Raw genomic sequence first — 51,570 nt, forward strand, 5'->3', positions numbered from 1 at the left:
CCGTGCTCGGGTTGTCGGTCTGCCACATCGCCACCGAGGTCTCCAGGTTCCGCTGGTTGCTCACGCACGACGCCTTCCGTGCGCGCTCGCGGGCCAGCCCGAACTGCGGCAGCAGGATCGCGGCGAGGACCAGGATCACCAAGATCACGATCATCAGCTCGATGAGCGTGAAGCCCCGTTCGTCGCGCTGCATCTTGCTCAAGAGTTTGCGAAGCACTGCATCACCTCCACCTGATGTGCGTACGTCCTGAGTAGCCGTTCACAGCGGAATGACAATCACGCATGAGGCAAGTGATCCCGTCTCTCCCGCGCCCCCTCCTTTCGGCCGTCGATGCGACGCCCGATCACCGGCGCGCTGCGACCCTCAGAACCGCCTGCGTCCCTACTCGTGGTCAGCGTCCGTCATGCCCAAGGGGGCCGCGTGTTAGACGCGACTCGACGTCTAGGTCCCTGCGGCGGTGGGCATATGATCTGCAGCGCACTTGCACGAGATCTCCATCGGAACGACCACGGAGGACAGACGGTGCAACCGGCGATCTCGATCCACGACCTGGCCAAACAGTATCGCAGTTCGCAGCGCTCCGACCGGGCCGCGCTGCTCGGCCTCACCCTGGACGTGCCGCCGGGCGAGATCTACGGATTCCTCGGGCCGAACGGCGCCGGCAAGACGACGACCATCAAGCTCCTGCTCGGGCTCATCCGGCCGACCGGCGGCGGCGGGACCGTCCTCGGGCACCCGTTGGGATCCGTTGAGGCACGGCGGCGGGTCGGGTTTCTTCCCGAATCGCCGTATTTCTACGAATACCTCCGGGGGGACGAGCTCCTTCACTACTACGGTTCGCTGTTCGGCCTCCGGGAGCGGATCCGCCGCGAGCGCGTGGACGCGCTCCTGCGTCTCGTCGGCCTCTGGGAGCAGCGGCGGGTCGGCGTGCGCAAGTACTCCCGCGGGATGCTCCAGCGGCTTGGGCTCGCGCAGGCGTTGATCAACGATCCGGATCTCGTGATCCTGGACGAACCCGCGGGCGGGCTCGACCCGATCGGCCGGCGGGAGATGCGCGACGTGCTGCTTGCGCTGCGCGAACAGGGCAAGACCGTGTTCCTCAGTTCGCACATTCTCGCGGAGGTCGAAACGGTCTGCGATCGCGTCGCGATCCTCAACCGCGGCGAGCTCGCGGCCGTCGGCCGGATCGGCGACCTCCTCGGCGCGAGCCGGGAGATGGAGCTCACGATTCACGGGGCCAACGGCTCGCTCGGCCGTCACATCGAGGCGATCCCGGGCGCGACGATCTACCACGGCACCGACGCCACCGTGGTCGTCGTGCCCGAGCAGCGCTTTGTCTACCCGATCATCGATCTCGTGCGGGAGACCGGCGGCCAGATCGTGTCCCTCGGCGCCAAGCGTGAGCGGCTCGAGGATCTCTTCGTCAAGCTTGTCGGGCGGCGGGAAGGAGGTGACGCATGAACCCGGCCGTCACCCTGACCGTCGCGGCGCAGGTCATGCGGGAAGCGTGGCGGCGGCGGACGCTGCCGGTCCTCGCCCTGTTCGGGTGCGGGATCATCATCAGCAGCGCCTTCCTGTCGTTCTTCCAGCTGGGCGTTGAGATCAAATTCTTCAAGGACGTCGCCATCACGGTGATCTTCTTGTTCGGGGCGATGGTCACGGTCGTGCTCGTCAGCACTCAGTTGTCCGGTGAGATCGAAAGCCGCACGATCTACAACGTGCTGAGCAAACCGGTCCGGCGCGTCGAGCTCGTCCTCGGCAAGTTCGCGGGGTCCATCGCCGCGACCGCGCTCGCCGTCGCGCCGATGGTGGCCATTCTCGTGTTCTTCATCCACGTCGACCAGGGCGGCGGGATGTTCGAGGCCGTCAAGGCCGGGTATCTGCTGTGGCTGTCGTTCGTCGTCCTCTCGGCGATCGCGTTTGCGATCGCCTCCTTCAGCGGCTCGGTCGCGTGCGCGGCGCTGACGATCCTTGTCCTGGTGCTCAGCTATCTCAAGTCCGCCGTCACCACGTACATCGCGCTCGTGTCGCACAGCCGCGTCGCGACCGACGTCGGCCAGGCGTTCTACTACTTGCTCCCCAATTTCGAGAACTTCAACGTCCGGACCGCCGTGGTCCACAACACGGTCGTACCGTGGCCGTATCTTTTCCGAACGAGCCTGTACGCCACGGCGCTGGTTGCCTTCTTTCTGTACATCGGTGTCCAGGTGTTCCAGGAGCGTGAATTCTAATGACCGCCGCCGGAACCCGCGTCCGTGTGGCGATCACGGCGGCGCTCCTGCTGGCCTGCGTGGCCGGCACGCAGGCATTGGTCGACGCTGACCGGCTGGCCGTCAACGACGAGGCCGGGGTGCCCTTCACCGCGGCCGCCGTCATGGTCCGCAGCTTCACCGGTCAGATCCGGGGCTTGCTCGCGGACTTCCTGTGGCTGCGCGTCGACGAATATCAGCATCGCCGCCGCATCGTGAACGGCGACGTCCTTCGCGCGGACGACGAGGCGCTCATGCCGCTCGTGCGCCTGATCACGTGGCTCAACCCGCATTTCACCGACGCCTACGCCCTCGGCGGTCAATGGCTCGCCTTCCACTTTGGGCGTCCCCGCGAAGCGGTGGCGTTCTACGAAGAGGGCATCCGCAACAACCCCCGCGACGCCGAGCTGCTGACGGGCGCCGCTTGGGTGTATTGGCGGCTCCTGCACGATCCGGCCAAGGGCGCCGCCAGGGCCGAGCAGGCCGCCCGTGTCACCGATGATGACATCGCAAAGTTCCAGGCCCTCTGGTTCGTCGCGCACATCCTCGCCGACGGCGGCGATCGGGCCGGCGCGATCCGCGCGTGGACACAGGTCGGCCGGATCCCGGGCTATGAGCAGACGGCCCGCTACTGGATCGCCCGCCTCTCCCGGCCGGCTTCTGCCGGGGGCGCGCCGACGTCGGGCGCCGGGAAGCCGCGGCCGTGACGACGATGATGAAGCGCCTCCTTCAGCTGGCCACCGCGCTCGTGCTGGTCAGCGCCGTCGTGCTGGTGACGCAGTGGGCCTATCCGGCGGGCCATCTCGCCGTCCATCTCGGACGCCCCGAATATTCGCGGGTCGTCGGAGAGGCCGAGATCTACGTGACGATCGATCTGCGGCTTGTCAACGTCGGCATCGAGCCGGTCACCGTCGACCGGGAACACTTCCTGCTCGTCGACAGCCAGGGGCACACCTATCGGAGCGATCCCTCGACACACTTTCTGCGCAACCATTTCGACGTGACGGTGATCCCCCCGCTGCGCGACATTCAGGGAGCGACGGTCTTCCGGATCGCCCCCGGCCGGAGGGCGGCCGAATTGATTTTCGTCACCACGACGGGACAGATCGCGCACTTCCGGCTGTGACGCGAGGATGACTCCCGCCCGCCAGATCGCGGCCCTCGCCGCCGCGGCGGCCCTGGTGGCCGCGGGGTTCGTCGCGCTCGGCCGCGGCGCACAACCGGCCCCGGTCGCCGTCGGCGTCTCGCCGGGATCACCCGGACCGGGATCACCCGCGGCTGCCGGGGCGGCCCATGAGCCGCCGGCGCGCGCCGGGCAGCCGTCCACCGGCGCCTCCGATTCGGGGGACGCCATGGACGCCGGGGACATTCTCGAACCGATGGCGGCGCAGCTCGCGGACCTTCTGGAGCACCTGCGGGGCCAGTGTGCCGCGGCGCGTCGAAGTGGGGGCGCGCGGCTCCTGTCCGCGGCCACGCCGTGCGTCGGTGCCGGCGAGGCGGCGGCGAGCACCGTGGAATTTGTGCGCGGTACGCTGGCGAGCGCGGCGGGGCAAAACGTGTCCGGCAGTGTGCGCTCCCGATGGACGCGCGACCTTGACGCGGCCGCCGCCGAGATCCGCTCGTCGCTCACGCCGGTCCAGGCATCGCTGGGGCAGGCGCTCGGATCGGGCGCGCCCTCGCCGGTCGCGGTTCGCGACTTGGCCCACCTCCGCGACCGGATTTGGCGGGTGCTGGCCATCCTGGATCAACCGTAGCGCCCTCAGACCCGCTCGACCTGGGTATGCTATATAGCAGGGGAATTTCTCGCCACTTTATTCACACTCGTCAAATCGGCCGGGAGGACACGGCGCCGGGTGAGCATCACCGCGGGGATCATCGAGGCGGAACGCTTCTACGCGGACGCGCTGCGCGCGCTCGTGCGGAGCCGCGTCCCGTTCATGATCGGCGGCGCCTATGCCCTGCGGGTCTACGGGGGCATCGTGCGCCACACGAAAGACCTCGACGTGTTTTGCGCCCGCCGGGACCGCGCCCGCGTCGTGCGGACGCTACTGCGGTCGGGAGATCACGTCGAACGCACCGACCCGACCTGGATCGTGAAGGTGTTCCGCGGCGATCTGTTCATCGACGTGATCTACGGCTCGGGCAACGGCATCTGCCCCGTGGATCGCCTCTGGCTCGAGCACGCGCGGCCGGCCCGTTTGCTCGGGTCGCGCGTCCGGCTGATCCCGCCCGAAGAGATGATCTGGAGTAAGTCGTTCGTGCAGGACCGCTACCGGTACGACGGCGCCGACATCGCGCACATCATCCGCCGGCAGGGACGGTCGCTCGACTGGCAGCGCCTGCTCGACCGCATGGGGCCGGAGTGGGAGGTGCTGCTCGCGCACCTCATCAACTTCCGCTTCACCTACCCGGCCGAACGCGACGTCGTACCGGCGTGGGTGCTCCACGAGCTGCTTTCGCGGTTCGAGCACTCGCAGAGCGAAGTCGACGGCGGACGGGCCCCCGATGCGTCCGTCTGCCGCGGCACGCTCTTTACGCCCCACGACTACGTCCCGGACGTGACGGCGTGGGGATACGCCGACGCCCGCGCGGACATCGCCCGGCGGGCGCGGAGGAAAATCCGTGGCAAAAATGCGGATCGCCGCGCTGGGTGACCTGCACATTCGCGACGCGGTCCCCGAACCGCTGCGCCAGGCGTTCACGGAGGTGAACGACCGCGCGGACGTCCTCGTGCTCTGCGGCGACCTGACCGATCACGGTTTCCCGAAGGAAGCCGAGGCCCTCGCGGAGGCGCTCGCGCCCTGCCGCATTCCGAAGATCGCCGTGTTCGGCAACCACGACTTTGAGAGCAGTCCGCCCGAAGAGATCACCAAGATCCTGGGCCGCAGCGGGCTCATAGTCTTCGCGACCGAGCCCTGGGTCCTCGACGGGGTCGGGTTCGTCGGCGCGAAGGGGTTCGCCGGCGGCTTCGGCCGCCACGCGTTGCAGCCGTGGGGCGAGCACACTGTCAAGCAGTTCGTCCAGGACGCCGTCAACGAGGGCGTGATCCTCGAGCGGGCCCTCCACCGGCTCAAGTCCGAACACGGCGTCGAGCGGGCGGTCGCGGTCCTGCACTACGCGCCGATTCGCGAGACGGTCGAAGGCGAGCCCCTGGAGGTCTTCCCGTTCCTCGGTTCGTCCCGCCTGGTCGACCCGCTCGACCGGTTCGGCGTCGCCGCGATCCTCCACGCGCATGCCCACCACGGGGCGCCGGAAGGACGCACCCCGCAAGGCATCCCGGTCTACAACGTCTCGCTGCCCGTGCTGCATCACGTAAGAGCCGACCAGAATTACCGCATCATCGAAGTCTAACGGCCGGGTCCCCCCCGTCACAGCGCGCCGCGCGGAGCCGGGACGTCCGCGGCGGCCTTTTTGAAAGTGGGGCCGGAGGGGTTCATCGGGCGGGACCGAACATCAGGCCTACCTCCAACGGGATCGAGGTGGGATCGATGAGTCACAGGCGCACGGCAGCCGGCAGGCCGACACGCCGGGAGTTCCTCACACGGGCCGGACTGGCCGCGCTCGCCGGGGCGTCCGCGGGCTGGCTGCCGCGGGGCGCCGCGGCCGCGGCGAAGCGCGGCGGTACGATGGCCGTCTCGGGGCATCAGGAGATTTCGAGCCTGAGCCCCGACGACTCCGGGCCGAACGTCATCTGGTCGGCCGTCACGCAGATTCACAACGCGCTGCTCGAACTGGATGAGAATTTCAACCTCGTTCCGACCCTTGCCTCGTCGTACACGGCGTCGCCGGACGGGCTGGCCTACACGTTCAGGCTGCTCCACGGCGTCAAGTTTCACGACGGGACCGAGTTCACCGCCGACGACGTGAAGTACACGTACGAGTGGTACATGAATCCCGCCAACCACGCGATCCAGGCCAACAACTTCAAGGGCGTCGACTCGGTCCAGGCCGCCGACAAGTACACGGTGCGCGTGAAGATGCGCGAGCCGAACGCGGCGTTTCTGGCGAAGGGCGCCTCGACCTTCATCGTGCCCGCGGCCTACCACGGCAAGATCGGCGAGAAGGCGTACAAGAGCGCGCCGATCGGCACGGGCGCCTTCCGTCTCAAAGAATGGCGGCCGGCCGAGCGCACGCTCGTCCAGGCGTTCGATCAGCACTTCCGCGGCCGGCCCTACCTGGATTTCTTCCGGGTGGACATCGTTCCGGAGCCGTCGGTGCGCGCGATCGGTCTGCAGACCGGCCAGTCCGACTCGTCGGTGTGGCCGCTCCTGGTCGAGGACAATCTCCGCTTCGCGAAGGACCCCAACTTCGTCACGTACGTGACGATCACGACCGGCGTGAACCACTTCCCGATCAACAACAAGCGGCCGTACTTCGCCGACAAGCGGGTCCGGCAGGCCCTGATGTTCGCGATCAACCGGCAGCGATTGATCGACGACATCTTCAAAGGCACGGCGGCCCTCGCCACCTCCCACCTCTCGCCCGCGTTCAAGACGTACTTCGAGCCGAACGTCGTCAAGTACCCGCACGACCCGGCGAAAGCGAAGGCCCTGCTCGACGAGGCGGGCTGGAAGCCGGGCCCCGACGGGATCCGCCAGAAGAGCGGGACGCGGTTCTCGTTTACCTGTACGACGATCGTCGGCGATCAGGCGCGCCGCCCGGAGGCGGAGGTCGCGCAGCAGGACCTCAAGGCCGTCGGCATCGAGATGAAGCTCGCCGAAGCGCCGGTGGCGACGATCACCGAGAAGCTGCGCAAGGGCGAGATGGACGCCTCGCTGTTCAACTGGACCTACGGCGGCAGCCTCGGCGACCCCGATCCGTCGCTCACCCTGCGCTCGAACGGCGGCAACAACTGGTCGCAGTATGCCAACCCCAAGGTCGACAGCCTGATCGACGCCGGCCTCAAGGAACCCGACCCCAAGAAGCGGCGACCGTACTACAGCGAGATCCAGAAGATCGTCGCGGACGAGGCGCCGTTCGTCTACCTCATGTACTGGAACTGGTACAACATCTTTTCGAAGCGGGTCCAGGGCCTGCCGAAGACCATGTTCAACGGGCCCCAGATTTACCGGAAGGCCTATCAGTGGTGGCTCGCGTGATGAGGGACCTCGGGGCGTCCTAGAGGGCCCGGGCGGGGTCGCCGCGGCGGATGTGGCGCTATCTCATCGCCCGGCTGCTCCAAGGCGCGGCGGTGGTCTTCCTCGTCGCCACCGCCGCCTTCCTGATCCTCCGCCTGACGCCGGGCAACCCCGTCGACGTCCTCGTCGGGGAGGCCGAGGTCACCCCCGAGCAGGTGGCCGGCATCAAGCACCTGTGGGGCCTGGACCGGCCGTGGTATGTGCAGTACATCACGTGGCTCGAGAACATGGCCCGCGGCGACTTCGGCGAGTCCGTGATCCGGACCGGCGTCCCCGTCCGCACGATGCTGGCGCAGGCCGCGCCGGTCACCCTGACGCTGAACGTCGCCGCCTTTGTGGTCTCGGCGGCGATCGCGATCCCGGTCGGAATCGTCGCCGGCGTGCGGCGGTACTCCCTGTTCGATTACACGGGCACGGTGGGCGCCACGCTCGGCGTCGCCCTGCCCAGCTTTTGGATCTCCCTCATGGCGATCATCCTCTTCGCCGTGAAACTGCGGTGGCTGCCCGCGTTCGGCCTGCAGTCGTGGACCGGGTACGTTCTGCCCGTCGCCGTCCTCGCCACCGAGCAAACCGCGGTCATCACCCGGCTGATGCGCGGCTCCGTCGCCGCGGTGCTGCATCAAGACTACGTGCGGACCGGACGGGCCAAGGGGCTCGCCGAATCGGCCGTGGTGCTGCGCCACGCGGTGCGCAACGCGCTGCTGCCGGTGATCACCGTGCTGGGATACCGGGTGGCGTTTCTCTTGAGCGGCACGATCATCGTCGAAACCGTCTTCGCCCTGCCGGGTGTCGGCCGGCTCCTGACCGATTCGGTCTATCACCTCGACTATCAGGTGGTGCAGGTGATCGCGCTCCTCCTCGCCGTCATCGTGGTCGCCACCAACATCGCGACCGATCTCGTCTACGCGCTCGTGGATCCGCGGATCCGGATCGGGTAGCGCGCGGCGATGCGATCGCTGGACCGTCCGCTCGACCCCGCCGGCCGGCAAGCGGCCGGCAACCACGACATCACAGCCGGGGCGCGCGCCGCGCGGCCTCCGGCCCGGCCGGTCCGCCGGTCGGAGTTCTGGCGCGCCTGGCGGCGGTTCGTCCGTTACCGGCCCGGGATCGCGGGGCTCGCGGTGGTCGTCGCGATCGGGCTCGTCGCGATCTTCGCGAACCTGCTGGCCCCCTACTCGCCGCTGGCGGTGAATCCCGGCATGCGCGGGGGCGCGCCGACACCGGCGCACCCGCTCGGGTTCGACCACATCGGCCGGGATATTCTGAGCCGGCTCGTCTACGGGTCTCGCGTCGCGATCGCCGTCGCGCTCCTCGCGACCGCGATCGCGGTAACGATCGGCGTCGCGGTCGGCACGACGGCGGGATATCTGGGGGGCCGGGTGGACGCGGTGCTGTCCCGGATTACCGACGCGCTGATGGCCTTCCCCGTCCTGGTCTTGCTCATCGCGCTCGTCGCCGTCGTCGGCCCCAATCTGACGAACGTGATCCTCGTGATCGGGGCAACCGTGTGGGCATCGTACGCGCGCGTCGTCCGCGCCGATGTGCTGAGCCTGCGCGAGCAGGAGTTCGTCATGGCCGCGCGGGCGATCGGGGCGACGGACCGCCGCGTCATTTGGCGGCATCTCGTGCCCAACGTCGTCGGCCCGGTGATCGTCCTGGCGACTCTGTCGGTCGGCAACATCATCATCCTGGAAGCGGCGTTGTCGTTCCTCGGCCTCGGCGTGCGGCCGCCGACGCCGGATTGGGGCGGAATGCTGGCGGACGGCCGGGCGTTCATCACCATCTATCCGCAGATCGTGATCGCCCCGGGAGTCATGATCGCGGTCACGGTGCTGGCCTTCAATCTACTCGGCGACGGCCTTCGGGACGCGCTCGACCCGCGCCACAAAGAGTGACAACGGAGGGACTCTCGCGATGCGCATCGCCATCGGCGGATTGTCACATGAGACGAACACGTTCTGCGCGGCCCTGACCGAGGTCAACGAATTCAAGGACCGGGAGTGGACGCACGGGGAGGCGCTCGCCGCCCGCCATCGCGGCGTCCGCGACTACCTCGGCGGCATGCTCGCCTCCGCCGACGAGCGCGGCATCGAGGTCGTCCCCACCTTTGCGACCCGTGCGACCCCGTCCGGCACGATCAGCCGCCGGGCTTATGAGGAGATGCGCGGCGAGCTCCTCGCCGGCCTCGAGGGTGCCGGACGGGTCGACGCGATCTGCCTCGCGCTCCACGGCGCCGGCGTCGCCGAGGGCGTCGACGATATCGAGGGAGATATTCTGGAGCGCGTGCGCGCGATCGCAGGAGCGGCGGTCCCGATTGTGGTGACGCTCGATCTCCACGGCAACCTGACGGACGAGATGGCGCGATACGCCACGGCCCTGCTCGGCGTCAACGAGTACCCGCACGTCGACTCGTACGAGCGCGGCGTCGAGGCGATCGCCCTCGCCGCGGACGCCGCCGCCGGACGCGTGCGGCCCGCGATGCGCCTCGTGCGGCTGCCGATGCTCGTCCCCACCACCGCGACGAGCCAGAGCCCGGTCCGGGAGATCAACGCGCGGTGCCGGGACTGGGAGGGCCGCCCGGGCGTCATCGACTGCACGTTCTTCCACGGCTTCGCGCACACCGACGCCCCGGTCGTCGCGGCGGCCGTCGTCGCGACCGCGGACGGCCGCGCGGAGTTGGCGCAGGAGGCCGCGGCGGACGTCGCCCGGTACGCGTGGGGGCTGCGCGAGGCTTTCTTGAAGTCCGCGCCGGGGCCGGCCGAAGCGATCCGTCAGGCGCTCGCGTCGGACGGCCGTCCCGTGGTGATCAACGAGACGTCCGACAACCCGGGCGGCGGCGCGCCCGGCGACGGCACGCATCTGCTGCGCACGCTGCTGGACGCCGGCGCCACCGAGTCGTGTTTTGGCTTCGTGTGGGACGCCGAGACCGCCGCGCAGGCGCACGCGGCCGGGGCCGGCGCGACGATCCGGGTCCGGCTCGGCGGCAAGACCGACGCGATGCACGGCGCTCCCGTCGAATGCGAGGCATACGTGAAGTGCCTGACGGACGGCCGCTTCATCCAGCAGTCCCCGATGGGCCGCGGCGCGCAGGTGGACCTCGGCCGCATGGCGCGGCTCGTCATCCCCCGCGGGCCGGCCGGCGGGATCGACGTGCTGGTCTCGTCCGTGCGGTCGCAGACGCTGGACCCGGAAGTGTTCCTGCTGCACGGCATCGACGTGACCCGCTGCCGGATTGTGGCGTTGAAGTCGAGCCAGCACTTCCGGGCCGGGTTCGAGCCGGTGGCCGACCGAATCATTACCGCCGACTCGCCCGGGCTCACCACTCTCGACTTGACAACGTTTCCATACCGCCGGCTCACCCGGCCCGTTTGGCCGCTGGACAGGGGCGCCGCCTTCGAGGTGTGACTCTCGCGGGCAAAGTGTCATGCCGGTTCCCCCCTAGCCCCTCGCCGCGACGATGTGACCGGCAGGGCGCGCCGTGGAGGCTGCTCGAACGGCCGCGCCTCACCCTCGTCAATGCGAATTTGGGCCAAGCCTGCGACGGAATTCATGGAGAAAAGACTCCGATTTACCGCGCGGACTACGTACGTCGCCGAGTCAAATCTACGGGGAACTCCGAATGGACACGACGGCTGCGTCGAGTAGGCTATAACCAGACACGCGATGGCGCCACGCGGACAGACCAGACCGTGGCGGAGGGGGGACGCGGTGCCTGCGAATCCGGTAACCTCGCGTTGGGCGCGCGCAAGATGCGCGCGGCCGGCGGCGAGGAGATCGCCCGGGGCTTCCCGCCCGCGATGCACCATGCCCGCCGGGCGTGCCTCTGTGGGCCGCGGGCGGATGGACGCCGCCGCGGGGAAGTTGAACGCGGCGCTGCGGTTCATCGGCAATCCGCTGCCCATGTGGGTCTACGACTTGGCGACGCTGCGGATCCTCGACGTGAATGACGCGGCGCTGGCGCTGTACGGCTATGACCGGGGCGAGTTCGTGGGCCGGTGCGTGACTGAGCTGCGGGGGGCGGAGCGCGCCGGGGACGAAACGGTGTCGATCGCCGCCGCGGATGCCGCGCTCCCCGTCTCGGTGACGCGGTGCCACCGGCGGAAGGACGGCACGCCGATCGATGTGCACATCCTCTCCCGCCTTCTCACGTTCGACCGCCGCCCGGCGGTCCTGGCGGTGGCGCAGGACGTGACGGACCCGCGGTAGACGCCCGGCGGCCGGCTCATCTCAGATCAGCCGTTCAACCCTTCATCGACTGTCGCCCCACCAAACTTTAGGGCTTGGGGCCGTGGTCCGGATCGACGTGGTTGTTGTTGGGGTTCTCTTGTCCATTGTGATTGCCCTGGCCCGGATCACCACCCTCGAATCCGGCAAAGGTCGGACCGACCTTGGCCAGTAGCAGAAGCACTCCTACGATCAATGCAACGAACCAACGCGACTTCATCCGCCTCCCCCTCCCCGTCACACCGCATCAGCGAACTCCAACGATGTGCAGACACTCTACTGGCCGCGCATCGCCACCGTCAATGCAAGTTGATGCCAAGACGGCGACGGATTTCATGGAGCAACGCGACGCCTACTTGATCGCGCCGACCAGCGTAAACAACGGCAGGTAGAACGAGATCACGATGAACCCAACGATGCCGCCCATCACCATGATGAGCATCGGCTCCAGCACGGACGTGAGCGCCGCAACCGCGTATTCGACCTCGGTATCGTAGAAATCGGCCACCTTGGACAGCATGGTGTCGAGCGCGCCCGTGCGCTCCCCGACCGCGACCATCTGCACGACCATCGGGGGAAAGATGCCGCTGGCCTGGAGCGGCGCGGAAATGCTCTCGCCCTCGCGGATGCTGGTGCGCACCGTATCGAGCGCTTTGATCAACACCACGTTGCTGGTGGCCTTCGCGACCACGTCGAGCGCGTGGAGGATGGGCACGCCGCTGTGAATGAGCGTCCCCAGCGTCCGGGAAAAGCGGGCCATGACGACGTTGCGGTTGACCGGGCCAAACAGCGGCATCCGCAGCTTGAATTTGTCGAACCAGCGGCGGCCGTTCGGCGTCCCGATGTAGTAGCGGAAGCCGTACACGGCGACGACGAAGACGATCAGGAACACGTACCAGTACTGCCGGCTGGTCACGGTGAACCAGATCAGGAAGCGGGTCGGCAGCGGCAGGGGAACGCCGAGGTCCTTGAACACGTCCACGAACTTCGGCAGGATGAAGAACACGATGAACCCGACGATGCCGCCGGCCGCCGACGCGACCAGGATCGGATAGACCATCGCCGACTTGACCCGCTGGCGCAGCGCGAGCTCCTTCTCGAGGAAGCCCGACAGGCGGCCCAGCACGTCGTCCAGGGCCCCGCCGGTCTCGCCGGCCCGCACCATGTTGACGTAGAGCTGGTTGAACGCCTCCGGGTGCGCCGCAAGCGCGTCCGACAGCGGCACGCCGCCCTCCACTTCCGTCTTGACCTTGGCGAGGACCTCGCGCAGACGCTGGTTCGTCGTCTGCGCCTGCAGGATCGCCAGACTCGCGATGATCGTCAGGCCGGCGTTGATCATCGTCGCCAGCTGGCGGGTGAACACGGTCAGATCCTTCAGCTTGACGCCCTGGAGGCGCGCCAGCAGGTCTTCGACCTTGGGCTGCGTCGCCCGCCGTTTGAGCGACGTGATGAGGTAGCCCATCTCCTGCAGGCGTGAGATCGCCGCGACCTCCGTGTCGCCGTCGATCGCGCCGGAGATCATCTTCCCCGCCCCGTCCCGTCCTACGTATGCGTACGTTGCCACAGCCACTCCCCCCGAACGCCGTTACTGGTCCCCGGTGACGAAGACCACGCGCAGCAGTTCCTCAACCGTCGTGACGCCCTCCAGTACCTTCTGCACACCGTCCTCGCGCAGCAGACGCATCCCGCCTTCGTGCGCCGCCGCGCGCAGCTGATCCGACGAGGCGCCGTCGAGGATCAGCGAGCGCAGCCGGTCGTTCATCATCATGAGCTCGAAGACGCCCAGCCGTCCCCGGTACCCCGTCATGCGGCAGGAGTCGCATCCGCGGCCGCGGTACAGCTTCAGGCCGCTGTGCTCCGCCGGGTCGAGCCCGAGCCGCCGCAGCGCGTCCGCCGGCGGCGTGTACGCCTCCTTGCAGTGGGCGCAGATCACGCGGATCAGCCGCTGCGCCAGGACGCCGATCAGCGAGCCCGTCACGAGGAACGGCTCGACGCCCATGTCCGCGAGGCGCGTCGCCGCCCCCGGCGCGTCGTTGGTATGCAGCGTCGTCAGGACGAGGTGTCCGGTCATCGCCGCCTGCACCGCGATCTGGGCCGTCTCGCGGTCGCGGATCTCGCCGATCAGCACGATGTCGGGATCCTGACGCAGAATGCTGCGGAGACCGCCCGCGAACGTGAGCCCGGCCTTGACGTTCACCTGAACCTGGTTGACCCGGGGAATCTGGTACTCCACGGGATCCTCGACGCTCACGATGTTGCATTCCGGCGTGTTGATGCGCTCGAGCGACGTGTACAGGGTCGTCGTCTTGCCGCTGCCGGTCGGTCCGGTGACGATGATCATCCCGTAGGGCTTGGTGATCAGGCCTTCCCACGCCCCCAGCAGGTCGCTCGGCATCCCGATCCGGCTGAGGGAGACCTTGGTGCTGGACTGGTCGAGGAGCCGGATGACGATCTTCTCGCCGAGCACCGTCGGAAGCGTGCTCACGCGCAGGTCGTACTCCTTGCCTTCCAGGCGCAGGTGGATGTGGCCGTCCTGCGGCACCCGGCGTTCCGCGATGTCGAGGTTCGCCAGGATCTTCACGCGGGAAATCAGCGCGGCCTGGATCTGCTTCGGCGGTGACATGATATCTTGCAAGAGGCCGTCGACGCGGAACCGCACCTTCACCTCGCGCCGGTGCGGCTCGAGGTGGATGTCGCTCGCCCCCGCGCGGACGGCCTGATGAATGATCTGGTTGACGACGCGAACGATCGGCGCCTCCTCGACCATCGACCGGAGACGCTCGACCGTGACCTCTTCGGTGCGGGTCGGATCGTCGAGAATCTCGGATTCGATCGCCGGCCCCTGGGCCTTGAGCAGCTCTTCGACGTCGTGGACGAGCCCCTGGAACTTGCCCTGCAGCCTGCCCACGTCGTCGGGGCTGGCGATGATGATCTCGACGTCGAGCCCGGTCAACAGTCGAATGTCGTCGATCGCGACGACGTTGGAGGGATCCGGCATCGCGACGACGAGCCGATCCTGCTTGCGGTCGACCGCGATCACGCCGTGCCGCTGCGACAAATACGCCGGAATGAGACGCGCGACCTCGGGGTTGATGCTGTCCTCGGCCAGCTCGGTGTAGGGCAGCCCCCACTGCTGCGCGACCGCCCGCGCGAGGTGGCGCTCCGTGACGACGCCCATCTCCACGAGCACGCGGCCGAGGCGGCCTTTGCTCTGGCGCTGCACCTCAAGCGCCTGCCGCAGCTGATCGTGCGTGATGACGTTGTGCGACAAAAGGATTTCGCCGATCGGTTCAATGCGCGGCAGGGCGGGCTTGCCTTCGCCGGCCGCGCCCGGCGGCACGCCGGGGCCGTCGATCGAGCCCGGCGGCATCGCCCCCGGACGGCCGGGCTGGCCGTTCGAAGGACCGACGGAACCGGAGCCGCGCGGCGGCGCCGCGGGCGGGGCGGCGGGACGTCCGGGACGCATGGACACATTCGCCGGATGCTCGAGGCTGTCTCCGCGGGCCGCGCCGTTGCCGTTCCCGTTCCCGTTGCCGTTCGCGGGATGCCCGGCACCGTCGGGTGAGACCGGCGCCGGCACGGCCGCGGGATCGACCGCGTGGCCGTCGGACGGCGGCGCGGACGTGCCGCCGCCGAGCCATCTCGGCCAAATCACATTGCGGGTAGGACGTTCCACGCCGAAGCCGGGTCCCTAGGCTCGCTCTGTGCGGCCGTGCCCGTTGTGCGACCGCGCGGCGAGCGGTACGGTGCCGGCCGTCGAGCCCGCAACGTGGGCGCCGCTCCCCGCCTTGGCGGTGGCGCGGGCGCCCTCGAGGACGTCGCGTCTCGGCTGGGGCGCGTGCCCGGAGGCCGCCTCGACGGCATCGGCGGCCCCCTGCAGCGAGGCGCCGGAGGCCGGAGACGGGCTCACGGCGAGACTGGGCTGCGCCGCGAGGAACGCCTTGATGCCCTGCAGGCTCATCCCTTCCTGGTCGACCAGCCGGCGGATCAGATGCACCAGCCGGAGATCGCGCGGCGAATACAGCCGGTGGCCGCCCTTGCTGCGCGCGGGCTCGAGCAGATGGTATTCCGACTCCCAGCTGCGAAGCCGGCGCGCGTCCACCCCGGTCAACGAGGCCACCGTGCGGATCGGATAGATCGGTAGATCGTCCTGTGTTACCACCGCCCCCACCTCCTGGATGGTCACGACGCGGCGGCGGAGGAGCCCAGGCCGGCCGCGCGAAGCGGTTCGGCCAGATGCCGCAGCGCCGCGGCGAGCAGCCGCGATACGTGCCGCTGTGAAACGCCCAAACGCTGGGCGACTTCGCTCTGGGTCAGGTCCTGATAGTAGAGGTAGTACACGACCTGGCGCTGGAGGTCGGCGAGGCGCTCCATCGCGTGCATGAGTACGATCCGGTCCTCGACGGGGAGCTGCAGCGAGACGTAGCGCTGATGGGCGATCATGTCCGGCCGGACGTCGTGCTCTTCCGTCATGTCGGTCATCGACCGGACCCGGATCTGGCTGTGCGCGTCGAGCACCTCGCGAACGCCCGCCTCGGTCATGTTCATCGCCCCCGCGATCTCGGCGACCGTCGGCGTGCGGCCGAGCTCCTGCTGGAGCCGGCCGACCGCCGCCGTGAGGTCGGCGTAGATCTTGCGCACCCACCGCGGCGCGCGCACCGCCTCGAGCCCGTCACGGAGGAAGTGCCGGATCTCCCCCGCGACGTGGTGGAACGCGTAGGTCTCGAACTTGACGCCCCGCGTCGGGTCGAACGTCGTCACCGCGTGGATCAGGCCGATCGAGCCGATCTGCACGAGGTCCTCGAGCGGCGCGCCGGGACGCACGTAGCGCCGGGCGATCCGGTGGACGAGCGGCAGATATCGAAGAACCAGTTTCTGGTGCAGCGCGCGATCCTGCGTGCGCCGGTAGGTCTGAAACTGCTCGAGAATCTCCGCGGCGTCGCCTCCGTCGACCTCGGCTGTGCCGCCTCGCGGATGCCCCTCTCCGTTGCCCGCATGGCGGCTGTGGTCGCGAACGGCCTCCGGCGCGGCCCCTGCCCCCGGCGCCTGCGCGGCGGCCTGCCGCTGGACCCGGCTCCCCCGTCCCGAACCGCTCGCCGTCTCCACGATTCCTTGCTGCCCGGTCGCGTCGCGTCCCATGATCGTCCCCCCCCGTGGGTGGTGCTCAGCTTATCCGGCGCCCGGCCGGGGCGAACCCCCGCAACCGGAGCCGTAGATCGTTGGGACTCTCCGCGGACTCGAGCGCCGTCTCGACGCTGATGAGCCCGCGCTGGTAAAGATCGAAGAACGAGTCGTCGAACGTCTGCATGCCGCCGTCGTGGCCCTCCGACATGGCCTGGCGGAGCGCCCCGATGTCTCCCCGCCGGATGAGATCGCGGACCCGCGGCGTCGCGCGCAAGATTTCCACGCCCGGGACCATCCCGCTGCCGTCCGCGCGCGGCACGAGCCGCTGCGCAACGATGCCCACCAGGGTGGAGGCGAGGCGCAGAAACATCTCACCGTGGATCTCCGGCGGGAAGAAATGGAGCACGCGATCGAGCGCCTGGTTGGCGTTTATGGTGTGCAGCGTGCTGAGGACCAGGTGACCGGTCTCCGCAAAGTACACGGCGGCCTGGGCGCTCTCGGCGTCGCGCATCTCGCCGATCAGGATGACGTCCGGCGTCTGACGCAGCGCCCCGCGCAGCGCCGAGACGAACGAGTCCGCGTCCGCACCGACTTCGCGCTGGCTCACGATGCTCTGCCGGTCGGCGTGCAGGTACTCGATCGGGTCCTCGATCGTGATGATATGGCCCGACACGGAGCGGTTGCGGTGGTCGATCATCGCGGCGAGCGTCGTCGACTTGCCGGACCCGGCCGGACCGGTGACCAGGACGAGCCCGCGCGGCGTGAGCGCGAGCTCCGCGACCACCGCGGGCAGCGCCAGTTCCTCGAACGACGGAATGTCCTGGCGGACGCGGCGCGCGACGAGGGCCGTGGTCCCGCGCTGCAGGTAGACGTTGATGCGAAACCGGCCGAGCGACGGCTCCCAGTATGCGAAATCTGCGTGCCCGGCGCGCCGGAGCGCCTCGCGCTGCGCGTCGTTCATGATTCCCGTCAACAGGTCATCGAGCGCCGAGGACGACGGCGCGGGCAGCCCCGACGATTCGACGGCGCCGGAGATCCGGAACATCGGGGGGGTGTCCGCTTTGACGTACAGGTCCGACGCGCCCCGGTCGGCCGTCGCCCGCAGCAGGTCCTCGACCGTGTACGGCAGGCCGGTCATTGGCCGTCCCGCTCCCCGACCGCCGCGGCCGGCCCGACATGGCGCAGCGCCGCCACCGCGGGCTTGGCCGCCGGAACCGGCGCCGCCGCGGGGCGCGAGGGATTACCGGCGGCGAACGCGTCGCGGTCCACGGCCCGGATAAAGGCGTCCTCCGGTGAGATGAGCCCGCGCCGCAAGAGGTCCCGCAGGCACTGGTCGAGGCTGATCATGCCCTCCTTCGCGCCGGTCTCGATCATCGACGGAATCTGGAACGTCTTGCCTTCCCGGATCAGATTTCGGATCGCGGACGTGGCGATCATCAGCTCGATCGCGGCCACGCGGCCCCGCCCGTCCACCCGGGGAATCAGGGTCTGTGCCAGGACCCCGAGCATCGCCTCGGACAGCTGGACCCGGATTTGCTCCTGCTGGTGCGGCGGGAACACGTCGATCACGCGGTTGATCGTCTGCGCGGCGCTGTTGGTGTGCAGCGTCGCCAGCACGAGGTGCCCGGTCTCGGCGGCGGTCAAGGCCATGGCGATCGTTTCCAAATCCCGCATCTCGCCGACGAGGATGATGTCGGGGTCTTCGCGCAGCGCGCTGCGCAGCGCCGCGGAGAAGGAGTTGGTGTGGGGTCCGACCTCGCGCTGGTTGACGATGCAGCTCTTGTGCTGGTGCACGAACTCGATCGGATCCTCGATCGTGATGATGTGGTCGGGCCGTTCGGTGTTCATCAGATCGATCATCGCGGCGAGCGTGGTCGACTTGCCCGAGCCGGTCGGTCCGGTGACCAGAACGAGGCCCCGGTCCTTCATGGCGAGCGTCCGCAGCACGGACGGCATGCCGAGCTGGTCGAGGCTCTTGATGGCGGTCGGGATCAGCCGAAACACCGCCGCCTCGCCGAGGCGCTGCATGAACACGTTCACGCGGAAGCGGCCGACGTTCTGGAGCTCGAGGGATAGGTCCAGGTCATGGGTATCTTCGAACCGGGCCTTATGGTCGTCGGTGAGCACGTCGTAGAGCATTTCGTGGAGCGAGGCCGCGGTCAGCGCGGGGTAGTCCAGACGGACCAGCTTGCCGTGGATTCGAAGCGACGGCGGCGTGCCGACGGTCAAATGAAGGTCGGACGCATCTCGGTCGCGGGTCAGGATCAGCAGTTCCGTGATATCCATCGGGCCCCCCGGCCGCAAGTCCTGAACGCTCAACCGCCGGGAAGCTGTTGCCCGCGCGAACGTGCCGCGCAGTGATGGAGTGGAGGGTGCGAGTGCGGCCGTGGGGGGGGTAAACGAAAAGCTCCCCGCGGCCACGGGGAGCGTCGAGGTGCCAGCTTTGGCAACCCGGCCGACTTGCCAGGTAAAACGCTACCTGGCCAGTCCCGTGGCTTTGCGTCCCCAGATCTCTCTGGGTTTGCCCCTACAAAGCGATACTGCTATTAAATTGTCCCCACAAGTTAATCACAATCGGAGAAAAAAGTCAATGGGCCTCCCCAAGACCTACGCGAAATCGTACCTGGGCCGGCGGGCCAGGCACGTCGACCCGCCGCCGGCCCGGAACATCCGTTACTGCAGCCGCCAGATCGCCCGGGCCTGCCCCGGCCGGAACACGAAAACCCGCCCGATCTTTGCACTAAACTGCCCGGCGGCCGGCAGGTATTCGGACTCGAACGCGATGCCGCGGCTGTCGTAGATCATCGTCCGGCTGCGAAGCGGCAGCTCGAGGACGGCCTGGGGATCCTGGTACGCGGCGGTCACTTGGTCTTGCGTCGAGCCGACGCCGACCCGATCGATCGTCCGTGTATGAGGATCGTCGGTCCCTACCGCCCACACGATGCTGGACGTGGGGAGATAGACGATGAATATCCGCGGAGTCGATGACCATGATCTCTCTTCCAGCTGCGGGCGAAACACGAGATCCGTGCCGCTCGGCCTCGTCTCGGTGATCTGGGAGTCGCCCATGACCCACACATAGTCCGCGACTTTCCCATCGACCGTCCATTGACCGACGCCGAGGCCGGGCACGACGAGAAAAATCGACGGCGTGGCCTGCGGCGCGGCCGGCTGCGCAAGCGCGCCGGCCGGCAGCGCCAGCATCAGAATCATCATCACCCGACCGGCGTTCAGAATGCCCCGCATTGCTCCCCTCCCATCCCCAACTCGGTGACTAATGCAGCAGCGCCTCGATCTGTTTGGTGAGCTCCTCGGCTCCGTCCTTGCCGGTGAACCCGCCCGTCAGGGCGACCCCGCCGATGCGGCCGTCCGCGCGAATGAAGAACGTCGTCGGCAGCCCGGCGACGTGGTACATCTGTGCGACCTGCCCGCGCTCGTCGCGGGCGGCAGGATAGCTCACGCCGCGCGCGGCCAGGAAGGTCCGGCTGGCCGCCCAGGTGTCGGTCGCCCCATCGATGCCGATCACGACGACGCCGCGGGCCTGATACGTCCGGTAGGCGGCCTCCAGCGCGGGCATCTCCGCCCGGCACGGCGGGCACCACGAAGCCCAGAAATTGAGAATGATCGGATGTCCGCGGAACCGGTCGAGCGAGATCGGCGCGCCGGCGTATGCGGGCGCGGTGAACGCGGGCGCGATGGCGCCGGGGTCGGTCCCGACACGCGCGCGCGGCGCCACGGTCTCGTCGGCCACCTCGCCCGCGGCGGTGTGCGTCACCGCGCGGAACGCCACGACACCGAGCCCGCACGCGAGCAGGACGAGGACCCCGACCAACGCCGGCGCGGCGGCCCGCGGGAATTTCATGGTTCTACTATCCACCGAGCACCACGGCCGTCACCTGCGGAGCACCGAGGGTCGCGCCCGTTGGAACGAGCACGGTCTGCGTCTGCCCGGGGCGCAACTGCACGGTCACGGACCCCGCCGTCCCGCTGTTCGTATACGGCAGCACCACCGTGATCTGCTGCACCCACTGCGCGGGGATCGCGCCGGTATCGGCCACCGATACCAGCGCCTGCACTTTCGGCGGCCCGGTCATCTGAGAGGGGGCACCGAGATCGACCTTGATGTGAATCTGCCGCTGCGCGAAGTCGGTGTAGGACGACGCGGGGACTGTCTGCGCCGGCGTCGCGGCGAGGAGCGCGCCCGCGGCGCTGGTCACGGACACCTGATAGCGAATGATGATGTCGGCGACCATCGCGGCCTGAATGGTAAACGGCGCGCTGCCGCCCGGAGCCAGCGGCCCCTGGACCGTCGCCCTGCCCTCAACCTGATCGCCCGACGCGCGCGTGAACGTGGCCGCCACGACGAGGGGACCAATCGGCACGGCGCCGGTGTTCGCGACAGAGCCCGTCACGGTCAGACCGCCGACGGACAGCACCGCGGCCGTCACATCGCGCAGCGCCGCGGACGGGGAGCCGGCCGGCGATGTGGCGCGGGAAGGCGCCGAACCCGTGGTCGACGGCGCCGGGCCCGCGGGCGGCGCGGGGGGCCCGCCCGGCACGAGAATGGGCGGGCCGGGCGGTGAGACGGGCGCGACGGCCGAGTTCTTCCGCGGACCGAACGGTACCGGCGCCACAACGAAGGTCTGAATGGCACGCCCGGCGCGGAAGACAAAACCGACCCCTTGGAACACGTAGGCGACGGTCGTGTCCAGCCCGGACATGGTCGTCACCGCGTTGACGTCACCGACCAAGCGCGGGGCGTCCGTGACCGGCGTCCCCACCCCCGCCCCGGCGATCGTCCGGTACTTCGGGGAGGCGGTGGAGATCCGGACCACGATGCCCGAATCGAAGTCCAGGACCAATCCGTAGCGCGAGTATAGACGGCGGGTCGGACCCTGCGAGACCGAGGGACCCAGCGCGGACGCGGCGGCGCTCGCCGTCATGCCGAGGCGGGCGGGCCCGATCGACTCGCCCGGTACGACGCCGAGCGAGGCGGCGGCCGACGCGGGCGGAACGGCGGCGTACGGCCCCACAAGCGCCGCGACCGTTGCGATCGCAGCGCCGACAATCCACCTGTGCCGCCACACGCGGCCGGTGCGCATCATGGTCGCTCCTCCTTATGCCCAGACTCGTTTTGGCTCAGACGGACGGCGCCGGCTGCCGTTCTCCGGGCGTCGAGATACCCCTGGAGGATCACGGCCGCGGCGACGCGGTCGCGGGAGCGCCGGCGCTCCTCCCGCCGCACGTCTGCTTCGATCAGCGCGCGCTCGGCCGCGGCGGTGGACAGCCGCTCGTCCCAGAGCTCGACCGGCACGGAGAGAGCGGTCCGCAGCCGCTCGGCAAAGGCCTCCGCCTGCCGCGCCGCCGGACCGCGGGAACCGTCCATGTTGCGGGGCCAGCCCACGACGACGGCGGCGACGTCGTGGCGCCGGCAGAGGTCCGCCACGCGCTCGGCGGCACGGCGCCCGCCGGCACCGGTAACGGTCTCAAGCGGCGTCGCGATCATCGCGGTGGGGTCGCTCAGCGCGATGCCGATCCGTTTGGTCCCAAGGTCGATCGCGAGGACTCGCCCCACCCGTCGCCGCCCGTCAGTCCCGGCCGGCGGCGCGGCCCGCGAGCGCCTCCCGGACGACCGCGCCGAGATCGGCGAGCACGGACGCGAGGAGCGCCGGATCCCCCCCGCCGCCCTGCGCGAGCTCGGGACGCCCGCCGCCCCGCGTGCCGAGCCGGCGGTTCAACACCTGCATCACGCGCCGCGCCTCGGCCCCGCGCGCGACCGCCGCGGGCGTCGCCATTACGATGACCTCCATCCGGCCGTTGCCGGTCGAGGCCGCGACGAGGACGCCGGAGTCCAACCGGCCGCGCACGCGGTCACCAAGCGCGCGCAGCGCCTGCGGGTCCGCGTCGGGGACGGCGATGCCGACGACCGTGATCCCGTCCACCTCGGTTGCGTTCTCGAGAATTGCCTCGAGATCGGGGCCGGCCGCGGTCTTCGGCCCCTGCCGCTCGAGACTCTGCACCCGCTCCGCGAGCGCCCGCACGCGGGCCGGCACCTCGTCCGGCGGCACGCGCATCACCTCCGCCGCCTGCCGGAGCGCGGCATCGGTCGCGCGGGCGCGGGCGACCGCCGCGCGGCCCGTCACCGCCTCGACGCGCCGGATCCCGGCGCCGACCGAGCCTTCCGCGGTGATCAGGAACAACCCGATCTCTCCCGTCGTCCGGACGTGGGTGCCGCCGCACAACTCGCGGCTGTAGCCGTCGACGCTCACGACGCGAACTTCCTCCCCGTACTTCTCGCCGAAGAGCGCCGTGGCGCCCGAGGCGACCGCCTCCCGGTACGGCTTCGTCTCGGTAGTCACCGGCAGCGCGGCGAGAATCTGCTCGTTGACGCGCGCCTCGATCTTCGCGCGCTCGTCGGCCGTGAGCGGCCGCACGTGCGCGAAGTCGAAGCGCAGCCGGTCGGGCGCAACGAGCGATCCGGCCTGCCGCGCGTGCTCGCCGAGCACCTCGCGCAGCGCAGCGTGCAGCAGGTGCGTCGCGGTGTGGTTGCGCGTGATGTCCTGCCGGCGCGGCGCGTCGACCGCCAGGCGGACGCGATCGCCCTCGCGCAGTACGCCGGTCCGGACCCGTCCGCGGTGCACGATCAGATCGACCGCCGGCCGCTGCGTGTCTTCTACCTCGACCACACCCGCCGCGGCCGTGATCGTGCCGGTGTCCCCCACCTGCCCTCCGGACTGCGCGTAGAACGGCGTCCGGTCACAGACGACCTCGACCGCCGCGCCCCGCGGCGCCTCCACGACACGCCGGCCGTCGACGAGCAGCGCCGCCACGCGGCCCTCCGCCTCGAGGGTGTCGTACCCCACGAACACCGTCGCGCCGGCGGCGTCCCGCAGCCCGCTGTACTGCGCGCGGTCCGGCCCGGCCTCGAAGTAGTCGCGTCCGGTGCTGCGCGACCGCTCCTTCTGCCGGGCCATCTCCTCGGCGAATCCCGGCTCGTCGATCTCGAGACCGTGCTCCCGGGCGACGTCGCGGGTCAGATCCGGGGGAAAGCCGTAGGTGTCGTACAGACGGAACACATCGGCGCCCGGAATGACCGGCCGCCCCGACCGTTTGACCTCCGCGATCAGGTCGTCCAGCCGGCCGAGCCCCGCCCCCAGCGTCTGATCGAACCGGCGCTCCTCCGCGCCGAGTACGTTCTGCACGAACGCCCGCTGCGCGACGAGCTCGGGATAGGCCGATCCCATCGCCGCGGTCACGGCATCCGCGAGATCACCCAGCACCGGTTTCGCGGCCCCGGCCTGGCGCGCGAAGCGCACTGCGCGCCGGATGATCATGCGGAGCACGTACGCCCGGCCCTCGTTCCCGGGGACAACCCCGTCCGCGGTGAGGAACGTCATCGCCCGGCCGTGGTCGGCGAGGACCCGGTACGGGACCGTATGCGCGGCGCGCTGTTCCGGACTGTGTCCGAGGATATTCTGAATGCGGTCGAGGATGGGCAGAAAGATGTCCGTATCGTAGTTGGTCGGCGCCCGCTGGATCACCGACGCGATCCGCTCGAGTCCCATTCCGGTGTCGACGCCCGGCCGCGGCAGCGGCGTCCGCGTGCCGTCGGGCGCCTGATTGAACTGCATGAAGACGAGGTTCCAGCTCTCCACCCAGCGGCCGCAGTCGTTGTCGAGACGGACGCTGCAGTCCGGACGGCCGCACGTGCACGCCGCGGGGCCCAGGTCGTAGTGCAGCTCGCTTGTGGGACCGCACGGCCCGACGTCGCCCATCATCCAGAAGTTCGTCTTCTCCCCCATCCGCAGGACGCGCTCGGACGGCACCCCGAGTTCGGCCCACGCCGCCGCCGCGTCGTCGTCGTCCGCCAGCACGGTGAGCACGAACCGCTCGGGCGGCAGCGCCAGCGGGCCGGTCACAAACTCCCAGGCGAACCGGATCGCCTCGCGCTTGAAGTAATCGCCGAAGCTGAAGTTGCCGAGCATCTCGAAAAACGTGTGGTGCCGCGGCGAGGGCCCCACGTTCTCGAGGTCGTTGTGTTTGCCGCTGACGCGCATGCATTTCTGCACGGAGGTGGCGCGGCGGTACGGTCGGGTCTCGAGGCTGAGGAACACGTCCTTGAACGGGACCATGCCGGCGTTGACAAAGAGCAGCGTCGGGTCGCCGGCCGGGACGAGCGAGGCGCTCGGCACCCGCGTGTGGCCGCGCTCCTCGAAGTAGCGGAGAAACGCTTCGCGGATCTCGGCCCCGGTCACAGCGTTCCGTCCGCCGGATCGGCGGTCCCGGCGCCGCCGGCGCCTTCCGCCGGCAAGCCCCCTTGGGGGGCGAGCAGGCGCTCGGCCTCGGCCACCGCCCCCTCGATCCCGTCCACAGCCCGATCGATCAGGTCCGCGGTGATGACGAGCGGCGGTTCGATCCGGATCACCTCGGGTTTGTTGAGCGTGTAGAAGGTGATCACGCCGCGGTGCCCGGCCTCCGCGGAGACCAGCAGCGCGTAGTCGCTGTGCGTGAACTCGACCCCGATCATGAGCCCGCGGCCGCGCACGGCGCGCACGATCGCGGGATGGCGCCCCTGCACCCCGCGCAGGCGGTCCATGAACCGCGCCCCGAGCCCGTCCGCGCGGTCGGCGAGGCGCTCTTCCACCAGCACGTCGAGCGTCGCGATCGCCGCCCGGCACGCGAGCGGATTGCCGCCGAACGTCGACGAGTGCAGATACGGATCGCGCCGGAACTCCTCCCACAGCCGCGGGCGCGCGATGAACGCCCCGATGGGGATGACCCCGCCGCCGAGCGCCTTCGCGACGGTCATGATGTCCGGCGTCACGCCCTCGTGCTCGACGTAGAAGAGCCGGCCGGTCCGGCCGAGCCCCGTCTGGATCTCGTCGGCGATCAGCAGCACCCCGCGTCGGTCGCACAGCTCCCGCACCGCCCGGAGGTAGCCGACCGGCGGGACGATCACCCCGGCCTCGCCCTGGATCGGCTCGAGGATCACGGCCGCCGTCTGCGGCCCGACGGCGCGCTCGATCGCCTCGACGTCGCCAAACGGCACGTGCGTGAATCCCGGCACGAGCGGCTCGAACGGCCGGCGGTAGTGCTCCCGGCCGGTCGCGGACAACGCCCCGAAGGTCTTCCCGTGGAACGCGTCGCGCATCGCGACGAAGCCGGGCCTCCCGGTCGCGAGGCGGGCGAGCTTCAGGGCGCCTTCGACGGCCTCCGCGCCGCTGTTGCAGAAGAACGAGTACTGCAGGTCGCCCGGCGTGAGAAGGCCGAGACGTTCCGCGAGCTCCGCCTGCGGCGCGCTCGGCATCGTCCGCACGGACATCGGAATCCGGTCCAACTGCTCGCGCACGGCGGCGAGCACGCGCGGATGACGGTGGCCGATGTTGAAGATCGCGGGGCCGCAGGCGCAGTCGATGTAGGCCCGGCCGTGTGCGTCCCAGACGAAGCAGCCCTCCGCCTCCCACTCCACGGTCTCGGTCCCGCCAAACCGGTACAACCGGGCGAGGCCGGGATTCAGGTACCGCCGGTAGCGCTCGAGAGTTTCGCCGATCAGACGGTCGCGGGCCTCGCCGGCCGGAAGGCCGTGGGATACGGCCGCGGACGGCGCGGTTTCAGGCAGATCCGGCATCAGACGGTCACGCCGGGCGGGACGGCGCCCCGGCGCCCTGGTCCAGCGCGACGCGGGCCCGCTGGACGACCTGGCGCGTTTCCTTGTACTTGATCCGGTCGAGGGCCTCGGGAATGGTCACCCACTCGCAGCGGACGAAGCCCTCCTCTCGCTGGGGGTTCGGTTCCTCGCCGCCCAGGAATTCCATGAGATAGTAGTGGACGGTCTTGTCGTAGTACGTGTCCTCGGCCTTCCAAAAGAACATGTAGTGCTCTTCGCCGAGGTCGGCCACGATGCGAACGTTGCGCAGTCCCGTCTCCTCCGCCACCTCGCGCAGCGCGACGCCGTCCGGCGTCTCGCCGCGCTCGATCGTCCCTTTGGGCAGCATCCACTTGCCGGTCTCGTGCTGGAGGAGCAGGATGCGGACATCGCCGCCGTCCGCCGGCCGGAAAAATACGACCCCGCCCGCGCTGCGGGCGCGCTTCGTTTTGCGGTGCGATTCTCGGGCCATACTCCTCCCAGGACGCCCACGTCGCGCGGCCCGCGTGAGGTGCAGGGCGGCCGGCGGCTGGTGCGCCGGCGGTCGCGCGAGACGGGCGCCCCCAAGAATTCGTTGAACGGCCCGAATTCTTGGCCCGGGTGGCGCCGCGGCGTGGGAGCGGAGCGGGCCCTTAGTGGCGCTTGTTGCGCCGGGCGGCGCGCCGGCGGCGCTTCTGGCTGGGCTTCTCGTAGTGCTCGTGCCGCTTCGCGTCGGTGAGGATGCCGGATCGCTTCACCTGGCGCTTGAATCGCCGGAGCGCGCTGTCAAGCGTCTCGTCCTTGCCGATTCGAACTTCGGTCACCGGTCCACCCCCAGCGCGTCTGCGAGCCAGCGGCGTACGCCACTACGAGCGTCAACGATGGCGCCATTATACATGACGGTGTGCGGGAGGAGCAAATCGCTTACTGCGCGGCCTGCCCGGAGGGAATGCGCGTCACCGTCACGCTGCGGACGACCAGGTTCTCTTTCTTGTCCGCGGCGCCGTTGACGGCGAAGTCCCAGCCCCACGTCTTGCTGAACGAGGCATCGGAAATCCGGATCGTGTACTTCGCCCAGCCGTCGCCCTCGTCCACCCACTGCCACGGCGAGAAGCGGTAGCCGGACATGGAATCGTACATGATATTGAACCCCACGCGCTGCGGACCGCCCGCGCGGTGGGCCTCGACGGTGATGACGTAATCGTAGCGGCCGTCCACAAAGTACGCGTACGAATCGTCGATCGTGAAGTACACGTAGACCGCGTCCTTCATTTGGTCCGTGCGCACCGCGTCGACGCCGTCGACCGTGACCGGCAGCACGCCGCCGGACGGCAGCGTGCGCAGCCGCTGGTTGTACAATCCCCGCTCCACGTTCGCGGTCCCGAGCGTCGCGGAGACGCTGCCGGCGTTCGTGAAGTCCCGCGACGGGTCCCGGGGCACGCGGACCGGCGCCGCGGCGAGGCCCTTGGCCGCCTCATCGAGCACGGACGCGGCGGGGGTGGTGACAAAGACCGGCTCGGGACCGACCTGCACCATCCCGGCCTCGGCGGATTGGACCCGCTGTCCATCCGCGCCGGTCACGACGGCGGCCCCGGTGGTGGCGAGCGGGACCGTGCGCGCCGGGCCGTCCGTCCACAGCACGGCGGTTCGCGTTTGACTGCCCGAAAAGACGAACGCGTACACGCCCGGCCCACGATCAAGCGGTCCGACGAACGACGCATCGCCGACGGCATGCAGCACCGTCACGATCTGGGGCGTCAGGGCCTGCCAAAACTCGCGGGTGACCCCCATCGCCAGGGCGGTCGCGGCGAGCTGCACCGGCTGCGGCCAGTCGGTCCGGGCGCTGAGCCAGATCTCGTGGCGCGCGTCGGCGATCTTGCGGTTCCGCAGCGTCCCGAGCGCCTCGAGCAGCTCGGCGGCGGTGCGTCCGCGCGGATGCACGACCACCGCATCGAAATCGTCGCCGGCCCGGCCGAAGAGCAGCTTCATGAACGGCAGATCGAGGCCGACCGACGTCGAGGCCACCACGAGCGCATTCCGGTCCACCTGACGGATCTCCGCGCGGGCCGCGTGCAGCATGTCGAGATAGTCGCGGGTCGTGCCGCGGAACGTCGCAAACTCGATCGGGGGCTCGACCTGCCAGGCGGCCACCTTGCCTCGATACCGGCCGCCGATCGCTTTGACGAACGCGGACCAATCGGCGATCGACTTGGGCGGCTCGTGGCTCCACACCGGTGCGGCCGCGTCGGGCGTGAGCGCCGCCCACTTCGGGGTGCGTTGAATGGTCACGAGAATGCGCTCGCCCGCCGCCCGCTCCACGGCATCGTCGAGCAGGTTCCAGGCGAATTTTCCGCGCGCCGGCTCGAGGGCGTCCCAGTCCACGGTCAGATGGACCCACCCGGCGCCGACGGTGGAAACCGTCGACGGCTGCAGCCGCGCACCGATGGGGTTGGCGGGCCACGCCAGGTCGACGCCGAACCGGTCGGCGGCCCGAACCGCCTCGGGAACGGCGGCCGGCGCCGCCGGAGCAGATGCCGGGGGCGCGGCGACGGGCGGCGTCCCCTGCGCGAGGACGGGCGTGAGCCCCCCCGCGCCGAACAACATCACAAGCGCCGCGGCCACCAGCGTACGTCCAGGCATACCCCTCTCCCCGCCCCCTTCGAACGTCGTACGTTCACTGTACTATACCCCGATCTAGAGCGCACAGGTCCCACGGGGTGTTCCCGTTCGCGCCTCTCTACCGAAGGAGCGTACTCGTTCGGGTTGGAATATGGAAGGACATGTGGCAGCCGCCCAAAGCGCTGTCGCTCGTCGCCGGCCACGGCGAGGGCGGCAGCGAGCTGAACGCGTTTGATCGGGCCCTCCGCGATGCCGGCGTCGCCGATCTCAACTTCCTTCGGGTCACGAGCATCGTGCCGCCGGGCGCACGCATCATCGAGCTGCCGATCTACCCGGCCGGCATCCTGATGCCGGCCGTCTTCGCGCGGATCGCCAGCACGAGGCCCGGCGACGTCATCACCGCCGCGCTCGGGGTGGGATTGTCGCGCGAGCATCACGGGGTGATCATGGAGTATGCCGGCCATGAGAGCCGCGAGCAGGCCGAAGCGAAGGCGAAGCAGATGGTCGTGGAAGGCTTCGCGATGCGCGGCCTCGCGCTGGATGAAGTGTTCGTCGTCGCCGCGGAACACCGGGTCGAGCGGGCGGGCTCCGCCGTCGCGGTCGCCCTCTTCTGGCCGGAAGCCGCCGGCCTCGAGCGGGCGCCTGGGCCTACGGCGTCGGCCAACGACGCGCCCGGGCGCGAAACGCCGCCCAAGGGTCCGGGAGGGCGCGCTCGATGAAGGGCGCCTGGCTCGTGGACCAGGGCAGCCCCGATATTACGTCCGCGTTTCGCGTCACGCGGCTCGTCCACACCGAGCAGACCCCGTACCAGCATCTCGAGATCTACGACAGCGCGATCTTCGGCCGAATGCTGGTGCTCGACGGCGCGGTGCAGACGACCGAGCGCGAGGAGTTCGTCTACCACGAGATGCTCGCGCATCCCGCGCTCTGCACCCATCCGGCCCCGAAGCGGGTGCTCATCATCGGCGGGGGGGACGGCGGCGCCCTGGAAGAGGCGCTCAAGCATCCGCTCGAAGCGGCGACGCTGGTGGAGATCGACGAGGCCGTCGTGCGGACGAGCCGCGAATACCTCAGCGGCGTGGCGGGGCGCGCCTTCGAGGACTCCCGCGCGAACCTCGTGATCGGCGACGGCATCGCCTACGCCGGCGAGACCTCGGAGCGCTTCGACGTGGTGATGGTGGACTCGACCGATCCGCAGGGCCCCGCGGTCGGCCTGTTCGCCCCGGAGTTCTATGGAACGATCCGGCGCCGGCTCACCCCCGGCGGGCTGCTGGTCGTCCAGTCCGGTTCGGCGATCTATCAGGGCGATCTGATTCGCTCGGTCCGCCGCACGCTGCGCCCGTTCTTCCCCGTGGTCCGAACCTACGTCGCGGCGGTGGTCGAGTATCCGGGCACGCTGTGGTCGTTCACGGTCGGTTCGCTGGGACCGGACCCCCTCGCGGTTACGGCGGAGACGATCGCGAAACGCACCGAGGGGTTCAGGCTGCGCTACTACACGCCGGTGGTGCACCGGGCCGCGTTCGACGCGCCGCCGTTCTTGCGGGAGGCGACAGAGTCGGACACGTGAGCGCCGGCCGGTGAGCTTTCTCGGCGCGAGGCCGCCGGGCGCGGTGCCGCCCGGCGGCCTCGCGCTCTACGGCATCCCCTATGACGCGACCGCCTCGTTCCGGCGCGGCAGCCGCTTCGGACCCGACGGCATCCGCTGGGCCTCCGACAGTATCGAGACGTACAGCCCGGTCCTCGATCGGGATCTCGCCGGCGTGTCCTTCGTCGACGGTGGCAACCTCGCCGTCGACGGCCTCGAGCCGGAGGCGATGGTGCGGGCGGTTCGCCGGCAGCTGCCGCCCTGCGTGCCGTTCGTGCTCGGCGGCGAGCACACGGTGACGCTCGGCGCGGTGCAGGCGCTGACGCCGCGGCACCCCGATCTCGCCGTGATCCAGTGGGACGCCCACACCGATCTGCGGGACGAATACGAGGGCCGCCGGGTCGCGCACGCCACCGTCATGCGCCGGTTGCTCGACGGCGGCGTGCCGGTCGCGCAGTTCGGCATCCGCGCCGGCACGCGCGATGAGTTCGAGCTGGCCCGCGCGCGCTGTCTCGCCTGCGATCGGGATGTGGCGGTGCCGCGAGAGGTCCTCGATCGGCTCGCCGGCCGGCCCCTCTACCTCACGGTCGACATCGACGTGCTGGATCCGGCCGAGGCGCCGGGCACCGGGAACCCGGAACCGATGGGCGCGCACTACCGCGAGCTGCTCGACGCGCTGCGAAGCCTCGCGTCGCACCGCGTCGTCGGGATGGACGTGGTTGAAGTCGCCCCGCCCTGTGATCCGAGCGGGCGCACCGCCGTTCTCGCGGCGTCCCTGGTCCGGGAGATGATTCTGCTGTTCGCACCGGTCGCCGGCGGCACCGCCTAACCGGATAGTCTCACCCGCCCAACTGTGAGCCTTCCGGTTGTTCGGTATTGACTACGAACATATGTTCGCTATCATGAGTTCACCATGCTGCCTGAGCGCCAGATCTCCGAGATCACGGTCAAGTCGGTGCTGAACCCCGTCAAAGGAATGCCCTTCCGATGGTCGATCAATCCCTACCGGGGCTGTTCCCACGGGTGCGTCTTCTGCCAAGCGGGAGACACGCCGATTCTGATGGCAGATGGCACGACGAGACCACTCGAGATACTCCGTGCAGGCGATGAAGTCATCGGGACGGTCCGACGTTCGCGGTACCGTTACTACACCGCGACACCCGTATTGGCGTGTTGGAACACCGAGAAGCCGGCCTTTCGGGTCATCCTCGAAGACGGAACAGCGCTCGTTGCCAGCGGCGATCATCGTTTCCTGAGCGACAGGGGCTGGAAGTTCGTGACCGGCACTGAACACGGCGCCATGAGACGTCCACACCTAACTTTGAACAACACACTGATCGGAACCGGCGCCTTCGCCCCGCCTCCAACTAAGAACGACGACTACGAACGTGGCTACCTGTGCGGCATGATACGAGGCGACGGGTTGCTCGCATTCTACCAGTATGATCGGCCCGGGCGGGCTCACGGCAATCAATGGCAATTCCGGCTTGCGCTGACGGATGGCGAGGCCCTCAGCCGATCGCGCGAGTACCTGACGCATTTCGCGGTGCCCACACAAGTCTTCAGCTTCCAGCAGGCCAGCGGAGCCTGGCGAGCCGCGAACGCGATTCGCACCCATGCACGCCGCGACGTGGAGGCTGTACAGAGAATCATCGTGTGGCCCGCCGAGCCATCTCCAGAGTGGTGCCAAGGATTCCTGGCCGGGATCTTCGACGCCGAAGGTAGCTGGTCTCAAGGTATCTTGCGTATTTCAAACACCGACCCGAGAATCATCGACTGCATCGTTCATTGCCTGCAGCGGTTTCGTTTTGCCTTTGCGGTCGAGCACCGGACTCCGAATCAAGTGAAACCGATCACCTGTGTTCGGCTGCTTGGGGGTCTCCGCGAGCACCTACGTTTTTTCCACTCCTTCGACCCTGTCATTACAAGGAAGCGCAATTTCACCGGCCGCGCGGTGAAGAATAAGCGCCTCGCCATCGTCTCGATTGAGCCGGTCGGCGTTCGCCGGCTCCACGACATTAGTACCGGCACGGGAGACTTCATTGCCAACGGCATCGTCAGCCACAATTGCTACGCCCGGCGGACCCACTGGTTTCTCGAAGAGGACGGCGTGCAGGAATGGTCCTCCAAGATCTTCGTGAAGGCCAACGCTCCGGACGTGCTGCGCACCGAACTGCGGCGGCGTACGTGGAAACGTGACGAAGTCGCGCTGGGGACGGCCACGGATCCATACCAGGCAATCGAGCGCAAGTACAAAGTGACTCGCCGCATTCTCGAGGCGCTCTGTGAGTCACGCACGCCGGTCAGCATCGTGACGCGTTCTCCCATGATCCTTCGGGATCTTGACGTGCTGACCGAACTCTCCCGCCGCGCCGCGGTGACGGTGTGCGTGAGCATCGTGACAACCGACCCGCGCATGGCGCGCGAAATCGAGCCGACCGTGGCGCTCCCGGCACAGCGGCTTCGAACGGTGCGGCGTTTGTCGGACGCGGGCATCCGTGCCGGGGTGATCCTCGCGCCCATCCTGCCGGGCCTGACCGACGATCCGGCGAATCTCGACGCGGTCATGCAGGCCGCCCGCGACCACGGCGCCCACTTCGTGAGCCATAACGTGCTCCATCTCGGGGAAGTGACACGCGACGCGTTCTTTCAGTTCTTGAAAGAACGGTATCCGGCACTTATTCCACGCTATCTACGCATGTATCGCGGCAAGTATGCGCCGGACGCGTACCGGGCGGACGTCGGCGAGATCGTGGACGCATCCAAGAGACAGCACGGCATCCAGGCCCGCCGGCACCTCGCGCCGCCGGCGGAGCCGGCCCAACTGCCGCTGTTTGCGGGTTAAGCGACGTCGCGACGGCTACCGCGGGACCGCGTCCATCGGACAGCGGCACGGCGAGGCTTCGCATCGCGGACAACCGGCGGCATAACGGGCGGCGGCCTGGTCGAGATCCACGTCGCACAGCACCGCCACGCTCAAGGTCCAGGCGAGGACGTCGGAGAGTTCGGACGCAAGCGCGGCATGGTCTCCACTGCGAATGTCCTTGGCAACTTCCCCGATCTCCTCGACGAGACGCCGGAAGGTCCCGTCGATGCCGCGCGTCCGATCCCTATCGCTGAACGTCGCGGCGATCTGAGCCTGCAGCGCGCCGAGGTCCATCTTCCGGCCCGTCAGTCGTCCTCGTCGTCTTGATCGTCTCTATCGTCCTTGTCGTCTTTGTCTCTATCCTTATCGTCCTCGTCCTTGGCTTTGATCTTGCGCTCCATGATGACCGCCTTCGCCGTCGTGCCGGCGACCTTAAAACCGTCCTTGGCGGCTCGATTCAACTCGCCTTCGGCCGACTCGGCACGATCCTCAATCCGGATCACACGGTACTCCACGCCCTTGCCCTTCTTGGCCATCGCGCCCTCCTCTCGCCGCCGGTGAGGCGGCGCCCGTCATTGCCGCGCTTCCAGTATACCGGGCGGGTGAGACGAAGCTAGCGGACGGCGACGACGCGGGCGGCGAGACCGACAGGGATCTTCCCGGCGAGGATCGGAAGGCCGTACACGGTCACGGGACGCCCCGCGGCAAGCTGCGTGATCCACAGCCGCGACGCGCCGCTGACGAAGTAGGTCTGAACGGAGGTGCACACCATCGTGCCGCCGACGATGAGGCCGCCGACGTCCCCGCGCACCGCCTCGATCGGTCCCGAAATCTGCGCCGCCTGCGAGGCGAGAAATTCGACGGACACGTGCGCGGCGACGACACTGCCGTCGGAGTTGACGGGGCCGTCGACCTGCACGAGGTCGAACGGCGCCAACGCCGACGCGGCGACGAGACCGTCGGCCCGCATCTGGGTGGCCGCGGTCAGCAGCACGGCATGCCGCGTCCCGGTGTCGGTTACGATATCCAGCGTCGATCCCGATCGCGCCGTCACCACGCCGGCCATCCCCCCCGCCGGGCCGGACGCGGGCGCCGTGGGTCTCGCGGCCTGAGCGGTTGTCGCGACGACCAGAGACAACGCCATGATCGCCTCATCCGGACTCATCACGCCCCAGACTGCGACGCGGTCGCCCCGGCGCAGCGCGTCCCACCGGATCGGCCGCGCCGCGCTGTCCGCCACGACCGTCTGGGGCAGCAGGCGAACCAGGTGCGTGCCGGAGAGAGAGCGGCTTCGCCACGCGGTCCCGCCTTCGAAGACGTCCACTCTGCCCGGACTCCCGATCGCGACCGAGACGAGGCCGGCGGACGGCACGACGGACACGAGCGTGCCGCCGGCGGTGATCCGTGCCCAGCCCTGGGCCAGTAGGGCGGGCCCCGCGGCGGCCGCCCGCGCACCCGGCGCGCGGACGAGTGACGGCGCCGCGCCGCCCGCAAGCGCGCAGACGGCGGCGACCGTGACCACCCAGCCGGCAATCCGGCAGGACGCGACGGCGTGAGACATCGCTAGGGTGTGGGGAGACCCGCCGGTGGGCCGGATGGAGCGGACGCCGGAAGCGCGGGCGTCATCGACGCGGTGTCCACGGCGCGGCGGACGGCCGCGCGGAGCGCGTCGGGCCGCATCTTCAGCTGCGTCGCGAGATCGGTGACGGACAGGCTGCCGTGCACGAAGCGCACGGTGGTATCGATGCCGGTCCCGAGCGCGTGAGAGATGGCGAACGCCTTCGCGATCTCGGGGAACGTCAGGCCCTCGCTGCGCAGGCGGCGGACGGTCGCCGGATCCGCCTCCGTGCGGCGGGAGACGTCCGCCACCAGCACCTGCTCGCGGCCGGCGATCAACTGCCCGGCCACGAGCATCAGCGTCTCCGACGGCGCGGTGCCCACGGCCGTGATGCGCAGTCCCCGCTGCTCCCAGATCAGCACGCGGAAGTAGCCGAGGTCGATGAACCGGCCGGGCTGCGACTGGACGCGCACCGGCAGTCCGGTCGTGGGCCAGCCGATCGAGCCGGCCGGCGCTTCGAAAAACGAGATGATGTTGCCGCCGTCGCTGTAGCGCAGATAGGCGGAGACCAGGCTCCCGAACCGGCTGACCGCGCCGCCGCGGAACGTGTAACCCTCGGGCAGCGCCGGCGGGACGAGCACCGGGAAGCCCACCTGCCGCTGCAGTTGAGCGGGGTTCTGCGTGCCGCCCGCCACGGTCTGGAGCGAGACGACGCGTGTTCCGGCGGGAGGCCGGTAGCGGAAGTACGCCTCCGGCAGATTCAGGCTGAAGCTGATGCGCGAAAAGTACGTGGTCAGAACGAGGCCGCGCGAGGCGTCCCGGTCCTCCGCGCGCAGGACCGTCCCGGTCAGCCGGTCCACCCACAACTGGCGCTGCACGCCTGTGCCGTGCGGTGTGAGCGACAGCACGTAGGCCTGCCGGCCGATGACCTCGTCGGTGCCGAGCAGCACGATGTCGTAGTTGCGCGTCAGCAGCGTCAGGCCGGCCGCCGCGCCGCCATCTTGAATGCTGTGGTCCTCGAAGAGCATATTCAAGGCCGGCTCGTAGTGCCGGGCAGTGGTGCCGTCGTCGACGATCACCCGCCCCGCGACGTCCTCCGGCGACAGGTATTCGAGCCGCAGCAGGTTCGGCCGCTTGTGCGACTCCGCGACGGTCACCGTCTCCATCCGGCCGTTGCGGAGCGCCGTGATGATCTTCGTGCCTTCGTAATCGATGAGCCGCGGCGCCTCGAGCGCCATCTTGAGGATGGCGCGCGGCGTCGGCGGCACCGCGGCCGCCTGTGTCGGCGGCGCGGGCGGGACGAACGGCGCCCCGATCGCGGCGCCCGCGACCAGCAGCACGAGCGCCGCCGTCATCGCCTTGGCCGCGACGCGCATCACCGGACTATGTCTCCGACGGGACGCGGGGTCTCCCCGGCGAGCACCAGTTCCGCGTCGCCGGCGACGAGGCCCACGTACGCGCGATCCACGAGCGGCGCGGTGCCCATCTGCATCGCGTGATCGTGGACGTACAGGTCGACGCCGATCTCGGTCGCATGGAGCCTGTCCACCGTGCCCTTCACGAGGGGCAGCACCGCGAGCGCGAGCGCGACGAGCACCCCGGCCAGGACCAGGCCCGGCCGGCGGCCGGCGATGCCGGGCCACGGGAGGCGGACGACGGAGTCCCACGCAGCGCGCATCCGCCCGGCCCATCCGCCGGATGCGCCTTCTGCCGTCGCCGGACGCATCATCGGCCGGCGAATGGCCGCCCAGAACGCCGCCGGCGGCTCGGCCGGCGGCAGACCGGCGAGCAGATCCCGCGCCACGCGGAGGTTCTCGTACGCATCGCGGCAGGCGGCGCAGTCCAGCAGGTGCTCCTGCACCGCGCGGGTCTCGGCGGCCGTCAACTCCGAATCCACGTAGGCCGACAGCAGGCGGCCGGCGCGATGGTGGTTCACGGCTGCCACCCCCGGCGCCGCGCCTCGACGTACGGACGCAGCCGTACCTGGAGAACCTGGCGGGCCCGGTGGAGCCGCGATTTCACGGTTCCAAGCGGAACGCGCAGAATCGCGGCGATCTCTTCGTAGGCAAATCCTTCGATATCGCTCAGCACCACAACCATCCGCAGATCCGGGCTGAGCACACCGAGGGCCTGTTGGATCGCGCCGTCGATGTGCTCGCGTTCGAACACGGCCTCCGGGTTGGCCGCGACGTCCGGAAACTCCCGGGTTAACTCGCCGCGCAGCGTGTCGATCGGCGCGTCGAGGGACTCGACGCGCGCCTTCGGCCGCCGGCGCAGCAGATCGATATACAGGTTGCTGACGATGCGATACAGCCAGCTCTCGAGCGGCGCCCCCGGCTGGACCCGCCGCAGCGCCCGGTAGACCCGGAGGAACGCCTCCTGGGACAGATCGCGGGCGTCGGCTTGGTTGCCGGTCATCCGGTACGCGATGTTGTAGACGTGCCGGGCGTAGCGCTGGACGATGCCGTCGTAGCGCGCCAGTTCTTCCGCCGTGTAGGCCGGCGCCTTCACGGCCTCAGGCGGCGGCGCCATAAGTGCCACGGCGGCGGCAACGTCGCTCATCACCCGGTGTAACGAGCAAACGGGCCAGAAAGTTTCGGTCGCGCCTACCGGGCGACGACGTTGACCAGCTTGCCGGGGACGACGATGACATCCTGAACGGCCTTGCCGTCGGTAAACTTGCGGACGCGCTCGCTCTCCAGCGCCACGTCCCTGAGGCGCGCCTCGTCGATGCCGGCCGGAACGCTGATGCGGTCGCGCACACGGCCGTTGACCTGCAGGACCACGGTCACGGTCTCTTCGCGGATCGCCGCGGCGTCCCACGTCGGCCAGGACTGCCGGTGCACGCTGTAGGCGCCGCCGAGCCTTGCCCACAGCTCCTCGGCGACGTGCGGTGTGAGCGGCGCGAGCATCAGCACGAGCGTCCGCAGCGCGTCTTTCCATTCCGCGGTCGCCGGTCCGCCTTCGGCCCGCAGCTCGGCCAGCCGGTTCATGTAGGTCATCAGCGCCGCGACCGCGGTGTTGAAGCGGAACGCCTCGAGGTCGTCCGTCACGCGCTTGAGCGCCTGGTGCGTCGCGCGCCGGACCTGCCCCGCGAGGGAGGACGGGTCCGCGGCGCCGCCGTCGCCGGCAGCGCGCTCACGGCCGCCCGCCGACACCGCATCGGCGCCGGACGACGTCTCCAGCACGAGATGCCATACACGCTGCAGGAAGCGGTGCACGCCCTCGATGCCGCGGGGATTCCAGGGGCCGCCCCCGTCCCACGGTCCGATGAACATCAGGTACACCCGCACCGTGTCGGCGCCCATCGTGCCCACGTAGTCGTCGGGGTTCACGACGTTGCCGCGCGACTTGCTCATCCGGTTCCCGTCGGGCCCGAGGATGATGCCCTGGTTGAACAGCCGCAGCATCGGCTCGTCGAGGGTGGTGAGCCCGAGGTCCCGCATCGCCTTCGTGAAAAACCGCGTGTACATGAGGTGCAGCACGGCGTGCTCGATGCCGCCGGTGTACTGATCGACCGGCAGCCAGCGGCGGCCGGCCTCCGGGTCGTACGGCTGCGCGGCATCGTGCGGGCTCAAGAACCGGTACTGGTACCAGGACGAGTCGACGAAGGTGTCCATCGTGTCGATCTCGCGCTCGGCCGGTCCCCCGCATTTCGGGCACGTGGTCTTGCGAAACTTCTCGTGGTATTTGAGCGGCGACTCGCCGGTCGGCAGAAACTCCGCGTCCTCGGGAAGGCGCACCGGCAGATCCTCATAGGGCACCGGTACCGCGCCGCAGGACGGACAGTACACGATCGGGATCGGCGTGCCCCAGTAGCGCTGCCGGCTGATCAGCCAGTCGCGCAGCCGGTACGTCACCGCGGCGCGCCCGCGCCCCGCCCGGTCGAGCGCTTCCGTGACCCGCCGGCGGCCCTCCGCGCTCGACGTGCCGTCGAAGGGGCCGGAGTTCACCATCGTCCCCTCTCCGATGTAGGCCTCTGCGAGCGGCTTGCCGTCCCAGTCCGGCGGCGCGATGACGGTCGGAATCGGCAGCCGGTATTTCTTCGCGAACTCCCAGTCGCGGGTGTCGTGCGCCGGCACCGCGTGAATCGCGCCGGTGCCGTACGACAGCAGCACGTAGTCGCCGATGTAGATCGGGATCCGCGCGTTCGTCAGCGGGTGGCGCGCGTAGGCGCCGATGAACACGCCGGTCTTCTCCCGGTCCTCGGCAAGGCGCTCGATCTCGGTCTGCCGCCGCGCACGGTGCACGTAGGCCGTGACCTCCGCGCGGTGCTCCGGGGTCGTCAGCTTCTCGACAAGCGGATGCTCCGGCGCCAGCACGAGGAACGTCGCCCCGAAGAGCGTATCCGGCCGCGTCGTGAACACCGTGATCGGATCGCCCTGCTCGCTCATGTAGACGATCTCGGCGCCGTCGCTGCGGCCGATCCAGTTTCGCTGCAGCGTCTCGACGCGCTCCGGCCACTCCATCTTGCTGAAATCCAAGAGCTCGTCGGCGTAGCGCGTGATCCGGAAGAACCACTGCTCGAGGTCCTTCTTGATCACCGGCGTACCGCACCGCTCGCAGACGCGCTCGGCCCCGACGACCTGTTCGCGCGCCAGCGTCGTGTTGCAGTGCGGACACCAGTCGACCGGCGCCATCGCGCGGTAGGCGAGCCCGGCCTCGTAGAACTTCAGGAAAAACCACTGGTTCCAGACGTAGTACTCCGGAAGGCACGTGACGATCTCGCGCGACCAGTCGAACATCGCGCCCATCGAGCGCAGTTGTCCGCGCATCCGCTCGATGTTCGCGATCGTCCACTTGTAGGGGTGGATGCCGTGGCTGATCGCGGCGTTCTCGGCCGGCAGGCCGAAGGCGTCGAAGCCCATCGGGAAGAGGACGTTGTGCCCCCGCATGCGCTGGAAGCGCGCCTTGGCGTCGGACGGGGTCATCGCGTACCAGTGCCCGATGTGGAGGTCGCCGCTCGGATACGGGTACATCGTCACGAAATAGTACTTGGGCCGCGAGGCATCGTCGCGGACGCGGTACAGCCCGTCCGCCTCCCAGCGGGCCTGCCACGTGGCTTCTATGGTTTTCGGATCGTAGGGGTCAGTCATGGTCGGGCCACAGCGCCGCCGGGGCCCCGCATCATCTTACCTGAAAACCCCCCGAAGAGGTAGGGCTCCGGCGTCCGGACCTCACATGACGGACCGCATGTCGTGGCCGAGATACCCCGTCAGCGCCACGGCCAGCGCTCCCACGACCGAGAGAGCGATCGCCCACGCCGGCATGTGGTTGCCCGTCCGCCACCGCCACAGAAAGAGGCCAAGAAACAGCGCCGTCGTGCAGTACGCGACGACGCTGTGCCTCAGATGGCGCTGCTCCAGGCCGGTCCCCACGCCCTGCGCTTCGAGATTCAGGAGGTCCAGCCAGCCCATCGCGATGGCCACGAAGGCGGCGGCCAGGCCGATGCCCGTCAACCAGTACGCCGACTCGCGGAACAGCGCGCGATCGGGCCGCCGCAGATGCAGTACGTCGAAAAACGCCGCGGTCAACCACAACGCGATCGGAAAATGTACGACGAGGGGGTGGATCAGCACGCCGGCCGATCCACCCCTCGCGACGATCGCACGCGATCCAGGCTACTGCCCGAGGTCGTTCGAGGCCTTGGTGAGGTATTCCGCGACGACCTTCGCCCAGGGCTGCGCCTGCGTCACGTCGGTCATGTCCCGCGCCTGCTTGCACAGACTCAGCGCGATGTTCGCGTCATCCCACGCAGCCTTTGCACCGGGCACGTTGGCCGCGACGGCCGCCTTGAGATCCGGCAGGATCCCGTGGCCCTGGCCGCTGCACGGATACCCGACCGCCTGGACGTAGTCCGCGCCGGACGGCCCCTCCAAGCAGTTGATGGTATGCTGCACATGCAGCTTGGTCGCGGAGATCGCGCCCTTCTGCGCGAGCTCCCCGGCGTGGAACGTCGCCGTCTTGAGCTGCGTCTTGATGGAGCCGACCATGTCCATCCCCATCATCGCGCCGTTCGACGGCAGTGTCACGAGAGCCACGAAACACACAACGAGCGCCGCGCTCCCCCAACCTCTCACATTTTCGCCCCCTTTAGGCGGTTCCAAGGTCGCCGGCCCCTTCCGGAACCGGCGCGTTCCAAGTCATCATCGGGATGAATTGTAACGGTAATATGGCGTTGGACCGGCTATTCCTCTTCAAAGAGGCGTTCGCCGCGGTGCAGGCGCCGCGCGATCTCGAAGGTCTGCCCCTGCGCGCGGACCGTGGGGGCGTGGGCGGCGAGATAGCGGACGGCGGCGACGAGCACGTGCGTCCCCGCCTTCGTCCCCCGCCGGCCGGCGTACTGGCGGAAGGCGGCCTCCAGCATCTGTATAGTATGGAAGTTTCTGTCTTCCCGGACGAGCAGGCGGCCGAGGGCGGCGAGCAGCGGGGCCACGTCACCCGGACGGCCGAGGAACGCCGTCACAAGGCGCGCGGCCGGCGTGACCTGCTGCTGGCGGTCGAGCGTGGCGGCAAGCTCGCCGAGCATGTCGGGCCCGGCCTCGGGATCGGGGTCGGGAAGCCGCGCCGGAGGCACGTTCAGAAACCGGTCCAGATAGACGCTCATCGCCGCGTCGAAGACCCCGCGGAGCAGCAGCGCCGATCCACTGCGCCGGAGCCCCTGCTGCACCGCGTTCGCGAACGTGAAGGTGTGCAGGGCGGTGTCCCAGTCCCCGAATTCGTTGGACTGCGGAAAGCGCGCGATGCGCAGCGCGGCGGCGTACGTGACCGCGCCGGCCACGTCGGCGGGCGCGGCGCCCCGCCGCAGCGCCTCGAGCAGCGCGTCCGCGATCGCCTGAGGGTTCTCGCCGAGCAGCACGGGCACGAGTGGGCCGGGGTCGAGCGCGCGGCCGCGCCCGCGCCCCGTCTCGAGCGCCTCCGGCAGTGAGCGGGCCGCCGCCTCGACGATCGCGACAAGATCGACGGGGTGACGCCACTCGTTCGACTCCTCCATCCGGTCGGCCGTCGCGTACGCCGTCGCGAGGCTCGCAAGCGCCGCTTCGGCGTGCGTCCAACCCGCGATGTCGAGCGCTTCGAACGCCTTGTTCGTGAAATCGAGCACGTGGCCGATCTCGATGAACCGATGGTCCGTCGCCGCGGCGAACAGCATGCCGGCGAGGGAGGCGGCGTCCGCTCCGGCGCGCACGGCGGAGACGATGCAGCGCTCCGCGCCCTCGGCGTCGCGCACGTCGACGAAACGCCGGAACCACTCGGTGAGCCGGCCGATGTCCGCCGCGGCGTCGGGGAGCGGCGCCAGCACAAACCGGGGCGCAGCGCCGCCGGTGTCGCGCGCGACCGCGCTCAGGCCTTGATAGAGTGCCCACGGCCGGTCCGCCTCGTCCAGGTACGGCACCAAATTCGCGTAGCACGTCAGCATCGTCAGGCCCTGCCCCCAGCCCGCGGCCCGGTACCGGGTCCCGAACTCGAGTCCGATCCGCACCGCCTCGACGGCGCCAGCGCCGTCGGCGCCGAGCACCAGCGCGGCCTTGGCGATCACGAGCGGGATATCGCGCTCGAGTCCGTCGCGAAGCCGCCGGCGGTGGTGCGCGCGCGGATCGCCGCGCGGCGCGAGGTCCACGTAGACGTCGCCGTCGCGCACGTCGACCGGGTATGCCCGGACGTCGTCGGCGAACTGGTCGAACGTGCCGCCGCCGGCGAGGTCGAAGCGCGCGTGGTGCCAGTGACAGGTGAGGATCCCGTCGGCGACGCTGCCGCGGTCGAGCGGGAACCCCATGTGGGGACAGCGGTTATCCACCGCGTAGAGGCGTCCGTCCGACACGAACAGCGCGACCGCATGGCCGTCCACGTGCACGGCGAGACGGCCCGCCTGGTGCACCTCGGCGGCCCGCGCCGCCCGCATCCACCGTGGTCCCGACGTTTCCATCTCGTCCCTCCCCGCGCCGATTAGTCCGACTCGCCGTATTCGACCGCGGGCTCCTCGATCGCCGGGGCGAGGCCCCGCGTGGAGAGTGCCGCGACGGCCAGCACCGCTCCGGCCGCCACAAACACCGGCCGAATGGTTGCCGCCGCCGCGAACAGCCCGCCGGCGATCGGCCCCACGAGGTTGCCGATCATGATCGCGCTGCTCGTGAGCCCCATGATCCCGCCGAGCCGCTCAGGCGGCGTACGCCGTGCCACGATCGCGTAGAGCGGCGGCATGAGGCCGCCGACCGCCAACCCGAGCGCCGCGCGGAGAATGAACAGCGCGACGGGCCCCCGCACCGCGGCCTGCGCGATGTAGGTCACGCACGCACCCCACAGCACCATCGTGAGGACGCGCCCCTCGCCGAGGCGGTCGGACACTCTGCCCCACATCGCCGCGCCGAGCATCGACGCGAACCCCGTCACAGAAAAGAGTACCCCGGCGACGGTGGCGACCCGCGGCGCGGGCACGCCGAGCGTCTGCACGAACACGGGAAAGATCGGCTCGACGGCCATCACCGCGAGATTGCTGGTGCAGAGAAGCAGGCCGACCGTCCGCAGTACCGGCGAGCCGAAAAAATAGGCGAGGTTGTCGCGAACGCCGGGTCCGCCCTCGCGGGCGCGCCCGCCCGTCGATTCGCGCGTCGCGACCAGGACGACCGCGGCGCCGGCCCAGCATGAGAGCCCGGTAAACACGAACACCCACCGGTAGCCGATTTCGTCGGCGAGCGCGCCGCCGATCAGCGGGCCGATGATGCCGCCCGCCGTCAGCGAGCTTTGGAGGATGCCCATCGCCGTCCCGAGCCGGTCGCGAGGAATCGACGACGAGACGAGCGCATTGGTCGCGGCGACAAACCCGCTCACGGCGCCCTGGACCATGCGCAGGGCCAGCAACTGCCACACCGCGCCGACGGTCGCGGCCAGCATGTTCGTCAGGCCGATGCCCGCGAGCGCGCGCAGCACCATGATCTTGCGGCCGTAGCGGTCCCCGAGCACGCCCCACAGCGGCGCGATGAGCGTCTGCGCCAGGAACGGCGCCGCGAACAGAATTCCGCTCAACCGTTCGACGTCGTCGAGGCGGTGCACGCCGAGCGTGCCGATGTAGAGCGGCATGAACGGCACCACGAGGGTGAGACCGACCATCGTGATGAACTGGGCGGCCCACAGCGCGTACAGATTTTTTTGCCACTGCGCCATCGTGTTCGCCTCTACACCGCGCGCGCCGCGGCCTGTAATGACACGGCCGCCCGGCGGGAAGGTCTCGACCTCCGGCCGCAAGAATCTGTGCGGGCACCCACCACGCACGGCACGGAGGCCTGGATGCCCCAACCGCTCGGACCCGACGCGCTAGCGAAACTTCGCACGTACACGACCCCAACGCTTTCCAACGCGATCGAGACGTTCAACGTCCGGCCGAAGAACGCCGGGTTTACGACGGGACGGGTGCGCTGTCTCTTTCCCGACCTCGGGCCCATGGTTGGATACGCCGTCACCGCGACCTGCCGTGCCGGGACGGCCCCGCCCCCCGACGCCACCGCGCGCCGGGCGGCGTTGTGGCGGGCGATCGAGACGGTGCCGGCGCCGCGGGTCGTCGTGATCCAAGACCTGGATGATCCGCCGGGTATCGGCGCGTTTTGGGGCGAGGTGCAAAGTACGATCCATCATGCGCTGGGTTGTGTGGGTACGGTCACGAACGGCGGCGTCCGCGATCTCGACGAGGTGCGCGCGCTCGGCTTTCACTTTTTCGCCGGAAGCGTCGTGGTCTCCCGCGCCTACGTGCACCTGGTCGGCGTCGGCGATCCGGTCGAGGTCGACGGCCTGCCGGTGCGGCCCGGCGATCTGCTGCACGCGGATCAGCACGGCGTCGTGTCGATTCCCCACGAGATCGCCGGGCGGCTCGACGACGCCGTCGAGCGGGTGAACCGGTCGGAGCAGGAGATCCTGGCGTACTGCCGCCGACCCGACTTCACCCGGGAAGGCCTCGAAGCGATCTACCTGAAGCGGAGATAGCGGCATGCTCGCCAAGGTCGCGATGTTCGAGATGCTGCGCGCGCGCGGGGTCCGCCACGTCTTCGGCAATCCCGGCACGACCGAGCTCAACTTCATGGAGATGTTCGCGGACTATCCCGACATCCAGTACGTGCTGGCGCTGCAGGACGCGATTCCGGTCGGGATGGCGTACGGCTATGCGCAGGCGACCGGCCGGCCCGCCTTCGTGAACTTACATATCACCCCCGGGCTCGCCAACGGACTCGGCAACATCTTCAACGCCTATCGCGCGAAGGTGCCGCTCGTCGTCACCGCGGGCCAGGTGGACACCCGGATGATCCTGCAAGAGCCGGCGCTGTGGAGCGATCTCGCGCGGCTGGCGTCCCCCTACACCAAATGGTCGTATGAGGCGCGCGCGCCCGAGGACGTGCCGCCCGCGCTGGCGCGCGCGTTCAAGACGGCGGCCGCGGCGCCGGCCGGCCCCGTGTTTCTCGGGCTGCCGATGAACTGCCTCGACGGCGAAGTCCCCGGCCCCGCGCCGTGGTTCGACGTCGATGCGGAGACCCGGCCGGCGCCCGCCGTGATCGACCGGATCGCCGCCGCGCTCGCAGACGCGCGCGATCCCGTGCTGCTCGTTGGGGGCGGCGCGGCGACGCCGCGGGCCCGCGAGGCGCTGGTCCGGATCGCGGAAGCGACCGGCGCGCGCGTGTACGGCGAGCGCCTTCCCACCCGGTCCGCGTTCCCGACCGACCACCCGCAGTACCTCGGCATGGCCGGCTTGGCCCTGCCGGAGCTTCAGGCCGAGCTCGGCGGCGCGGACGTGGTGGTGCTCGCGGGCGCGCGGAAGTTCGCGGGCCTCTTGTACACGCCGCCGGTCAATCTCGCGGCGCGGACGACCGTCGTGCACATCGACCCCGACCCCTGGGAGATCGGCAAGAACATCGTCCCCACGATCGGCGCCGTCGGGGATGTGAGCGCCACCCTCTCGGAGATCGCGGACCGCCTCGCCGAGCGCCTCGGCGGGGCGCCGCCGCGGGCCGCCGAGCAGCGCCGCGCGGCGGTCGCCAAGGAGCGCGCGCAGCGGGAGGAACGCTGGCGCCAGGCCGCGGCGCTTCCGAGGCCGGGCGAGCGGATGTCGGCGGCCTGCGCTTACCGGATTCTCGGCGAGGCGATGGACGACCGGACGACCATCGTCGATGAGGCGGTGACGGCCGCGCGGATCGCGGACCGCTATCTGCCGCTGCGGACCGAGCAATCGTATCTCGGCATCGCCGCGGGCTCGCTCGGGCTCGGCCTCCCCGCCGCGCTCGGAGCGCAGATGGCGTGGCCCGACCGCCGGGTGATTTGCACGATCGGCGACGGATCGCTGATGTACACGGTCCAGGCGCTGTGGACCGCGGCGCGGTACCACATCCCGGTAACCGTGTTGGTCGTCGACAACCGGGCCTACGAGGTGCTCAAGTCCGGGATGAGATCGTACAAGGGCGGGAACGTGCGGCCGGACCGTCTCGTGGGAATGGATCTCGATCAGCCGCCGATCGACATTCCCGCGGTGTCCCGCGGCTTCGGGGTGGCGGCGCAGGTCGTGAACGACCCGGCCGAGCTGCGCGCGGCGCTCGCGGAGCGCTCGCCCGAGCCGCGCCTCATCGACGTGATGGTGCGCGAGGGGATCTAGTCCGTCAGGCCCGGGCGGGCCGTCGTCCAGAACAGCGGATTGACCCAGTGCCCGTCCGCGTACAACCCCCAGTGCAGGCTCGGTCCCGTCACGAGGCCCGTCGCACCGATGCGGCCGATGAGGTCGCCCGGTGCCACGCGTTCGCCTTCATGGACGGCGAACGATGAGAGGTGCAGGTACTCGGTCAGCACGCCCTGTCCGTGGTCCAACACGATCGTGTTGCCGCCGAGCGGCAACGCCCGCGCGAGGGCCACGAGGGCGCCACTCGGCGCCGTGACCGGTACGCCGGCCGGCACGTCAAAGTCCACGCCCTGGTGCCACCATTCCCGGCGGCCGTTATAGAAGCCCTGGTCGCCGTACGGCGAATCGACCGGTCCGGTGACCGGTGCGTGAAATGGCCCGGACCAAAACGCTTCCGGCGTGCGTCGTCCGAGCACCGAGTTGAGGGCCGCGGCCTCGATCGCGAGATTCTTGGGAGTGACGAGTCCCATGGTCTTGGGGGGCAGCGTGAGATGCCGCTCCGCGAATTGCGTCCGGCCGATTCGAACGGTTCGCCGCGCGGTGACGGCGCTTCCGCCGGGCGGGGTAATCACCACCGCCACCGGGTAGGTCCCCGGCGGCGTATCGGGATCGGTGCCGCGAAGCGCGCGCCACGTTCCCTCGGTCACCGCAAAGACCGGCAGCGATGCGCCGTTGAACCGCACCGCCACGCTGGACCCCGCGGCCGCGTGGATAACGATGGCCACGGTATCGCCTTGAACGGGCGCGGGCGGGGCGATCACCACCGGCGCGGCGGCCGCGGCTCCCGATGGCGGCCGCACCTGACCTGCCAGCGCGAGCAGCGCGACCGCCGCGACCGCCCGGCCCCACGTCCACGCACGCCGGCGAGCGGCGGGGCGTCCGCGGTTCACGATTTCGGACTGCTCACGGTCCACAGAGGTGCCCACGGCCGTTCCGTATGATTTGTTCCTCGACGGCGGTCACGGTGCCTCCGGGTGGCTACGCGGTGTCGGGGGTCAGCAGGTCCCGCAGCCAGTCGCCGACCAGATTGAAGCCCATCACCGTCAGCATGATCGCGAGTCCCGGAAAGGTCGAATCCCACCACGCCGTCTGGATGTAGTTGCGGCTGTCGGCCAGCATCCCGCCCCACGACGGGATCGACGGATCCGCGCCGAGCCCGAGGAACGTGAGGGCCGCCTCGAGGAGAATGTTGTTGGCGACGCTGAGCGTCGCCAACACGGACACCGCGCCGAGCGCGTTCGGCAGCACGTGCGCCCAGATGATGCGCCGGTCGGCGAGCCCGATCGCGCGCGCCGCCTGGATGTAGTCCGTCTCCCGCACGGCGAGCGTCTCACTCCGCACCAGGCGCGCGTACGAGGCCCACTGCGTCACCGCCAGCACCAGCACGATCCGGCTGAGCCCCGGCCCCAGCACCGCGATTACAACGATCGCGAACAGAATGAACGGGAAGCTGAGCTGGAGATCCGCCGCCCGCATCGCCAACTCGCCCCACCAGCCGCCGTAGTAGCCGGCGAGGAGGCCGAGGCAGGTGCCCGCGATCCCGCTCACGGCCACCGACAGCACGCCGACTTCGAGCGATACCCGCGCCCCGTAAATGATGCGGCTCAAGAGGTCGCGGCCGATCGCGTCCGTGCCGAGCGGGTACGCCGAGGGACGCAGCCACGAGGGGGGCAAGAGCCGCGCGCCGAGGTCCGCCGCGTCGGGCGCGTGCGGCGCGAGGAGCGGCGCCGCGATCGCGCTGAGGGCCGCCGCGGCGACCAGCCCGAGGCCCACGAACAGCGTCAGCCGGAGCCCGATCGGCCGGCGGTGCCTCGGGCGCGCCTGGGGCAGCGGCCCGGAGACCGCCTGCGCCGCCGTCACGAGCTCACCCGGACGCGCGGATTCAACAGGCCGTAGCTCAGATCCACCAGGAGGTTGACGAGCACGACCGCCAGGGCGAGCACGACGACAACGCCCTGCACGACCGGATAATCGCGGTAGGTCACCGCCTGCAGCGCCAGCTGCCCGAGTCCGGGCCACGCGAAGACATTTTCCAGCACCACCACTCCGCCGAGCAGCGCCCCGAACTGCAGGCCCACGAACGTCACGACCGGCAGCAGCGCGTTGCGGAGGCCGTGGCGCACCACCACGCGGCCCTCGCGGAGGCCCTTCGCGCGGGCCGTGCGCATGTACGGCTGCCCCAGCGTGTCGAGCAGACTCGCGCGCACGAGCCGCACGAGCGTGCTCGCCAGAATGACCCCCAAGGTCACGCACGGCAGCACGAGCGACGCCGGCCCGCTGTACCCCGAGGGCGGGAGCCAGCGCAGGCGGACGGCGACGATCAAGATCAGCATGATCGCGAGCCAGAAGTTTGGGAACGAGAGGCCGAGCAGGCTGCCGACCCGGATCAGGAAATCGGCGAGCGCGTTGCGGTGCGTCGCGGCGTAGGCGCCGAGCGGGAACGCCGCCGCGAGCGCCACGAGCATGCCGCCTACGCCGAGGGCGAGCGTCGGCCCGGCCCGTTCCAGGATCACCCCCGCGACGGGTTGGCCGCTGCGAAACGACGTGCCGAGATCGCCGCGGACGGCTCCGGCGACGAAGCCGGCGTACTGCGCGAGGAACGGCCGGTCAGTGCCCAACGCGTGCCGGATCCGCGCGATGTCCTCGGCGCTCGGCGCGGATCCCTGGAAGAGCACCACCGCCGGATCGCCGGTCAGGCGAATGCCAAACGCGACGAAGAGCGAGATCGCCGCCAGGACGGCGAGCGCCCCTCCCGCCCTGGCGGCGACGAAACGAATCACGCGGCCGCGTCTATCGCGTGGACACTTGCAGCAGCCGCACCCGGTCGTCCGGCGGTGCTGCGAACCCCTCCACCCGCTTGTTGACGCCCCACAGGTTCACGCTCTGCCAGAGCGGAAAATCGATCGCCAGGTCGTAGAGACGCCGGTCGAGGCTCTGGAACGCCTTGAGGCGCGTCCGCTGGTCGTTGGTCGTGCGCTCCGCGTCAAGGTACTTCTCGACGTCCGCGTCGGTGAAGACGGGGTTCCAGTATTCGCCTTTGTGGTACAGCAGGTAGGCCGTGTTGTCGAAGTCGAGCGTCCAGCCCCCCCAGCCAAACTCATAGATCGGACCCGTCTTGGCGTGCGGGAGGACGTCGCTGAAGTAGGTCACCTGTTCCACCGGCGCCAGCGCGAGCTTGAGCCCCACCGCGCCGAGATAGCTCACCATCGCCTGCGCCGCCTCGCGAAAATCCGCGTTGTTGCTCGGGAAGCTGAGCGACACGTCGGTGCCGGGCCGCACGCCGGCTTCCGCCAGCAGCGACTTGGCGCGGGCGGGATCGAACGGGTACGGCTTGAGGGACGGATCGTTGCCGAACGAGAGCGGGCTCTGGAACGTCGACACCCGGTGGCCGTAGCCCTGAAGAATCGTATCGATGATCTTCTGCACGTCGATCGCCGCGATCACCGCCTTGCGGAACCGCACGTCGCCGGCCGGCGGCTTGGACGGATCGAACCGGATCTCGAGGACGGTCGGGCTGCCCACCGGCAGCAGCGTGAGGTTGGCGTCGCCCTTGACGACGCTCGCCTGGCTCACGGGCACGCCCTGCGCGATGTCGGCGCGGCCCGCCTGCAGCTCCGCGACGCGCGTCGCGGCCTCGGGCACGAACCGGTACGTGAGGGCGGAGACGCGCGGCGCGCCGCCCCAGTACGTCCGGTTCGCGGCGAGCGTGAGGTGGTCGTCCTTGCGGTACTCGACGAACTTGAAGGGCCCCGTGCCGACCGGGTTCGCGCCGAAGTACGCGCCGCCGTGGTCCTGCACGTACTTCGGCGGTACGATCATGGCGCCGTAGCCCGCCAGCTTCGTGATGATCACCGGATCCTTGACCTTCATGACCATCCGGACGGTGTACGGGTCGACCACCTGCACATGATCGATCGACTTGTAGTTGCCCTGCTGGGGCCCCTTGGCGCCCTCCGGCCCCAGCAGCCGGTCGAACGTGAACTTCACGGCCGCCGCGTTGAACGGCTCGCCGTCGTGGAACGTGACGCGCGCCCGCAGCTTGAACACCCAGGTGAGCCCGTCGTCGGAGGTCGACCAGCTCGTCGCCAGGCCGGGACGCAGTTTGAGATCCGTTCCGCGGTCCACGAGGCCGTCGAAGATCTGGCAGCCCACCATGCCCCAGGACAGCAGGAACGTGGCGATCGGATCCCAGTTCTGGGGATCCTGTCCCTGCACGATCACGAGGGACCGTCCGCGGCTGCCGGCCGGCGACTGCGCGTTGACCGCGCCCCCGGCGCCCACCGCCATTGCTGCGCACAAAACGAACACGAGCACCGTGCGTCTCGTCATGACAGAGCCTCCGCGTGGTGTCGTTCGACCATGCGCGTGCCTCGCGTGTGTTTGATTTCGGGGAAACGCGTCCCTGCAGGAGATCAGACGGGCTGTTCGGCAGGGCCGCCGTACCGAACACCGGGAACCCGGACAAGGTGACCGACGGCGAGCGCCTCCACGACATCACGCAGAAACTGCGCGACTGGGGCTATCTGTCGCATTTCCCCGACGCCGAGCGGGACGTGGCCTGGCTGCTCGAGCAGCTCGCCGAGCGGGACGCGCGGATCGCCGAACTGGAGCTGCAGGTGAAGCAAACGGAGTGGATCCTGTCGCTGCCCTGACGAACTGGTGGCCCCAGGGGAATTCGAATCCCCGTTTCGGCCTTGAGAGGGCCGCGTCCTAGGCCTCTAGACGATGGGGCCGTCCGGCCGGTTCAAAGTATACCAACCGACCGGGACAGCGGCAACCGGTCTCCCCGCATCGGTAGTGTACGCTGCGTTGTGGACTTTCGAAGAGGAGCCCCAAAACGAGGGGCGTACCCCCCATCCAACAACCCGATCCCACATTGAAAGGAGGATACGCCCGTGGCCAGTGTGCCAGCACTGACCGATCTCACCGTAGCC

General features: G+C 69.6%; 51 protein-coding genes, 1 tRNA gene and 1 riboswitch. Of the genes, 19 read left to right on the plus strand and 33 right to left on the minus strand.

Annotated features, from left to right (window positions below; genetic code table 11):
* The coding region (locus VKT83_16490; protein ID HLY24065.1) for a type II secretion system protein at window positions 1-217 on the minus strand (217 nt) is incomplete at its 3' end.
* 306 nt (window positions 218-523) lie between these two features.
* Between VKT83_16490 and VKT83_16495 the strand changes: the two genes are divergently transcribed.
* The 12 genes from VKT83_16495 (at window position 524) to VKT83_16550 (ending at window position 11,594) form a co-directional block, all read left to right on the plus strand.
* Window positions 524-1,462, plus strand: a complete 939-nt coding sequence (locus VKT83_16495; GenBank protein HLY24066.1) for an ABC transporter ATP-binding protein — start codon at window positions 524-526, stop codon at window positions 1,460-1,462.
* Window positions 1,459-2,232 (plus strand): ABC transporter permease subunit, encoded by a 774-nt coding sequence (locus tag VKT83_16500; GenBank protein HLY24067.1) that lies wholly within the window; start codon window positions 1,459-1,461, stop codon window positions 2,230-2,232. Before VKT83_16495 ends, VKT83_16500 begins: the two co-directional genes overlap by 4 nt.
* The gene (locus VKT83_16505) at window positions 2,232-2,957 is read left to right on the plus strand and encodes a hypothetical protein (protein HLY24068.1); all 726 of its coding nucleotides are present in this window, start codon (window positions 2,232-2,234) and stop codon (window positions 2,955-2,957) included. Before VKT83_16500 ends, VKT83_16505 begins: the two co-directional genes overlap by 1 nt.
* A 5-nt stretch (window positions 2,958-2,962) precedes the next feature.
* Window positions 2,963-3,376 carry a DUF4352 domain-containing protein gene (locus VKT83_16510; protein ID HLY24069.1) on the plus strand — a complete coding sequence of 138 codons (414 nt, stop codon included), beginning with the start codon at window positions 2,963-2,965 and terminating at the stop codon, window positions 3,374-3,376.
* Window positions 3,377-3,383: 7 nt separating this feature from the next.
* Window positions 3,384-4,004 (plus strand): hypothetical protein, encoded by a 621-nt coding sequence (locus VKT83_16515; protein HLY24070.1) that lies wholly within the window; start codon window positions 3,384-3,386, stop codon window positions 4,002-4,004.
* A gap of 99 nt (window positions 4,005-4,103) precedes the next feature.
* Window positions 4,104-4,904: a hypothetical protein gene (locus tag VKT83_16520; GenBank protein HLY24071.1), complete on the plus strand. Its 801-nt coding sequence runs from the start codon at window positions 4,104-4,106 to the stop codon at window positions 4,902-4,904.
* Entirely contained in the window at window positions 4,882-5,601 is a 720-nt protein-coding gene (locus tag VKT83_16525) for a metallophosphoesterase (protein ID HLY24072.1), read from the plus strand. The genes VKT83_16520 and VKT83_16525 overlap by 23 nt, the downstream gene beginning before the upstream one ends.
* A gap of 137 nt (window positions 5,602-5,738) precedes the next feature.
* Window positions 5,739-7,349 (plus strand): ABC transporter substrate-binding protein, encoded by a 1,611-nt coding sequence (locus VKT83_16530; GenBank protein HLY24073.1) that lies wholly within the window; start codon window positions 5,739-5,741, stop codon window positions 7,347-7,349.
* A 50-nt stretch (window positions 7,350-7,399) separates the two neighbouring features.
* Window positions 7,400-8,326, plus strand: coding sequence for an ABC transporter permease (locus VKT83_16535; protein ID HLY24074.1), 927 nt, complete (start codon window positions 7,400-7,402; stop codon window positions 8,324-8,326).
* Between the two features lie 9 nt (window positions 8,327-8,335).
* On the plus strand, window positions 8,336-9,283 hold the full coding sequence (locus tag VKT83_16540; protein HLY24075.1) for an ABC transporter permease: 948 nt from the start codon (window positions 8,336-8,338) through the stop codon (window positions 9,281-9,283).
* A gap of 19 nt (window positions 9,284-9,302) precedes the next feature.
* Window positions 9,303-10,793 carry a M81 family metallopeptidase gene (locus VKT83_16545; protein HLY24076.1) on the plus strand — a complete coding sequence of 497 codons (1,491 nt, stop codon included), beginning with the start codon at window positions 9,303-9,305 and terminating at the stop codon, window positions 10,791-10,793.
* Between the two features lie 435 nt (window positions 10,794-11,228).
* Window positions 11,229-11,594, plus strand: coding sequence for a PAS domain-containing protein (locus VKT83_16550; GenBank protein ID HLY24077.1), 366 nt, complete (start codon window positions 11,229-11,231; stop codon window positions 11,592-11,594).
* Between the two features lie 67 nt (window positions 11,595-11,661).
* Here VKT83_16550 and VKT83_16555 read toward each other — a convergent pair whose 3' ends face one another.
* From VKT83_16555 to VKT83_16630, 16 genes are all read right to left on the minus strand, one after another.
* A complete protein-coding gene (locus tag VKT83_16555; GenBank protein ID HLY24078.1) occupies window positions 11,662-11,832 on the minus strand; it encodes a hypothetical protein in 171 nt (56 codons plus the stop codon).
* A 132-nt stretch (window positions 11,833-11,964) separates the two neighbouring features.
* Window positions 11,965-13,176 carry a type II secretion system F family protein gene (locus VKT83_16560; GenBank protein ID HLY24079.1) on the minus strand — a complete coding sequence of 404 codons (1,212 nt, stop codon included), beginning with the start codon at window positions 13,174-13,176 and terminating at the stop codon, window positions 11,965-11,967.
* Window positions 13,177-13,197: 21 nt separating this feature from the next.
* Entirely contained in the window at window positions 13,198-15,267 is a 2,070-nt protein-coding gene (locus VKT83_16565; GenBank protein HLY24080.1) for an ATPase, T2SS/T4P/T4SS family, read from the minus strand.
* A gap of 36 nt (window positions 15,268-15,303) precedes the next feature.
* Window positions 15,304-15,774, minus strand: coding sequence for a MerR family transcriptional regulator (locus VKT83_16570; protein HLY24081.1), 471 nt, complete (start codon window positions 15,772-15,774; stop codon window positions 15,304-15,306).
* A 20-nt stretch (window positions 15,775-15,794) separates the two neighbouring features.
* Window positions 15,795-16,751, minus strand: coding sequence for a sigma-70 family RNA polymerase sigma factor (locus tag VKT83_16575; protein ID HLY24082.1), 957 nt, complete (start codon window positions 16,749-16,751; stop codon window positions 15,795-15,797).
* A gap of 25 nt (window positions 16,752-16,776) precedes the next feature.
* Entirely contained in the window at window positions 16,777-17,874 is a 1,098-nt protein-coding gene (locus VKT83_16580; protein ID HLY24083.1) for a PilT/PilU family type 4a pilus ATPase, read from the minus strand.
* Window positions 17,871-19,022, minus strand: coding sequence for a type IV pilus twitching motility protein PilT (locus VKT83_16585; GenBank protein HLY24084.1), 1,152 nt, complete (start codon window positions 19,020-19,022; stop codon window positions 17,871-17,873). The genes VKT83_16580 and VKT83_16585 overlap by 4 nt, the downstream gene beginning before the upstream one ends.
* A gap of 156 nt (window positions 19,023-19,178) precedes the next feature.
* A riboswitch (cyclic di-GMP riboswitch) is annotated at window positions 19,179-19,272 on the minus strand.
* 137 nt (window positions 19,273-19,409) lie between these two features.
* Window positions 19,410-19,982, minus strand: a complete 573-nt coding sequence (locus tag VKT83_16590; protein ID HLY24085.1) for a hypothetical protein — start codon at window positions 19,980-19,982, stop codon at window positions 19,410-19,412.
* A gap of 28 nt (window positions 19,983-20,010) precedes the next feature.
* Window positions 20,011-20,598 (minus strand): TlpA disulfide reductase family protein, encoded by a 588-nt coding sequence (locus VKT83_16595; protein HLY24086.1) that lies wholly within the window; start codon window positions 20,596-20,598, stop codon window positions 20,011-20,013.
* A 7-nt stretch (window positions 20,599-20,605) separates the two neighbouring features.
* The gene (locus tag VKT83_16600) at window positions 20,606-21,841 is read right to left on the minus strand and encodes an FxLYD domain-containing protein (GenBank protein ID HLY24087.1); all 1,236 of its coding nucleotides are present in this window, start codon (window positions 21,839-21,841) and stop codon (window positions 20,606-20,608) included.
* Window positions 21,838-22,311 (minus strand): Holliday junction resolvase RuvX, encoded by a 474-nt coding sequence (ruvX, locus tag VKT83_16605; protein HLY24088.1) that lies wholly within the window; start codon window positions 22,309-22,311, stop codon window positions 21,838-21,840. The genes VKT83_16600 and ruvX overlap by 4 nt, the downstream gene beginning before the upstream one ends.
* A 13-nt stretch (window positions 22,312-22,324) precedes the next feature.
* Complete coding sequence (gene alaS, locus VKT83_16610; GenBank protein HLY24089.1) at window positions 22,325-24,991, minus strand: alanine--tRNA ligase; 2,667 nt, start codon at window positions 24,989-24,991, stop codon at window positions 22,325-22,327.
* A complete protein-coding gene (locus tag VKT83_16615) occupies window positions 24,988-26,364 on the minus strand; it encodes an aspartate aminotransferase family protein (GenBank protein HLY24090.1) in 1,377 nt (458 codons plus the stop codon). The genes alaS and VKT83_16615 overlap by 4 nt, the downstream gene beginning before the upstream one ends.
* Before the next feature lie 7 nt (window positions 26,365-26,371).
* Window positions 26,372-26,854 (minus strand): NUDIX domain-containing protein, encoded by a 483-nt coding sequence (locus VKT83_16620; GenBank protein HLY24091.1) that lies wholly within the window; start codon window positions 26,852-26,854, stop codon window positions 26,372-26,374.
* A 160-nt stretch (window positions 26,855-27,014) separates the two neighbouring features.
* Window positions 27,015-27,185, minus strand: a complete 171-nt coding sequence (gene rpsU, locus VKT83_16625; GenBank protein ID HLY24092.1) for a 30S ribosomal protein S21 — start codon at window positions 27,183-27,185, stop codon at window positions 27,015-27,017.
* Window positions 27,186-27,285: 100 nt separating this feature from the next.
* On the minus strand, window positions 27,286-29,001 hold the full coding sequence (locus VKT83_16630; GenBank protein ID HLY24093.1) for a hypothetical protein: 1,716 nt from the start codon (window positions 28,999-29,001) through the stop codon (window positions 27,286-27,288).
* A 140-nt stretch (window positions 29,002-29,141) separates the two neighbouring features.
* On the opposite strand from VKT83_16630, the gene VKT83_16635 reads away from it, so the two are divergent.
* The 4 genes from VKT83_16635 to VKT83_16650 all read left to right on the plus strand — a co-directional run bounded on the left by VKT83_16635 (window position 29,142) and on the right by VKT83_16650 (window position 33,410).
* Window positions 29,142-29,699, plus strand: coding sequence for an arginine decarboxylase, pyruvoyl-dependent (locus tag VKT83_16635; protein HLY24094.1), 558 nt, complete (start codon window positions 29,142-29,144; stop codon window positions 29,697-29,699).
* Window positions 29,696-30,547 (plus strand): polyamine aminopropyltransferase, encoded by an 852-nt coding sequence (gene speE, locus VKT83_16640; protein HLY24095.1) that lies wholly within the window; start codon window positions 29,696-29,698, stop codon window positions 30,545-30,547. Before VKT83_16635 ends, speE begins: the two co-directional genes overlap by 4 nt.
* 10 nt (window positions 30,548-30,557) lie before the next feature.
* On the plus strand, window positions 30,558-31,394 hold the full coding sequence (gene speB / locus VKT83_16645; protein ID HLY24096.1) for an agmatinase: 837 nt from the start codon (window positions 30,558-30,560) through the stop codon (window positions 31,392-31,394).
* Window positions 31,395-31,478: 84 nt separating this feature from the next.
* Complete coding sequence (locus VKT83_16650) at window positions 31,479-33,410, plus strand: radical SAM protein (GenBank protein ID HLY24097.1); 1,932 nt, start codon at window positions 31,479-31,481, stop codon at window positions 33,408-33,410.
* A 15-nt stretch (window positions 33,411-33,425) separates the two neighbouring features.
* Here VKT83_16650 and VKT83_16655 read toward each other — a convergent pair whose 3' ends face one another.
* From VKT83_16655 to VKT83_16705, 11 genes are all read right to left on the minus strand, one after another.
* Window positions 33,426-33,725, minus strand: coding sequence for a MazG nucleotide pyrophosphohydrolase domain-containing protein (locus VKT83_16655; GenBank protein HLY24098.1), 300 nt, complete (start codon window positions 33,723-33,725; stop codon window positions 33,426-33,428).
* A gap of 11 nt (window positions 33,726-33,736) precedes the next feature.
* Window positions 33,737-33,967, minus strand: coding sequence for a hypothetical protein (locus VKT83_16660; protein ID HLY24099.1), 231 nt, complete (start codon window positions 33,965-33,967; stop codon window positions 33,737-33,739).
* Between the two features lie 77 nt (window positions 33,968-34,044).
* Window positions 34,045-34,953 carry a DUF5666 domain-containing protein gene (locus tag VKT83_16665; protein HLY24100.1) on the minus strand — a complete coding sequence of 303 codons (909 nt, stop codon included), beginning with the start codon at window positions 34,951-34,953 and terminating at the stop codon, window positions 34,045-34,047.
* 41 nt (window positions 34,954-34,994) lie between these two features.
* A complete protein-coding gene (locus VKT83_16670; protein HLY24101.1) occupies window positions 34,995-36,365 on the minus strand; it encodes a sigma-E factor regulatory protein RseB domain-containing protein in 1,371 nt (456 codons plus the stop codon).
* Window positions 36,365-36,925 carry a zf-HC2 domain-containing protein gene (locus VKT83_16675; GenBank protein HLY24102.1) on the minus strand — a complete coding sequence of 187 codons (561 nt, stop codon included), beginning with the start codon at window positions 36,923-36,925 and terminating at the stop codon, window positions 36,365-36,367. The genes VKT83_16670 and VKT83_16675 overlap by 1 nt, the downstream gene beginning before the upstream one ends.
* Window positions 36,922-37,521 carry a sigma-70 family RNA polymerase sigma factor gene (locus VKT83_16680; protein HLY24103.1) on the minus strand — a complete coding sequence of 200 codons (600 nt, stop codon included), beginning with the start codon at window positions 37,519-37,521 and terminating at the stop codon, window positions 36,922-36,924. The genes VKT83_16675 and VKT83_16680 overlap by 4 nt, the downstream gene beginning before the upstream one ends.
* Window positions 37,522-37,595: 74 nt before the next feature.
* The gene (gene leuS / locus VKT83_16685) at window positions 37,596-40,085 is read right to left on the minus strand and encodes a leucine--tRNA ligase (protein HLY24104.1); all 2,490 of its coding nucleotides are present in this window, start codon (window positions 40,083-40,085) and stop codon (window positions 37,596-37,598) included.
* 81 nt (window positions 40,086-40,166) lie between these two features.
* Window positions 40,167-40,568 carry a DUF2231 domain-containing protein gene (locus VKT83_16690; GenBank protein ID HLY24105.1) on the minus strand — a complete coding sequence of 134 codons (402 nt, stop codon included), beginning with the start codon at window positions 40,566-40,568 and terminating at the stop codon, window positions 40,167-40,169.
* A gap of 42 nt (window positions 40,569-40,610) precedes the next feature.
* A complete protein-coding gene (locus tag VKT83_16695) occupies window positions 40,611-41,030 on the minus strand; it encodes a hypothetical protein (GenBank protein ID HLY24106.1) in 420 nt (139 codons plus the stop codon).
* A gap of 146 nt (window positions 41,031-41,176) precedes the next feature.
* On the minus strand, window positions 41,177-42,913 hold the full coding sequence (locus tag VKT83_16700) for a Rieske (2Fe-2S) protein (GenBank protein HLY24107.1): 1,737 nt from the start codon (window positions 42,911-42,913) through the stop codon (window positions 41,177-41,179).
* Between the two features lie 20 nt (window positions 42,914-42,933).
* The gene (locus VKT83_16705) at window positions 42,934-44,148 is read right to left on the minus strand and encodes an MFS transporter (GenBank protein ID HLY24108.1); all 1,215 of its coding nucleotides are present in this window, start codon (window positions 44,146-44,148) and stop codon (window positions 42,934-42,936) included.
* 123 nt (window positions 44,149-44,271) lie between these two features.
* Here VKT83_16705 and VKT83_16710 point away from each other — a divergent pair, with 123 nt between their 5' ends.
* Together VKT83_16710 and VKT83_16715 are read left to right on the plus strand one after the other, a co-directional pair.
* Entirely contained in the window at window positions 44,272-44,961 is a 690-nt protein-coding gene (locus VKT83_16710) for an RraA family protein (GenBank protein HLY24109.1), read from the plus strand.
* A gap of 4 nt (window positions 44,962-44,965) precedes the next feature.
* Window positions 44,966-46,615: a thiamine pyrophosphate-dependent enzyme gene (locus tag VKT83_16715; GenBank protein ID HLY24110.1), complete on the plus strand. Its 1,650-nt coding sequence runs from the start codon at window positions 44,966-44,968 to the stop codon at window positions 46,613-46,615.
* On the opposite strand, the gene VKT83_16720 is transcribed toward VKT83_16715, so the two are convergent.
* Genes VKT83_16720 through VKT83_16735 form a run of 4 tightly spaced genes read right to left on the minus strand, consistent with a single transcriptional unit; the run spans window position 46,612 to window position 50,965 of the window.
* Window positions 46,612-47,562 (minus strand): M23 family metallopeptidase, encoded by a 951-nt coding sequence (locus VKT83_16720; protein ID HLY24111.1) that lies wholly within the window; start codon window positions 47,560-47,562, stop codon window positions 46,612-46,614. The two genes, VKT83_16715 and VKT83_16720, sit on opposite strands and share 4 nt — an antisense overlap.
* A gap of 52 nt (window positions 47,563-47,614) precedes the next feature.
* Window positions 47,615-48,433: an ABC transporter permease gene (locus tag VKT83_16725; protein ID HLY24112.1), complete on the minus strand. Its 819-nt coding sequence runs from the start codon at window positions 48,431-48,433 to the stop codon at window positions 47,615-47,617.
* A gap of 59 nt (window positions 48,434-48,492) precedes the next feature.
* Window positions 48,493-49,416, minus strand: coding sequence for an ABC transporter permease (locus VKT83_16730; protein ID HLY24113.1), 924 nt, complete (start codon window positions 49,414-49,416; stop codon window positions 48,493-48,495).
* Between the two features lie 10 nt (window positions 49,417-49,426).
* Window positions 49,427-50,965, minus strand: a complete 1,539-nt coding sequence (locus tag VKT83_16735; protein ID HLY24114.1) for an ABC transporter substrate-binding protein — start codon at window positions 50,963-50,965, stop codon at window positions 49,427-49,429.
* Window positions 50,966-50,979: 14 nt separating this feature from the next.
* Here VKT83_16735 and VKT83_16740 point away from each other — a divergent pair, with 14 nt between their 5' ends.
* Window positions 50,980-51,288 (plus strand): hypothetical protein, encoded by a 309-nt coding sequence (locus VKT83_16740; GenBank protein ID HLY24115.1) that lies wholly within the window; start codon window positions 50,980-50,982, stop codon window positions 51,286-51,288.
* Window positions 51,289-51,293: 5 nt separating this feature from the next.
* Here the strand turns inward: VKT83_16740 and VKT83_16745 are convergent.
* Window positions 51,294-51,369 (minus strand) — tRNA-Glu (locus tag VKT83_16745).
* Window positions 51,370-51,570 lie beyond the last annotated feature (201 nt).

It is taken from the genome of bacterium (assembly GCA_035308905.1).
Taxonomy (GTDB): Bacteria; Sysuimicrobiota; Sysuimicrobiia; order Sysuimicrobiales; family Segetimicrobiaceae; genus DASSJF01.

Bases quoted from the DNA above. Each gene is read 5' to 3' on its own strand.
- VKT83_16575 (HLY24082.1), bottom strand. From the start codon at position 16,751: ATGGGACGCGACGCGACCGGGCAGCAAGGAATCGTGGAGACGGCGAGC.
- speE (HLY24095.1), top strand. From the start codon at position 29,696: ATGAAGGGCGCCTGGCTCGTGGACCAGGGCAGCCCCGATATTACGTCC.
- VKT83_16550 (HLY24077.1), top strand. From the start codon at position 11,229: ATGGACGCCGCCGCGGGGAAGTTGAACGCGGCGCTGCGGTTCATCGGC.
- VKT83_16655 (HLY24098.1), bottom strand. From the start codon at position 33,725: ATGGACCTCGGCGCGCTGCAGGCTCAGATCGCCGCGACGTTCAGCGAT.
- VKT83_16700 (HLY24107.1), bottom strand. From the start codon at position 42,913: ATGGAAACGTCGGGACCACGGTGGATGCGGGCGGCGCGGGCCGCCGAG.
- VKT83_16650 (HLY24097.1), top strand. From the start codon at position 31,479: ATGCTGCCTGAGCGCCAGATCTCCGAGATCACGGTCAAGTCGGTGCTG.
- VKT83_16585 (HLY24084.1), bottom strand. From the start codon at position 19,022: ATGGATATCACGGAACTGCTGATCCTGACCCGCGACCGAGATGCGTCC.
- VKT83_16530 (HLY24073.1), top strand. From the start codon at position 5,739: ATGAGTCACAGGCGCACGGCAGCCGGCAGGCCGACACGCCGGGAGTTC.
- VKT83_16735 (HLY24114.1), bottom strand. From the start codon at position 50,965: ATGACGAGACGCACGGTGCTCGTGTTCGTTTTGTGCGCAGCAATGGCG.
- VKT83_16540 (HLY24075.1), top strand. From the start codon at position 8,336: ATGCGATCGCTGGACCGTCCGCTCGACCCCGCCGGCCGGCAAGCGGCC.
- VKT83_16635 (HLY24094.1), top strand. From the start codon at position 29,142: ATGTGGCAGCCGCCCAAAGCGCTGTCGCTCGTCGCCGGCCACGGCGAG.
- VKT83_16715 (HLY24110.1), top strand. From the start codon at position 44,966: ATGCTCGCCAAGGTCGCGATGTTCGAGATGCTGCGCGCGCGCGGGGTC.
- VKT83_16620 (HLY24091.1), bottom strand. From the start codon at position 26,854: ATGGCCCGAGAATCGCACCGCAAAACGAAGCGCGCCCGCAGCGCGGGC.
- VKT83_16590 (HLY24085.1), bottom strand. From the start codon at position 19,982: ATGCGGGGCATTCTGAACGCCGGTCGGGTGATGATGATTCTGATGCTG.
- VKT83_16515 (HLY24070.1), top strand. From the start codon at position 3,384: ATGACTCCCGCCCGCCAGATCGCGGCCCTCGCCGCCGCGGCGGCCCTG.
- VKT83_16555 (HLY24078.1), bottom strand. From the start codon at position 11,832: ATGAAGTCGCGTTGGTTCGTTGCATTGATCGTAGGAGTGCTTCTGCTA.
- VKT83_16535 (HLY24074.1), top strand. From the start codon at position 7,400: ATGTGGCGCTATCTCATCGCCCGGCTGCTCCAAGGCGCGGCGGTGGTC.
- VKT83_16705 (HLY24108.1), bottom strand. From the start codon at position 44,148: ATGGCGCAGTGGCAAAAAAATCTGTACGCGCTGTGGGCCGCCCAGTTC.
- VKT83_16525 (HLY24072.1), top strand. From the start codon at position 4,882: ATGCGGATCGCCGCGCTGGGTGACCTGCACATTCGCGACGCGGTCCCC.
- VKT83_16510 (HLY24069.1), top strand. From the start codon at position 2,963: ATGATGAAGCGCCTCCTTCAGCTGGCCACCGCGCTCGTGCTGGTCAGC.
- VKT83_16680 (HLY24103.1), bottom strand. From the start codon at position 37,521: ATGGCGCCGCCGCCTGAGGCCGTGAAGGCGCCGGCCTACACGGCGGAA.
- VKT83_16615 (HLY24090.1), bottom strand. From the start codon at position 26,364: ATGCCGGATCTGCCTGAAACCGCGCCGTCCGCGGCCGTATCCCACGGC.
- VKT83_16660 (HLY24099.1), bottom strand. From the start codon at position 33,967: ATGGCCAAGAAGGGCAAGGGCGTGGAGTACCGTGTGATCCGGATTGAG.
- leuS (HLY24104.1), bottom strand. From the start codon at position 40,085: ATGACTGACCCCTACGATCCGAAAACCATAGAAGCCACGTGGCAGGCC.
- VKT83_16505 (HLY24068.1), top strand. From the start codon at position 2,232: ATGACCGCCGCCGGAACCCGCGTCCGTGTGGCGATCACGGCGGCGCTC.
- VKT83_16710 (HLY24109.1), top strand. From the start codon at position 44,272: ATGCCCCAACCGCTCGGACCCGACGCGCTAGCGAAACTTCGCACGTAC.
- VKT83_16500 (HLY24067.1), top strand. From the start codon at position 1,459: ATGAACCCGGCCGTCACCCTGACCGTCGCGGCGCAGGTCATGCGGGAA.
- VKT83_16545 (HLY24076.1), top strand. From the start codon at position 9,303: ATGCGCATCGCCATCGGCGGATTGTCACATGAGACGAACACGTTCTGC.
- VKT83_16630 (HLY24093.1), bottom strand. From the start codon at position 29,001: ATGCCTGGACGTACGCTGGTGGCCGCGGCGCTTGTGATGTTGTTCGGC.
- VKT83_16670 (HLY24101.1), bottom strand. From the start codon at position 36,365: ATGCGCGTCGCGGCCAAGGCGATGACGGCGGCGCTCGTGCTGCTGGTC.
- VKT83_16580 (HLY24083.1), bottom strand. From the start codon at position 17,874: ATGACCGGCCTGCCGTACACGGTCGAGGACCTGCTGCGGGCGACGGCC.
- VKT83_16595 (HLY24086.1), bottom strand. From the start codon at position 20,598: ATGAAATTCCCGCGGGCCGCCGCGCCGGCGTTGGTCGGGGTCCTCGTC.
- VKT83_16600 (HLY24087.1), bottom strand. From the start codon at position 21,841: ATGATGCGCACCGGCCGCGTGTGGCGGCACAGGTGGATTGTCGGCGCT.